The organism is Pseudoalteromonas sp. FUC4 (assembly GCF_008370255.1).
GTDB lineage: Bacteria > Pseudomonadota > Gammaproteobacteria > Enterobacterales > Alteromonadaceae > Pseudoalteromonas.
In genome coordinates this window covers 57,672-115,342 of record NZ_SEUI01000001.1, presented here as the reverse complement: position 1 = coordinate 115,342, position 57,671 = coordinate 57,672, and the positions used below count along the sequence as shown (strand labels likewise).

The 57,671-nt window shown below is 38.5% G+C and carries 61 protein-coding genes and 1 tRNA gene (2 of these 62 cut by a window edge); 21 read left to right on the top strand and 41 right to left on the bottom strand.

Annotated elements, in window-relative coordinates; all coding sequences use genetic code 11:
• On the bottom strand, positions 1-1,085 hold the 5' end (the start) of the coding sequence (locus EU510_RS00560; protein WP_149591811.1) for a TonB-dependent receptor. The gene continues 1,138 nt to the left of window position 1, outside the view; the window shows 1,085 of its 2,223 coding nt (coding positions 1-1,085); the start codon lies at positions 1,083-1,085; its stop codon lies beyond the left edge, outside the window.
• Positions 1,086-1,494: 409 nt separating this feature from the next.
• On the opposite strand from EU510_RS00560, the gene EU510_RS00555 reads away from it, so the two are divergent.
• Positions 1,495-2,085, top strand: coding sequence for a LuxR C-terminal-related transcriptional regulator (locus EU510_RS00555; protein ID WP_149591810.1), 591 nt, complete (start codon positions 1,495-1,497; stop codon positions 2,083-2,085).
• A gap of 815 nt (positions 2,086-2,900) precedes the next feature.
• Here EU510_RS00555 and EU510_RS00550 read toward each other — a convergent pair.
• From EU510_RS00550 to rlmE, 7 genes are all read right to left on the bottom strand, one after another.
• Positions 2,901-2,985, bottom strand: a tRNA-Leu gene (locus EU510_RS00550).
• An 81-nt stretch (positions 2,986-3,066) separates the two neighbouring features.
• Positions 3,067-3,420, bottom strand: coding sequence for a preprotein translocase subunit SecG (gene secG, locus EU510_RS00545; protein ID WP_149591809.1), 354 nt, complete (start codon positions 3,418-3,420; stop codon positions 3,067-3,069).
• Between the two features lies 1 nt (position 3,421).
• Positions 3,422-4,171, bottom strand: a complete 750-nt coding sequence (tpiA, locus tag EU510_RS00540) for a triose-phosphate isomerase (RefSeq protein ID WP_149591808.1) — start codon at positions 4,169-4,171, stop codon at positions 3,422-3,424.
• 72 nt (positions 4,172-4,243) lie between these two features.
• Positions 4,244-5,593 carry a phosphoglucosamine mutase gene (glmM, locus tag EU510_RS00535; RefSeq protein ID WP_149591807.1) on the bottom strand — a complete coding sequence of 450 codons (1,350 nt, stop codon included), beginning with the start codon at positions 5,591-5,593 and terminating at the stop codon, positions 4,244-4,246.
• Positions 5,593-6,438 (bottom strand): dihydropteroate synthase, encoded by an 846-nt coding sequence (gene folP, locus EU510_RS00530; RefSeq protein WP_149591806.1) that lies wholly within the window; start codon positions 6,436-6,438, stop codon positions 5,593-5,595. The genes glmM and folP overlap by 1 nt, the downstream gene beginning before the upstream one ends.
• An 80-nt stretch (positions 6,439-6,518) precedes the next feature.
• Positions 6,519-8,462, bottom strand: coding sequence for an ATP-dependent zinc metalloprotease FtsH (gene ftsH / locus EU510_RS00525; RefSeq protein WP_149591805.1), 1,944 nt, complete (start codon positions 8,460-8,462; stop codon positions 6,519-6,521).
• A gap of 66 nt (positions 8,463-8,528) precedes the next feature.
• Positions 8,529-9,158, bottom strand: coding sequence for a 23S rRNA (uridine(2552)-2'-O)-methyltransferase RlmE (gene rlmE, locus EU510_RS00520; RefSeq protein ID WP_002963155.1), 630 nt, complete (start codon positions 9,156-9,158; stop codon positions 8,529-8,531).
• Positions 9,159-9,246: 88 nt separating this feature from the next.
• On the opposite strand from rlmE, the gene yhbY reads away from it, so the two are divergent.
• Entirely contained in the window at positions 9,247-9,543 is a 297-nt protein-coding gene (gene yhbY, locus EU510_RS00515) for a ribosome assembly RNA-binding protein YhbY (protein ID WP_002963153.1), read from the top strand.
• Between the two features lie 82 nt (positions 9,544-9,625).
• Here yhbY and EU510_RS00510 read toward each other — a convergent pair whose 3' ends face one another.
• Both EU510_RS00510 and EU510_RS00505 read right to left on the bottom strand, forming a co-directional pair.
• Entirely contained in the window at positions 9,626-10,126 is a 501-nt protein-coding gene (locus EU510_RS00510) for a SixA phosphatase family protein (protein WP_149591804.1), read from the bottom strand.
• On the bottom strand, positions 10,123-11,277 hold the full coding sequence (locus EU510_RS00505) for a serine hydrolase domain-containing protein (RefSeq protein ID WP_149591803.1): 1,155 nt from the start codon (positions 11,275-11,277) through the stop codon (positions 10,123-10,125). The genes EU510_RS00510 and EU510_RS00505 overlap by 4 nt, the downstream gene beginning before the upstream one ends.
• Positions 11,278-11,389: 112 nt before the next feature.
• On the opposite strand from EU510_RS00505, the gene EU510_RS19865 reads away from it, so the two are divergent.
• From EU510_RS19865 to EU510_RS00475, 6 genes are all read left to right on the top strand, one after another.
• Complete coding sequence (locus tag EU510_RS19865; protein WP_188085382.1) at positions 11,390-12,193, top strand: hypothetical protein; 804 nt, start codon at positions 11,390-11,392, stop codon at positions 12,191-12,193.
• 164 nt (positions 12,194-12,357) lie between these two features.
• Positions 12,358-13,140, top strand: coding sequence for a MipA/OmpV family protein (locus tag EU510_RS00495; protein WP_231619887.1), 783 nt, complete (start codon positions 12,358-12,360; stop codon positions 13,138-13,140).
• On the top strand, positions 13,130-13,513 hold the full coding sequence (locus EU510_RS00490; RefSeq protein ID WP_149591801.1) for a DUF3019 domain-containing protein: 384 nt from the start codon (positions 13,130-13,132) through the stop codon (positions 13,511-13,513). The genes EU510_RS00495 and EU510_RS00490 overlap by 11 nt, the downstream gene beginning before the upstream one ends.
• 24 nt (positions 13,514-13,537) lie before the next feature.
• Positions 13,538-14,242 carry a response regulator transcription factor gene (locus EU510_RS00485; protein ID WP_149591800.1) on the top strand — a complete coding sequence of 235 codons (705 nt, stop codon included), beginning with the start codon at positions 13,538-13,540 and terminating at the stop codon, positions 14,240-14,242.
• Positions 14,243-14,261: 19 nt separating this feature from the next.
• The gene (locus EU510_RS00480) at positions 14,262-15,554 is read left to right on the top strand and encodes a sensor histidine kinase (protein WP_149591799.1); all 1,293 of its coding nucleotides are present in this window, start codon (positions 14,262-14,264) and stop codon (positions 15,552-15,554) included.
• 204 nt (positions 15,555-15,758) lie between these two features.
• On the top strand, positions 15,759-17,114 hold the full coding sequence (locus tag EU510_RS00475) for a sodium-dependent transporter (RefSeq protein ID WP_149591798.1): 1,356 nt from the start codon (positions 15,759-15,761) through the stop codon (positions 17,112-17,114).
• Between the two features lie 79 nt (positions 17,115-17,193).
• On the opposite strand, the gene EU510_RS00470 is transcribed toward EU510_RS00475, so the two are convergent.
• A complete protein-coding gene (locus EU510_RS00470; RefSeq protein ID WP_149591797.1) occupies positions 17,194-17,643 on the bottom strand; it encodes a GNAT family N-acetyltransferase in 450 nt (149 codons plus the stop codon).
• A gap of 69 nt (positions 17,644-17,712) precedes the next feature.
• Positions 17,713-18,456, bottom strand: coding sequence for a sporulation protein (locus EU510_RS00465; protein ID WP_149591796.1), 744 nt, complete (start codon positions 18,454-18,456; stop codon positions 17,713-17,715).
• A 266-nt stretch (positions 18,457-18,722) separates the two neighbouring features.
• Between EU510_RS00465 and EU510_RS00460 the strand changes: the two genes are divergently transcribed.
• Both EU510_RS00460 and EU510_RS00455 read left to right on the top strand, forming a co-directional pair.
• Complete coding sequence (locus tag EU510_RS00460) at positions 18,723-20,297, top strand: cation:proton antiporter family protein (protein ID WP_149591795.1); 1,575 nt, start codon at positions 18,723-18,725, stop codon at positions 20,295-20,297.
• Between the two features lie 349 nt (positions 20,298-20,646).
• Positions 20,647-20,868: a DUF3820 family protein gene (locus tag EU510_RS00455; protein WP_024606183.1), complete on the top strand. Its 222-nt coding sequence runs from the start codon at positions 20,647-20,649 to the stop codon at positions 20,866-20,868.
• A gap of 93 nt (positions 20,869-20,961) precedes the next feature.
• On the opposite strand, the gene EU510_RS00450 is transcribed toward EU510_RS00455, so the two are convergent.
• The 6 genes from EU510_RS00450 to ilvY all read right to left on the bottom strand — a co-directional run bounded on the left by EU510_RS00450 (position 20,962) and on the right by ilvY (position 26,609).
• Positions 20,962-22,209 carry an ATP-binding protein gene (locus EU510_RS00450; protein ID WP_149591794.1) on the bottom strand — a complete coding sequence of 416 codons (1,248 nt, stop codon included), beginning with the start codon at positions 22,207-22,209 and terminating at the stop codon, positions 20,962-20,964.
• 25 nt (positions 22,210-22,234) lie between these two features.
• On the bottom strand, positions 22,235-22,927 hold the full coding sequence (locus EU510_RS00445; RefSeq protein ID WP_004335729.1) for a response regulator: 693 nt from the start codon (positions 22,925-22,927) through the stop codon (positions 22,235-22,237).
• A 14-nt stretch (positions 22,928-22,941) separates the two neighbouring features.
• On the bottom strand, positions 22,942-23,322 hold the full coding sequence (locus tag EU510_RS00440; protein WP_188085381.1) for a DUF3019 domain-containing protein: 381 nt from the start codon (positions 23,320-23,322) through the stop codon (positions 22,942-22,944).
• A 1-nt stretch (position 23,323) separates the two neighbouring features.
• Positions 23,324-24,136 (bottom strand): MipA/OmpV family protein, encoded by an 813-nt coding sequence (locus tag EU510_RS00435; protein ID WP_149591793.1) that lies wholly within the window; start codon positions 24,134-24,136, stop codon positions 23,324-23,326.
• Positions 24,137-24,540: 404 nt separating this feature from the next.
• Entirely contained in the window at positions 24,541-25,587 is a 1,047-nt protein-coding gene (locus EU510_RS00430) for a GGDEF domain-containing protein (protein WP_188085380.1), read from the bottom strand.
• A gap of 116 nt (positions 25,588-25,703) precedes the next feature.
• Positions 25,704-26,609 carry an HTH-type transcriptional activator IlvY gene (ilvY, locus tag EU510_RS00425; protein WP_149591792.1) on the bottom strand — a complete coding sequence of 302 codons (906 nt, stop codon included), beginning with the start codon at positions 26,607-26,609 and terminating at the stop codon, positions 25,704-25,706.
• 138 nt (positions 26,610-26,747) lie between these two features.
• On the opposite strand from ilvY, the gene ilvC reads away from it, so the two are divergent.
• Complete coding sequence (gene ilvC, locus EU510_RS00420; protein ID WP_149591791.1) at positions 26,748-28,220, top strand: ketol-acid reductoisomerase; 1,473 nt, start codon at positions 26,748-26,750, stop codon at positions 28,218-28,220.
• Between the two features lie 192 nt (positions 28,221-28,412).
• Positions 28,413-30,332, top strand: coding sequence for a methyl-accepting chemotaxis protein (locus EU510_RS00415; RefSeq protein WP_149591790.1), 1,920 nt, complete (start codon positions 28,413-28,415; stop codon positions 30,330-30,332).
• Positions 30,333-30,418: 86 nt separating this feature from the next.
• On the opposite strand, the gene EU510_RS00410 is transcribed toward EU510_RS00415, so the two are convergent.
• Positions 30,419-30,748: a GIY-YIG nuclease family protein gene (locus tag EU510_RS00410; protein ID WP_149591789.1), complete on the bottom strand. Its 330-nt coding sequence runs from the start codon at positions 30,746-30,748 to the stop codon at positions 30,419-30,421.
• 107 nt (positions 30,749-30,855) lie between these two features.
• Between EU510_RS00410 and EU510_RS00405 the strand changes: the two genes are divergently transcribed.
• Positions 30,856-31,215, top strand: coding sequence for an outer membrane protein assembly factor BamE (locus tag EU510_RS00405; protein WP_010553880.1), 360 nt, complete (start codon positions 30,856-30,858; stop codon positions 31,213-31,215).
• 132 nt (positions 31,216-31,347) lie between these two features.
• Here the strand turns inward: EU510_RS00405 and EU510_RS00400 are convergent, their stop codons facing one another.
• Both EU510_RS00400 and EU510_RS00395 read right to left on the bottom strand, forming a co-directional pair.
• Positions 31,348-31,671 (bottom strand): RnfH family protein, encoded by a 324-nt coding sequence (locus EU510_RS00400; protein ID WP_007584122.1) that lies wholly within the window; start codon positions 31,669-31,671, stop codon positions 31,348-31,350.
• Positions 31,668-32,108: a type II toxin-antitoxin system RatA family toxin gene (locus tag EU510_RS00395; protein ID WP_149591788.1), complete on the bottom strand. Its 441-nt coding sequence runs from the start codon at positions 32,106-32,108 to the stop codon at positions 31,668-31,670. Before EU510_RS00395 ends, EU510_RS00400 begins: the two co-directional genes overlap by 4 nt.
• Positions 32,109-32,254: 146 nt before the next feature.
• Here EU510_RS00395 and smpB point away from each other — a divergent pair, with 146 nt between their 5' ends.
• A complete protein-coding gene (smpB, locus tag EU510_RS00390) occupies positions 32,255-32,734 on the top strand; it encodes an SsrA-binding protein SmpB (protein WP_004335699.1) in 480 nt (159 codons plus the stop codon).
• A 415-nt stretch (positions 32,735-33,149) separates the two neighbouring features.
• Positions 33,150-35,741 (top strand): TonB-dependent receptor, encoded by a 2,592-nt coding sequence (locus EU510_RS00385; protein ID WP_149591787.1) that lies wholly within the window; start codon positions 33,150-33,152, stop codon positions 35,739-35,741.
• Between the two features lie 59 nt (positions 35,742-35,800).
• On the opposite strand, the gene EU510_RS00380 is transcribed toward EU510_RS00385, so the two are convergent.
• Both EU510_RS00380 and fadR read right to left on the bottom strand, forming a co-directional pair.
• Positions 35,801-36,406 (bottom strand): peroxiredoxin, encoded by a 606-nt coding sequence (locus EU510_RS00380; protein WP_149591786.1) that lies wholly within the window; start codon positions 36,404-36,406, stop codon positions 35,801-35,803.
• A gap of 362 nt (positions 36,407-36,768) precedes the next feature.
• Positions 36,769-37,482: a fatty acid metabolism transcriptional regulator FadR gene (gene fadR / locus EU510_RS00375; protein ID WP_004335692.1), complete on the bottom strand. Its 714-nt coding sequence runs from the start codon at positions 37,480-37,482 to the stop codon at positions 36,769-36,771.
• A 518-nt stretch (positions 37,483-38,000) separates the two neighbouring features.
• On the opposite strand from fadR, the gene dsbB reads away from it, so the two are divergent.
• Positions 38,001-38,519 carry a disulfide bond formation protein DsbB gene (dsbB, locus tag EU510_RS00370; RefSeq protein WP_149591785.1) on the top strand — a complete coding sequence of 173 codons (519 nt, stop codon included), beginning with the start codon at positions 38,001-38,003 and terminating at the stop codon, positions 38,517-38,519.
• Position 38,520: 1 nt separating this feature from the next.
• Positions 38,521-38,823 (top strand): DUF6170 family protein, encoded by a 303-nt coding sequence (locus tag EU510_RS00365; RefSeq protein WP_149591784.1) that lies wholly within the window; start codon positions 38,521-38,523, stop codon positions 38,821-38,823.
• Positions 38,824-38,847: 24 nt separating this feature from the next.
• Here the strand turns inward: EU510_RS00365 and EU510_RS00360 are convergent, their stop codons facing one another.
• Positions 38,848-39,144 carry a ComEA family DNA-binding protein gene (locus EU510_RS00360; RefSeq protein WP_149591783.1) on the bottom strand — a complete coding sequence of 99 codons (297 nt, stop codon included), beginning with the start codon at positions 39,142-39,144 and terminating at the stop codon, positions 38,848-38,850.
• 315 nt (positions 39,145-39,459) lie between these two features.
• Here EU510_RS00360 and EU510_RS00355 point away from each other — a divergent pair, with 315 nt between their 5' ends.
• Complete coding sequence (locus EU510_RS00355) at positions 39,460-39,777, top strand: YebG family protein (protein WP_149591782.1); 318 nt, start codon at positions 39,460-39,462, stop codon at positions 39,775-39,777.
• A 270-nt stretch (positions 39,778-40,047) separates the two neighbouring features.
• Here EU510_RS00355 and putP read toward each other — a convergent pair whose 3' ends face one another.
• On the bottom strand, positions 40,048-41,526 hold the full coding sequence (putP, locus tag EU510_RS00350; RefSeq protein WP_149591781.1) for a sodium/proline symporter PutP: 1,479 nt from the start codon (positions 41,524-41,526) through the stop codon (positions 40,048-40,050).
• 330 nt (positions 41,527-41,856) lie between these two features.
• Between putP and EU510_RS00345 the strand changes: the two genes are divergently transcribed.
• Positions 41,857-43,083 (top strand): EAL and HDOD domain-containing protein, encoded by a 1,227-nt coding sequence (locus EU510_RS00345; protein ID WP_149591780.1) that lies wholly within the window; start codon positions 41,857-41,859, stop codon positions 43,081-43,083.
• Between the two features lie 147 nt (positions 43,084-43,230).
• On the opposite strand, the gene EU510_RS00340 is transcribed toward EU510_RS00345, so the two are convergent.
• From EU510_RS00340 to ccmA, 10 genes are read right to left on the bottom strand one after another with little or no spacing between them, the layout of a single operon-like run.
• On the bottom strand, positions 43,231-43,962 hold the full coding sequence (locus tag EU510_RS00340; RefSeq protein ID WP_002959276.1) for a VacJ family lipoprotein: 732 nt from the start codon (positions 43,960-43,962) through the stop codon (positions 43,231-43,233).
• Between the two features lie 9 nt (positions 43,963-43,971).
• A complete protein-coding gene (gene ccmI / locus EU510_RS00335; protein ID WP_149591779.1) occupies positions 43,972-45,225 on the bottom strand; it encodes a c-type cytochrome biogenesis protein CcmI in 1,254 nt (417 codons plus the stop codon).
• Positions 45,226-45,687: a cytochrome c-type biogenesis protein CcmH gene (locus EU510_RS00330; RefSeq protein WP_149591778.1), complete on the bottom strand. Its 462-nt coding sequence runs from the start codon at positions 45,685-45,687 to the stop codon at positions 45,226-45,228.
• Entirely contained in the window at positions 45,687-46,256 is a 570-nt protein-coding gene (locus EU510_RS00325; RefSeq protein WP_149591777.1) for a redoxin family protein, read from the bottom strand. Before EU510_RS00325 ends, EU510_RS00330 begins: the two co-directional genes overlap by 1 nt.
• On the bottom strand, positions 46,253-48,223 hold the full coding sequence (locus tag EU510_RS00320; RefSeq protein WP_149591776.1) for a heme lyase CcmF/NrfE family subunit: 1,971 nt from the start codon (positions 48,221-48,223) through the stop codon (positions 46,253-46,255). Before EU510_RS00320 ends, EU510_RS00325 begins: the two co-directional genes overlap by 4 nt.
• Positions 48,224-48,225: 2 nt before the next feature.
• The gene (gene ccmE, locus EU510_RS00315) at positions 48,226-48,705 is read right to left on the bottom strand and encodes a cytochrome c maturation protein CcmE (RefSeq protein ID WP_149591775.1); all 480 of its coding nucleotides are present in this window, start codon (positions 48,703-48,705) and stop codon (positions 48,226-48,228) included.
• On the bottom strand, positions 48,702-48,905 hold the full coding sequence (ccmD, locus tag EU510_RS00310; RefSeq protein ID WP_002959284.1) for a heme exporter protein CcmD: 204 nt from the start codon (positions 48,903-48,905) through the stop codon (positions 48,702-48,704). The genes ccmE and ccmD overlap by 4 nt, the downstream gene beginning before the upstream one ends.
• A gap of 2 nt (positions 48,906-48,907) precedes the next feature.
• Positions 48,908-49,645: a heme ABC transporter permease gene (locus tag EU510_RS00305; RefSeq protein ID WP_002959285.1), complete on the bottom strand. Its 738-nt coding sequence runs from the start codon at positions 49,643-49,645 to the stop codon at positions 48,908-48,910.
• The gene (gene ccmB / locus EU510_RS00300; protein ID WP_002959286.1) at positions 49,645-50,331 is read right to left on the bottom strand and encodes a heme exporter protein CcmB; all 687 of its coding nucleotides are present in this window, start codon (positions 50,329-50,331) and stop codon (positions 49,645-49,647) included. The genes EU510_RS00305 and ccmB overlap by 1 nt, the downstream gene beginning before the upstream one ends.
• Positions 50,331-50,951, bottom strand: coding sequence for a cytochrome c biogenesis heme-transporting ATPase CcmA (gene ccmA, locus EU510_RS00295; RefSeq protein ID WP_100218342.1), 621 nt, complete (start codon positions 50,949-50,951; stop codon positions 50,331-50,333). Before ccmA ends, ccmB begins: the two co-directional genes overlap by 1 nt.
• Positions 50,952-51,054: 103 nt before the next feature.
• On the opposite strand from ccmA, the gene EU510_RS00290 reads away from it, so the two are divergent.
• Positions 51,055-53,508, top strand: a complete 2,454-nt coding sequence (locus tag EU510_RS00290) for a flagellar hook-length control protein FliK (RefSeq protein ID WP_149591774.1) — start codon at positions 51,055-51,057, stop codon at positions 53,506-53,508.
• Between the two features lie 2 nt (positions 53,509-53,510).
• The gene (locus tag EU510_RS00285) at positions 53,511-53,819 is read left to right on the top strand and encodes an EscU/YscU/HrcU family type III secretion system export apparatus switch protein (RefSeq protein ID WP_149591773.1); all 309 of its coding nucleotides are present in this window, start codon (positions 53,511-53,513) and stop codon (positions 53,817-53,819) included.
• Between the two features lie 31 nt (positions 53,820-53,850).
• On the opposite strand, the gene EU510_RS00280 is transcribed toward EU510_RS00285, so the two are convergent.
• The 6 genes in view from EU510_RS00280 to EU510_RS00255 are tightly spaced (at most 24 nt apart) and all read right to left on the bottom strand, a layout consistent with a single transcriptional unit that may run on beyond the window.
• Entirely contained in the window at positions 53,851-54,252 is a 402-nt protein-coding gene (locus tag EU510_RS00280; RefSeq protein WP_149591772.1) for a DUF2802 domain-containing protein, read from the bottom strand.
• A 17-nt stretch (positions 54,253-54,269) separates the two neighbouring features.
• The gene (locus EU510_RS00275; RefSeq protein WP_002959294.1) at positions 54,270-54,767 is read right to left on the bottom strand and encodes a chemotaxis protein CheW; all 498 of its coding nucleotides are present in this window, start codon (positions 54,765-54,767) and stop codon (positions 54,270-54,272) included.
• A gap of 24 nt (positions 54,768-54,791) precedes the next feature.
• On the bottom strand, positions 54,792-55,586 hold the full coding sequence (locus EU510_RS00270) for a chemotaxis protein CheW (RefSeq protein ID WP_149591771.1): 795 nt from the start codon (positions 55,584-55,586) through the stop codon (positions 54,792-54,794).
• A 3-nt stretch (positions 55,587-55,589) separates the two neighbouring features.
• A complete protein-coding gene (locus EU510_RS00265) occupies positions 55,590-56,360 on the bottom strand; it encodes a ParA family protein (RefSeq protein WP_149591770.1) in 771 nt (256 codons plus the stop codon).
• Positions 56,361-56,372: 12 nt separating this feature from the next.
• Positions 56,373-57,332: a flagellar motor protein MotB gene (locus EU510_RS00260; RefSeq protein WP_149591769.1), complete on the bottom strand. Its 960-nt coding sequence runs from the start codon at positions 57,330-57,332 to the stop codon at positions 56,373-56,375.
• Position 57,333: 1 nt separating this feature from the next.
• On the bottom strand, positions 57,334-57,671 hold the final stretch of the coding sequence (locus EU510_RS00255; protein WP_149591768.1) for a flagellar motor protein. 427 nt of this gene lie beyond the right edge of the window; the window shows 338 of its 765 coding nt (coding positions 428-765); the start codon falls outside the window, past its right edge; its stop codon occupies positions 57,334-57,336.

Below are 57,671 nucleotides of genomic sequence, written 5' to 3'. Positions count from 1 at the left end.
TCAGCACCGCCCTCTTCAGGGAACTCAGATAAGTTTAGAGGAGATGCATCATCATCAAGACCACCTTCATATTCAGATGTACGGTAGCTTGAAATAAACTTAGTAGTATAAGTGTCATTAATTGCCCAATTGGCTGAAAACGATGTGCCCCAACCTGAATAAGAAGTAGATTCAATACCAGCAACAGTCGTACCTAAATCATCAGGATCTGATGGTATTAAATCTTGAGTCAATAATGGGAAGTCACCATTAAAAACATCGTTTGCATCCAGCGGGTCAGTTAATTCAATTGTATAAGGCGATTGACCAGATTCGTTATCAACTCCATCTAAAGAAAAAGTGAATGCTAAATCGCTATTCGCTTGCCATTTAAGGGCTACACGACCACTAAACTCTTCTTCCTCACCAATTTCTTTCTCTGGATTTGCTAAATTAACAGCTTCACCTACACCATCACGTGTTTTGTACGATGCACTTGCAGACATACTTACATCATCTGTTAGTGAGTTATTAAAATAAACATCGCCAGCAATACGTCCACGACTCCCCAACTTTCCTGTAGTAGTAACAATACCTTCATCACCAGGCTGCTTTGTAATTACATTAACAGCACCACCTAATGTATTACGACCATATAAAGTACCTTGGGGGCCGCGAAGTACTTCAACACGCTCAACATTAGGTAATGATAAGTTAGAGCCCATTTGACGACCTAAATACACACCGTCAAGATAAACACCTACACCAGGATCGGTAGTGATAATATGATCTTGCAAACCAATACCACGAATAAATACTGACGCATGCGCAGAGTTACCCACCCCATAGCGGGTAATATTTAAGTTTGGAACATATTTACCAATATCTTCGAGGTTACTCATATTGGCTTTGTCAATTAGATTTGCACCAATTGAAGTGATAGCGGTTGGAGATTCAAACAGACTCTCTGTGCGTTTACGAGCTGTTACTTCTATCTTTTCAAAAGCATCTTGTTTAGCTGTTGTTTTAGTTTCTTCGGCGTTTACAGAGGTAGTGAGTCCAGCAAGAATTGCTAAGCTTAGTTGTGAGAGGTTACGTAGTTTCAAAATGTTCTCCAAAGGATACCGTGTGATTTTAGTTATGCTTTTATATTGATAATATAAATTTTAGGCATAAAAAAAGACGCTACATAGCATCTTTCCTCTGGACAGGTATTATATGACAAAATTGTGAATAAATGTATAGATTATTTAAATAAACGCATGAAAAATCAGTTGGATTTAAGGTCTTCACTTCACTTAAAGACATAAAGACCCACTAAGTCATTGTATTGTAATAAAAAAATAATAATTTAATTTAGCGATATAAATAGATAAGTATCTTGGCCACTCGGTTTCCAAAAACAAAAAAAGAACAATAAAAGAACAATAAAAGAACATAAATGAATTAGTCTATCATTGAATTTAACCAAAAATAAGAATATAGTACCAAAATGTAATCTATGGATAGAATATTATGAATATAGCAAATACAACCGATAAGCATGTGCAATGTTTTAATAATCCAAATTATACTTCACTTTTTTGTGTTGCTGCCCACTTCGACATATTACTTGTGAACTATCAAGCCTTAAACGTTATTACGAATTATGAACTCATTAATCAGTTCATGTTAAAAAGTGGTCATCAAGGACTTGCCATTTTTGACGTCCCTAAAGACAGTGATGTACTTGCATTAAAAGAGTGGCCAAATTTAAAAGGGTTGTTTTATGAAGGCACTAACGAGGCACTATTTCAGCAAGGGTTAGAAGCAATAGAACAAGGAAAACTTTGGTTTCCACGTGCAGTAACTGACGGTTGGATGAGGCAAATGCTAGCGAGTGAACAACAAACTACACTGCAATCCAATAACTTAACCTGCAAAGAAATGAAAGTATTAAATTTATTGTTTTCTGGCTTACATTCAAGTGCAATAGCAGACTCTTTATTTATAAGTGAAGCTACTGTTCGCGTACACTTACACAAAGTGTATCAAAAGATTGCTGTGAAAAATAAGCAACAAGCATTACTTTGGTGTAAAAAAAACTTAAATAAAATTAATAGCTAAGTGGACTTACTTCAAACCTAGTTATTTTAACTTTAATTTTTTCTTTTTGTTTTTTCCTGCAAGTATCAAGTCAGAATTAGATCTAATTAAGTGTTTAGTGCAATCCGTACTTAATTTTCTAGACCGTACTTTGTAGATGCCTACCAAGTGAGCGTTAATACTAGCATTCCACTTTTAATGTTATAAGGCTCCCAATAAAAATTACATTTACCCCTTCATATTTTATTAATATCTGAAATGACTACAAAATATTCATATTGCTTATTATAAAAATCAATATGACATTTAGATTCTTTGTAAGTGGTGTAGTGGACAAGGCAATTGAAAGTGTACAGTAATTACAATAACACGACCGTTGCTTTAACGAATAAATGGCGCGTATGGCGTGGGTGGTGCTGCGTTACCAATAAGATTAAAAATTTAAAAGCGCATTCAATTAACTGCCTAAATGGGTTTTAGAAAAGTACATAAGTAAACAATCTTGTAATATTACTAAATAATAGAGATTGATTGGTACAGTTCAGTACAGCCCTATAGGAAACCTTTTAATATCAAGGACAATCATAAGCCGCTGGATTTATGAGGTGCTAGGAGCGGAAACCCATCAGAGCTAGAGGTATCAAATGATACCTCAACAAAAAGCCAAATATATGCCCGCAATGCACTCTATTTCAACGATTCAAAAATTGTCTTGCGATCGAAAAGGTCCATATATGCTATTAATTCACAACAAGAAAATAATGTTTAAAAGACACTCACAATATATTTCAGGCACAAAAAAACCACTAACATCTCTGTTACTGGTTTTTGCAATTTGGTGCGGATGGGGGGACTTGAACCCCCATGCCCTAAAGCACCACCCCCTCAAGGTGGCGTGTCTACCAATTCCACCACATCCGCATTTTTAAGCTTTCGCTTAGATGTTAAACATATTGATTTATTTGAGGACTATAAATCGTTTAACGATAGCTTTACGCTAAATTAGTTCGGCACGTCAGAGCTTTGCCCTTTCGTAGATGTTACTGGAACATCTTCTTCAACAGGAACTACAGTTTCTACTGCTGGAGCTTGTTCTAGGTTTTCCCATTCGTCAGTCTTTTTAATTTGACCAGCCGTTAAGTTACCTAACACAATGCTTAAAACAAAAAATACCGTAGCTAAGCTTGTGGTTGTTTTTGTCATAAAGTTACCAGCACCTGACGAACCAAAAACAGTGCCTGATGCGCCAGCGCCAAATGAAGAACCCATATCTGCGCCTTTACCTTGTTGAATTAAAACCATTCCAACTAGAGCCAAAGCCACAACTAAATAAACTACTAATAAAATTTCGTACATCTTATACAGTCCCTTTTGCACTGTTACAGATTGCAGTAAAAGATTCTGCTTTTAGACTTGCGCCGCCAATTAAGCCGCCATCTATATCTGTTTGTGCAAATAATAATTCGCTATTTTTTTCATTAACGCTACCACCATATAAGATGGTAAGCCCTTGTGCTAAATTGCTATCAAGTGATGCAATTTTGTCACGGATAAATTTATGAACAGTTTGTGCCTGTTCTGGCGATGCAGTCTTACCTGTGCCTATGGCCCAAACGGGCTCGTATGCTATCACAGAATCTTTCAGTGCTGCTACACCTAATTTTTCAATTACTGCATCAATTTGTGCAGCAACTACTTGTTCGGTTTGACCGTTTTCTTGCTCACTTTCACTCTCACCAACACATAAAATTGGTTTTAACCCAACTTCTTGCGCTCTAGCAAACTTTTCAGCGACAGTTTCATTACTTTCGTTATAAATACTGCGGCGTTCAGAGTGACCAACGAGTGCGTAAGTTGCACCTAAATCTTTTAGAAGCTGTCCGTCTACTTCACCGGTAAAAGCACCAGGTGTATTTTCAGAAACAGTTTGAGCACCTGTAGAAACACCACTAGCTATCATTGCTGGTACAAGTGGGAATGGAGGAAACAAAACAATGTCCATCTCTTGTGATTTTACATCGTTAATAGCATCAGACATTTGTTTAACTAGCTCTAACGAACCATTCATTTTCCAGTTGCCTGCGACCATCGCCTTGCGTATTGCCATTTTCCACTCCACATTAGAAATGCGGGCGAGATATTAACTTTTCTCGCCCAAAGTTACAAGAGGTTATTGTTATTAATCAGTCTGTTTGCTCATAGATTCTACAACAGCAGCAATTTTTTGAGCGCTGTCTATTACAATTTTTTCTTGCTCAGCTTCAACCATAACACGAACCACAGGCTCAGTGCCTGATTTGCGCAGTAAAACACGTCCTTTATCGCCTAAAGCAAGCTCAACTTCTGCTACAGCTGAAAGTACCTCAGGTGCTTTTGTCGGATCTGTTCCAGCGGTATACCGCACGTTTATCATTTTCATTGGATACTTGGTAAAACCAGCGCCTAAATCTTGTAAGGTTCGATTTTGTGCAACCATGGCAGCAAGTACTTGTAAGCTTGATATAATGCCATCGCCCGTGCTAATTAAGTCTAGATTCAGTACATGGCCTGAGCTTTCACCGCCAATTTTCCAGCCTTTTTGCTGTAGTAATTCCATTACATAGCGATCACCCACTTTACTACGAGCAAACTCGATACCTTTTGCTTTTAAAGCATTTTCAAGGCCCATGTTAGACATAACAGTGCCGACTACACCACCGCCAAGCATGTGATCTTCGGCAGCTTGGCAAGCAATAATATAAACTAAATCGTCACCATCGAATACACGACCATTATGATCAACCATCATTACACGATCGCCATCACCATCGTATGCAATACCTACGTCAGCTTTATACTCAAGCACTTTACGTTTTAAAGTATCAACATGCGTAGCACCACATTCCTGATTAATATTAACCCCATTAGGCTCGCATGCATGTGTTATTACTTCTGCGCCAAGTTCGCGCATGACAGAAGGAGCTATATGGTATGTAGCACCATTTGCGCAATCGACAACAATTTTAAGACCTTCTAAGGACAAACCTTGGGGAAACTGGCTCTTACAAAACTCTATATAACGGCCGTCTGCACTAACTAAACGCGAAGCTTTACCTAGTTTATCTGAAGCAACACATGTCATTTGCTCATCAAGCATCGCTTCAATTTCAAGCTCAACAGCATCATCGAGTTTCAAGCCTTGACCATTGAAAAACTTAATACCGTTATCGTAATACGGATTATGTGAAGCACTAATAACAATGCCCGCCTCAGCTCTAAATGTTTGTGCTAAATAGGCAACCGCAGGAGTTGGCATTGGGCCAAGTAATACAACATCAATACCAGCAGCAATTAAACCAGCCTCAAGTGCAGTTTCAAGCATGTAGCCCGAAATACGGGTATCTTTACCTATAATTACCTTTTTAGTACCACTTTGAGATAATACACGTCCCGCGGCCCAACCTAACTTCATTGCAAACTCAGGATTAATAGGCGCTGTACCTACTAGGCCACGTACGCCGTCAGTGCCAAAATATTTTCTTTCTTTCATTATGCAATTCCTTTCTCGCAGGCTTGATATACATCAAGTACATCTGCGGTTTCTTTTACGTCATGTACACGAATAATTTTTGCGCCATTTTGCGCTGCGATTAACGCACCTGCTAAGCTGCCCGCTAACCGTTCATTTGTATCTCTATTTAATAAATTACCTATCATCGATTTACGAGATAACCCAGCCAATAACGGCAATCCTAATTTATTAAAATCATCAAACCCAGCCAATATTTGATAGTTATGGCTAAGCGTTTTTCCAAATCCAAAACCGGGGTCTAGAATAAGTCGATCAAACTTAATCCCCGCTGTTTCACACGCTTTAATACGTTCACTAAAAAACATATTTATATCTGCAAACAAATTATCGTAACGAGGTGCTGATTGCATGCTCCGGGGCTGCCCTTGCATATGCATCAAACAAATTGCTACATCTTCATATTGCGCAAGCGTTTCTAAGGCGTTTATTTCTTGTAGAGCTCTTACATCATTAACTATATCTGCCCCTGCGAGTATTGCTTGCTCCATTACTTGCGCTTTACTAGTATCAATTGAAATAACGCAATCACTGTACTCACGTATCGCTTTAATAGCAGGAATTACTCGAGCAAGTTCATCTTCTAAACTAACATCTGGCGCGCCTGGACGGGTTGACTCCCCCCCTATATCTAAAATTGTCGCGCCGTCATCTAATAATTGCATTGCGCGCTTTAGCGCTACTTTGGGGTCTAAAAACTGCCCACCATCAGAAAATGAATCCGGCGTTACATTTAATATTCCCATAATAACGGGCTTTTCAAGATTAAGCGTACGCCCTCTCGGAAGCTTTAATGTGTTAGTCATTGCCAACCTTTATAATTATTTCTAAATAGTTGATACAAAAAAGCCCCGAAGTTCGGGGCTTTCATTAACTATTTTAACGATTATTCAGCTTTGTCATCAAGGTTTGTTTCATCTTTTTTCGATGAATCATCAGTATTTTGACTTTCATCAACTACTGGCTCTTGAGGTTCTTCCGCTTTTACCGGTTTTGCTTCATGACGGTCATGTGCATCACGCGGCTCACGCACTGGTTGGCGTGCCATTAAATCATCGATTTGCTTAGCGTCGATTGTTTCGTATTTCATTAACGCGTCTTTCATTGAGTGAAGAATATCAATGTTTTCTTTTAATATTTCTTCTGCTCGATGATAGTTACGGTCTGAAAATAAGCGTACTTCAGCATCAATTACTTTAGCAGTATCATCCGACATACTAGATGCACGGCTTCCGCCACCACCCATATACATCTCATTTTGATCCTCAGCGTAAAGTAACGGACCTAGTTTTTCACTTAAACCCCAATGCGTAACCATTTTACGCGCTATGTCTGTAGCTCGTTCAATATCGTTACTTGCACCCGTTGTTACTTTATCAGCACCATAAATAAGTGCTTCAGCAATACGGCCACCATAAAGGCTTGAAATCATAGATTCTAAAAGCTCTTTTGAATGGCTAACACGGTCTTGTTCAGGCAGGTACATTGTTACACCTAGCGCACGGCCACGTGGAATAATAGATACTTTGTAAACTGGATCATGTTCAGGAACCATACGGCCCACAATTGCGTGGCCTGCTTCGTGATACGCTGTCATTTCTTTTTCTTGCTCGCTCATCACCATGGTTTTGCGCTCAGCGCCCATCATGATTTTATCTTTAGCAGCATCAAATTCGCCCATACTTACAACACGTTTATTACCACGTGCAGCATAAAGTGCAGCTTCGTTTACTAAGTTCGCTAAATCAGCGCCAGAAAAACCAGGTGTACCACGTGCAATAACAGCCGCTTCTACGTTATCGCCTAATGGCACTTTACGCATGTGTACTTTGAGTATTTGCTCACGACCACGGATATCAGGTAAACCGACTTCTACTTGACGGTCAAAACGACCTGGACGAAGTAATGCAGGGTCTAGAACATCTGGTCGGTTAGTTGCCGCAATAACGATAATACCTTCGTTACCACCAAAACCATCCATTTCTACTAGCATTTGGTTAAGTGTTTGCTCACGTTCATCGTTACCGCCGCCCATACCTGCGCCACGTTTACGACCAACCGCATCAATCTCATCTATAAAGATAATACAAGGTGCCGCTTTTTTAGCTTGTTCAAACATGTCACGTACTCGTGAAGCTCCAACACCGACAAACATTTCAACAAAATCTGAACCAGAAATTGTAAAAAACGGTACTTTCGCTTCACCCGCAACAGCCTTTGCAAGTAACGTTTTACCAGTACCAGGAGGACCAACCATTAGTACGCCTTTAGGAATACTACCGCCAAGCTTTTGAAACTTAGAAGGGTCACGTAAAAAGTCTACCAATTCGGTAACGTCTTCTTTCGCTTCATCACAACCAGCAACGTCTGCAAACGTTGTTTTAATTTGATCTTCGCTCATTAAACGCGCTTTACTCTTACCAAATGACATAGCGCCTTTACCGCCGCCGCCTTGCATCTGACGCATGAAGAATATCCATACACCAATAAGCAGTATCATTGGGAACCAGGAAATAAATATGCTCGCTAAGAATGATTGTTCTTCAGGTTGTACACCCTTCACATTTACATCATTTTTAAGTAAGTCATTAATTAAATCTTCATCGTACATTGGCATCGTTGTTTGAAAACGTTCACCACTGCTTTTAGTACCAGTAATATTTCCTGTACCACGGTCAATAATAACTTCTTGTAAAGAGCCGCTGCGGACATCTTTAACAAATTGAGTGTAACTTGTTTGACGATCAACTTGCTCGCCACCATTAAAGCTCTGAAAGACTGACATCAGCACAACTGCAATCACCAGCCATAGTATTAAATTTTTCGCCATATCGCTCAAGGGGTTAACCTCTTGTATCCAATTAATTTAAATTCAACTAAACGCCAAGCAACTGTACTACAGTTTGTATCCAGTCGCTACTATATATACTTCCCGAGAACGGGCACGTGAGGCATCAGGTTTGCGTATTTTCACTGCTTTAAAACTATTACGTACATCTTGCAAGTATTGATCAAAGCCTTCACCTTGGAAAACCTTAACAATAAATGCGCCATTTTTCTTAAGTACTTGACTACACATATCTAGTGCAAGTTCTACCAAATACATACTACCCGCTTGATCTACTGAGTTATTACCACTCATATTTGGTGCCATGTCAGAGAGTACCACATCAACATTTTTACCATCAATACGTTTCAGCAACGCATTTAACACAGCTTCTTCACGAAAGTCGCCTTGTAAAAAGTCAACACCCGCAAGTGAGTCCATAGGTAATATGTCGCAGGCAATAACTTGGCCTTTGTCACCTACTTTTTCTGCCAAATACTGTGACCAGCTTCCTGGAGCTGCCCCTAAATCAACAACGGTCATACCAGGGCGAAGTAACTTATCTCTATTTTGTACTTCATCTAATTTAAAAACCGCTCGGGAACGCCAGCCTTTTTTTTGCGCTTCTTGAACATATTTATCATCAAAATGTTCTTTCAGCCATCGCTGTGAACTGGCTGACTGTTTTTTATTTGTCATAAATTAACACGCAACTAATTAGTAATATTCTCTAGATGGCGTTAGAATACCCTTAATTCAAGCCATATTCAGCAAAATTTGTATAAACATGACATTATCAAACAAACAAAAGCAGTTTTTAAAAGGTCAGGCACATAGCCTCAAGCCTGTAGTTTTACTAGGTTCTAACGGTTTAACCGAAGGCGTAGTAGTCGAAATTCAAAGTGCATTAGAAATTCACGAATTAATCAAAGTTAAAGTTCCAACTGATGATCGTGAAACAAAAGCACTTATTTTTGAAGCAATCGTACGTGAAACTGGTGCGACTAAGCTACAAACGATAGGTCACACTATTGTGCTTTATCGCCAAAGTGTTGAGAAAAAAATACATTTACCACGTAATTAATTAATCCTTTTTAAAGGGTTTAGTACGTTTAAATTAAAAAACCAGCTTAATGCTGGTTTTTTGTTACATAATACTTTTTAATTTAAAAGCTCATTGTATGGTGGGTTACATCATAATCAGTGCCGTTATTAGTGGGCTTATTGTGTAATATAAAATACTGAGTAAATTGTGTCTCACTCATAGCCGGCACTTTTTCATTGGAGAGTAGTTCTGCCAGTTGCGGCGTCGTATTACTGTGCCCAATAACAACAACCACTCCCTTTAGTTTTAGTAACTCATTTTTTAGATCACTTAGCTCACCTGCGTTATACACATTTATTTTGGTATTAAAATGTGCCTGCAAAGGTGCGGCTGTTTGCAACGTGCGTTTATAGTTGCTGCTAAAAAGATGTATATTTTGATATTCTTTAAATAACGTAACTAAATTATTTGCACGTGCCTTCCCCTTTTCTGAAAGCGCTGGGTTTTTACCCGTTAACTTTTCGCTATGACGAAACAAATATACTTCGTCAGGTGCGGCAAATACCAAACTACAATTAAATGACATGGCTAAAAAAGTGACTGCTAATATTATTTTATTCATATTTTTTTACCTCGCTTATATTCTAATAGCCTGTCGATAAATTCAGTCGTTAATTCATTTATTACGCCGGTTTCAGCATTAACGATTAAACTAAAACCAACGTTTAAGTGGGGAAATACAACCACATCGCTTCTATATCCTTGCACCCAGCCACTGTGATAATAAAGCGTTTCATCGGCGTAATTATAAACCCGCCAACCTAGCCCGTAATAGGCTTCATTAAGGTGTTTTTTCCACACTCTGCGATGCATTTCTTTTTTTGTATGTGTATAAGGACGCGTTTGCTTTGCGAGATTATCCAATGACAAAACATCAGGGTATTGCCCTAGCTGGGCTTTTAACCAAATGGCCATGTCACTTGCACTTGCGTTTACACCCGCTGCAGGTCCCACTTTATAATAATTTTTTTTAAGCTTAGCGCTATACCAACGTTTTGTACCGCGCACGTGTGGTAATGCGTAATTTTCATCCTGAATCATAGATTCAAAACCTAAGCTGGCATCACTCATTTTTAAAGGCTCAAAAATAGCTTCTCGTAACCACTGTCCGTAACTTTTACTGCTGCTTTGCAATATTACATCACCGATGAGGCTAAACATTACGTTTTGATAGCCATAGCACTCACCTGGTTTACAAATAGGTTTAACGCTAAGTAATTTTTCGACAATTCCGGGGTAATCCATACGAGACTCAATTAAATTATCGTATGCATTAGGCACTAACCCGCTTGAATGGCTTAAAAGATGAAACACCTTTAAATCATCTTGATAAACAGTCCCTTTAAAATCAGTTATGTATTCGCTAACAGCTTTGTCTAGTTCAAGTAAGCCATCACTGGCTAATTTAGCTGATAATGAACCTGCAAATGTTTTAGAAACAGACGCGAGCCTAAACCGAGTATGCTTATTAACTTTTTGCCCGTTGCGTGCTTTAGTAACACCCATAGTGTGGATATAATCAGAGTTGTTTGCATTTACAATCGAAAGCGCTGCACCGGGTATACCTTTACTTTTTAATTTTTTTTGTGCGTAACGGCCGTACTTTTTTACAAATGCATCCCAATCAGGATCTGCTTTTGCTGCAAAACTCACAGAGCTAAACAACAAACACAAAGCAGGTAGGCTATACAATAAAGATTTGAGATACTTCATTTTTATAAAATTTATCTTTTTAACTACATCTATGTAGATAATATCATGAAGTTTTGTTTGGACTAACGTACAATACGACGATTATTTGGTTTTTAGTGAGTGTTTAGTACTTATGCGTTTTTTCGTTGTGTCACTTTTTGTTATATTATCAACTGGTTGTACTCTTACAAAGCAGCCGGCCGAACCACTGGCTATGCCATTAAAGCCAACATTAAAAAGCCAGACCTACCAGCTTGAGTACACCACAGGGCACTCATCACCAAAAGTTAAATCCGTTCAACTTCCTGCACATAAGGTAATTAGAAACCAAACAGTAAAAATTATTACCGATAAGGCAAGTGTAACCGATAAACTTTTATCACAAATTAGCCAAGCACTTAACGATAAACAGCTAAAAGTAACCACTAAAAATAACAGCGACTATACACTAACTATTCAGCAACTTGATTTAACCTTCACTGACGATGTTAAGTACGCAATAAAGCAACCTGAGAACCCTTTTACATTATATTCAGATATTGCTCAGCAATACCCAACTCAGGAATGTGCTGCAATATTTGCACAAGTAAGTATGCGCCTCACACACAAAGCATCGGGTGATGTTGTTTGGTTTGCTAAATCTTCTATTGATAGTGCTAGTTTTCATCGTGAGCCACTAGTTTATAGTTTCACCGAAGAGCAAAAAATAACTAATGAGCTTGAGGTTGTCGCTTTTGTCCATCAGCAAAATACTGATGAAGCCCGCATGGAAAGACTTGGAAAAGACATTCAAATTCCTCAGTACAAAACGTTGTCAAAATTATCAAGCCTTACTAAGCTTAGTGGTCCGTGTAACAGAACAGAAGTAAGCGCATTAACGCCTATGATGCAGTTCTACTTAAGCAGTATATTAATCGATAAAATTAAAGTTCAGTAAATTTATACTTACTACATTTTTTTACAGATTAAAGGGACGAATTAACAATATACTACGCTTAATAACAAATAATAATTAGGCCCTTAGGGATGAGAAACACTTTGCTTAACCATACTTTAGTGAGCATAACATTGCTTTTTTGCTTTATTTTTAGCACCACAAGTATGGCAAGTAACCGCTATTATGCCGATAACACGTTAGAGCCAACCCAAGGCTTTGCGTGGGATTGGAGTGCTGGTGCGGGCTTTTATATTGAAGATTCCTACCTAATCGGTATCGAATCTTACGATAAAGGCGTTGAGCTTGATTTAAGTCTTGCTGTTTCTTACGATAAATTTTATCTTGATTTTGATCACAATCAACTCAGCGGTGGTCTTGTAATTGGTTACAGTCTTATAGATAAATTTGATTGGGGCTTAGATATACTTGGCACAAATACTCAAGCCGGGTTTGACGAAAAAGGCCTCGGGTTTTATAACCACGGTGTTATAAAAGAGCTTCAAGGTATTAAGAAACGTAATTACGATTTTGATGTTGGTCTTAGGCTCACCCGCCGATTTGAAAACTCACAATTCTCCTTTGAATACCTTCATGACGTATCTGGTGCTCATAATGGCTGGGTTATAAATAGCTTTTTTAGCCACATTTTGCCATGGCGAAACTGGGAGTTTAGATCTGGTGTTGGTTTAAGCGCCTACTCTGCCGATTTTACCAATTATTACTTTGGCATTGATAACGATGAAGCCACCAGCCTTCGCCCGATTTATAGCAGCAATGCCAGTACGAGTATTATCTTTGAGTTCCATGCTGAATATCCAATAAGCCAAGATTGGGTGTTTTTATCCGGTTGGCTCACTACATGGTTTTCAAAAGAAATTGACGACAGCCCCATTATTTCCCAAGGATATCAGCATAAAGCCAAGGTAGGCCTACGTTATGTATTTTAGATGGATTTGGGTATTACTGATCTTTCCCAGTACCTTTACTGTTAAAGCGCAGGAGCCCCCTGAAGCACTCATAGCACTACCCGACACTTGTGTTGCACTGCGCGAAGGGCGTAATTGCTATGCCGATGTCACACTTACGTGGGAGCAACCTATCATTGGTAATTACTGCCTACGCGATGCAACTTCAAAGTACATTATGCAATGTTGGCTAAAGCAACAAAGTGGTACTTTTAATTATGCTTTTGACTCACAGCAAAGTATTTCATTTGAACTATTTGATAGCAATACATCCAAAGTCATCAGTACAGCAGAAGTAAAACTACAATGGGTTTATCAAAACAGACAAAAAAAACGCCGCTGGCGACTATTTTAATACCAATCGCATTAGGGATATTTTATGGATAACTACGGGACTATTTTACTTGTTGAAGACGATGCATCACTAGCGCAATGGGTTGCTGAATATTTAACAGAGCAAGGCTATACAACGCATGTTTGTCATCGTGGTGACGAAGTTGTTAGCCAGGTCAAAACGTTAAATCCAAATATTGTACTCCTTGATATTATGCTCCCGGGGCAAGATGGTATCAGCGTATGTAGAGAGCTTCGTAGCTTTTATAATTCGCCTATTATAATGCTCACCGCACGCGATGAAGAGATGGATGAAGTTATTGGTTTAGAAGTTGGCGCAAGCGACTACATAATGAAACCGGTGCGTCCACGTGCATTGCTAGCGCGCATAAAAGCAGCACTGCGTCAAAACAATGAGCCAAATAAGCCACAGGTTAGCCAAAGCGTTATTCAAGTTGGTGCGCTTAGTATTAATACCGAATCAAGAAATGTGACCCTTAACGAGCAAGATGTAAACATATCAAGCGCCGAATATCTATTATTACACTACCTTGCAAGTAATGCAGGTCAAGTTGTCTCACGCGATGCCGTATTTAAAGCGACGAAAGGTAGAGAGTACGACGGGCTTGATAGAAGTGTTGATGTACTTATTTCTGCACTTCGTAAAAAATTTAATGATGACCCACAAAACCCTGAAAAAATTAAAACCATTTGGGGACGTGGCTATTTACTTGTTTCTACCGCGTGGTAATAGAGCGATGAATAAATAAATGAAAAAGTTTTATATATCGCTTCTAGGCAGTGCACTTTTATCTATTGTGGTATTGGGCTGGCTTATTGATGCTTTTAGTCAACAAGCGCATACCCCACAAGATGAATTTAGTCAGCAAAGTAAAATGATCATGGGTTTTAATAAGCAATTAGCTAACATACCTACATCTGAGCGCAGCGATTATGTGAAACAACTAGCCCGAGAGTTTGATGTTTTAATTGACTACAAGCCAAATGAGTCACTCGCTTTACCACCTTCGCTATTGTTACAAATGCACACGCCAGGTGGGCTGATTTTAGAGGATCAGCAAGGCTTTTATATGCTCTATAGTAGCGACGTTTTAAATCCTTTTCACTTATCAATGCGTTTAGATAAAATCTTTGATAGCGAGCAGCATAACGACATTATATTAACTCTACTATTTTACGCAGGCTTATGTGTATTTATGGGGTTTATTATCGCCCCTTTAGCTAAACGGCTGACTGTCTTAAACGAAGCCGCTAAAAAGTTTGCCTCAGGTAATGTTCAAGCCCGAATAAAAGTATCGCACTTTACCTATATAAAAGACGTAGAACTTACTTTTAACCGCATGGCTAGCCAAATAGAGAAACTTGTCGCCGAAAACAAACTAATGGCCTCAAGCTTGTCTCACGACATACGTACCCCTATCGCGTGCCTGCGATTTGGTTTAGATGCGGCATTAGATAGCCATGATGAGCAAAAAATAAAACAGTATTTAATCCGTATGGAGAACGATTTAGATCATATGGAATCGATGCTTAGTAGCTATTTAGCATTTGCTACTTTAGAACAAAACGCGAACAAACTGACCTATTCATCAACCAATATTAAATCCTACCTTGAAGATATTTTAGTTCAACTTGCACCAAAACTTGAAATGCAAATGCTCAACGTACAACTCAATAGTACAGATAAAATAATAAATGCAGATCTTCACTGGTTGGCTCGTGCAATTACTAATTTATTAACTAACGCATGTGATTTCGCAAACCAACATATTTACCTCAGTGCAAGGTTACACGAGCAACAGCTTATAATAACGGTAGAAGACGACGGCCCAGGTATCGCACAAGAAAACTTTAGTAACGTATTTAGCCCATTTTTTAGAGAGGAAGACCACCGTAACAGAGCCGATAAAAGTTATGGCCTTGGCTTAGCCATTGTTACCAAAGTAGCTGATTGGCATCATGGCAGCGTTAAAGTAACTAAAAGCACCCAGCTAGGTGGTGCGTGCTTTACCCTCACTATTGCACAGCACCATAATCCGTAAAGCAATAGTTACAGACTGTAATTAACAATTATTAAACAAAATCAACTCGTTATTTTAAACGACTTAATAACAACAATTAAAATCGATGGTTATAACATACACTTTACTTATTAATTTGTGCTAGATCAGCAAATAAGCACTTTTTATTTTTTTACATTTCCAGTAGATTGTCACCGCCGTCACACAATAGAGAAGTACAATAATATGAGCGCAGTTAGAGGCGAGTTTAGCTCTCGCTTTGGTTTTATTATGGCCGCCGCGGGTTCTGCCGTTGGTTTGGGCAATATTTGGGGATTCCCTACACAAACAGCCAGTAATGGCGGTGCTGCATTTTTAGTCGCATATTTAGTGCTTGCGTTCTTTTTAGCCTACCCCGCTTTAATGGCTGAACTTATGATTGGACGTCATGGCCAAGCAAACGCAGTGTCATCTCTTCAAAAAATATCTAATAAGCCATGGCAAAAACACTTTGCCTTTGCTGTTGGTTTTGGCGGTATTTTATGCGCTGGCTTTATACTAAGCTTTTACGCCATTGTTGCCGGTTGGATGCTCAGCGCCACAGCTGAACCCATAGCCACTTTAGTTGGTGCCAACACAGCATCTACATGGTTAAGCGAGCAATCACTTACTCGAAATATTATATTCACCATGATCTTTATCGTTCTAACTGTCGCCATTATAAGTAGAGGCGTTGAAAACGGTATTGAGAAGTGGTCTAAGCGTTTAATGCCTGCACTTTTAGGCATTTTATTTGCACTTATTGCTTACGTAATGACGCAAAATGGTGCTATGGAAGGCTTAAAAGCCTACTTAGTCCCTGACTTTTCATCTATTTTTGACGCAAAACTATTAGTAAGTGCATTAGGGCAAGCTTTCTTCTCATTATCGCTTGGCACTAGCGTAATGATTATTTACGGCTCGTACATTAGTAAAAAAGAAAACCTCGTTTCTTTAGGCGCGTATGTAACCCTTATTGACGTATTTATTGCTTTTGTTGCAGGCTTACTGATCATCCCAGCAATGTACGTAGCACAAGCACAAGGCGTTGAAATATTCTCGGCCACAACGGGTAAGCTGCTCTCTGAAGATACATTAGTGTTTCAGGTACTCCCCGCTTTATTTGATGGAATGGGCGACGTAGGTCTGTTTGTGGGTTTTTCATTTTTTGCGTTAATGAGTATTGCCGCTTTAACATCATCTATTTCAATGTTAGAGGCGCCAGTATCATACACCGTAGAGCGCTTTGGGATGAAACGCGTTCAAGCAACGTGGTTAATTGGGGCGCTAATCGCTGTCGTCAGCATTACAATTGTGTGTAACCTTAGCAGCTTATTTGGCTTAGTAATCACTCTCACTACAAAAGTAGCTCAGCCTTTACTTGGCCTTATGTGTTGTATATTTGTAGGCTGGATTTGGTATAGAGGCTCATTACTAAAAGCAATTCAAGAGGGTAATCCAGAGGTTCACAATACACTGTTTTGGAAAATATGGCCTTGGTATACCAAGTTTGTATGTCCACTGGCTATTGGTATGGTGTTTTTACACTCACTATTGAGCTAAATGATACCTCAGCCTTAAAATAGTTTTAAATTAAAATAGCCCACATTAATGGGCTTTTTTATAGCTGCTTAAATTGGATTTATTGAGTGAGTTTTAAAATCATATCTTGATGAGGTATGCCGTCTTCTAGATATTCACTTTTGTAATCTTCAAAGCCAAAAGAGCGGTAAAAATCAAGTAAGTAGGTTTGTGCGCCAATATAAATATCTCGCTCAGGCCACAGTTCTTTACAGCATTCTATTGCTTTACTTACAAGTAAAGTGGCGTCGCCTTTGCCACGCGCACTTTTACTTACCAGCACGCGCCCTATTGCGCTGTATTGCTCATTTTTTTCATAGCATCGCGCATAAGTGTGTAGCTGCCCGCTGCCTAATGTATATAGATGCTGTGTATTTAAAGCTATATCTACATCATCAAGTTCAGGATAAGGACATGCCTGCTCTACAACAAATACGTCCACACGTCCTCGCATAATAGTAAAAAGAGTATGCGCATCTAAAGCATTAAACTGCTCACATTTAAATTGCATTTTAAATCCTATAAACAATAAACCCAGCCTAGGCCGGGTTTAATAATATTATTCACTTGTTAACTTATATTAAGCAAATAAACGCTCTAGTTGGTCGCACAACTGCGATACATTCACGTGGTCATGCTCTATGGTTAAATCTACATAACCATCGCCTCTAAAGGCTCTGTCTAGTTCTATGAGCACATGTGTTTTATGTGCCTCTGGAACAAATGACAACTCAATCTCTTGAATGCCAAATAAACTACGGCTATTTGGTTTATATTCAAGCTCCTGATAACAGCCCGATAACGATTGAAATGTAGAAGCGCGCAAATGACCTTTTTCTACATCAGCCTTCATTAAGCTAAAACCTAGCTTTTCCATCGCCTGCATGCACGTTTTAACAGCTTCATTAGGGTAAATATGTAAATGGTCTTTATCGCTCGGATCAAGTGCTAAATCAATATCTAAACCTGTTTCAAGCCACACATGAGATTGATTGTAGCCTGCATTAATTTCTGTAATAGGTGTTTCAGAATGAAGGCGTGCTTCAAAAGGGATACTTTTAACTTCGCCCGGTTCAATTGTACCTATATCGGTAATTCGCCATTGGTCAATCACATGATTGGTAAAATAATCGCCATCATCACCTGCCGCTTTAACACGGGTCATAAGTAATAAATCTAAGCCTGCAATATCTTGGCTAACATCACCTGCGGTAATGACTATTTGTGCGTTAAAAAGCTGACCAGGTTGTAGGTGTTCAGTCTCTAAAACAGTATCTACTTTTGCAGCACCAATACCTACCGACGCTAAAATCTTTTTAAACATATATTTCTCCTTAAGCTGAGCGGCTCTATTATTTGCTCTCGCTTAAACTTCTTCGTTATCGCATCTTAACCATATTTAAAAGCCAATGTCAGTGAAAAAATGTTATTTACATACTATTTACGATTAAATGTATGTTTGATGCGCATTTTTTATACACAGCTAGGCAAGTATTTGATTAGACGCGTTCATTTTTAGGTCTATTTTTATTTTCAATGGTATAAATTTTTCGTTACACTGAAACCCCAAATGAAGTGATATTAAGAATTATGGAACTAATCTATTTTGCCGCCGCGTTTGTGTGTGGTTTTGCTGTTTATCAGTTAAAGCTGCCTCCTCTTATTGGATTTTTATTAGCAGGTTTTGCTTTAAATTTATCGGGTTATAAAAGTACAGAGTTGCTCGATACAATAGCAGCACTTGGCGTAACCCTTCTTCTTTTTAGTATTGGTTTAAAGCTAAAGGTAAACAGTTTAATTAAACCCCAAGTGTGGGCGCCTGCAACATTGCATATTATTTTTAGCAGTGCGCTTTTTAGTGGCTTTATGTTATTGCTTGGTGTTTTCGCCATTCCACTGTTTATTGATTTAAGTTGGCAAAGTGCTTTATTAGTTGGGTTTGCACTTAGTTTTTCAAGTACTGTATTTGCAGTAAAAGTGCTTGAAGAACGCGGAGAAATGGCAAGCCTTCACGGTAAAATAGCCATTGGTATACTAGTCATGCAAGATATCTTTGCAGTTATCTTTTTAGCGATTAGTACAGGTAAAATTCCAAATGTGTGGGCAATTGCATTAATAATTGCTCTGCCTTTATTACGACCTGTCATGTATGGCGTATTAAATCGCTCTAAACATGGTGAACTATTACCATTATTTGGTTTTTTCTTTGCTTTAGTTGCTGGTTATCATGCATTTGAATTTGCAGGCCTAAAAGGCGATTTAGGTGCACTAATAATAGGAATGATGTTTGCCCCTCACAAAAAGGCAGGTGAGCTATCAAAATCTCTGCTTAATTTAAAAGACATATTATTAGTTGGTTTTTTCTTAAGTATTGGCTTGAGCGCAGAGCTAACCACTAGCTCATTAATCGTTGCTATTATACTTGTTTTAGTTTTACCTATTAAAATAGCGCTTTATTATGTGTTCACAAATATATTCAAACTACGCGCGCGTACATCATTACTTACCGCCTTTAGTTTATCTAACTACAGTGAATTTGGGTTAATTGTATGTGCAGTAGCAGCTAGCACTGGCATGATCACTTCGGAGTGGCTCGCTGTAATGGCAATTGCAGTTTCTATTACCTTTGTAATTGCCTCACCGTTAAATAAGCGCTCAAATGAGTTATACGTAAAAATAGAGCAGTGGCTATTAAAGTTTGAAAGCAAAACTCGTTTAGCTGAAGAGCTACCCGTTAACCTAAACGATACTAAAATAGTCATTTTTGGAATGGGACGTATTGGTACTGGTGCGTATGAGACTATTAACGCGACTCACCCAAATGTTGTTGCAGGTATAGATATAAAACCTGAGGTGGTAGATAAGCACGTTAACAGAGGCCGCAACGTCTTAATTGCTGATGCAACAGATCCTGACTTTTGGCAACGAGTAAATCATTCGCAAGTAGAAATGGTCATGCTTGCGATGCCAAAGCATATGCAAAATATTTTTGCGTTAGAGCAGCTACAAGCCTCTGGTTATAAAGGCCAAGTAACAGCTATTGCAAACTACCCTGATCAACAAAAAGAGCTAGAAGAAATGGGTGTTCATTCTACTTATAACTTTTACTTAGAAGCAGGTAGTGGTTTTGCAGAGCACGTTAAACAAGAGCTATTTAACGAATAACCACTTTTTATAACGTCTATAAATAACAAAGCCTTAGAATTATTAAGGCTTTGTTATTAATTTCTAAATAAAAAGCAATTCTATTTACATTCCTTTACAAGCCATTTCACCACAACAATGAAAAACAGGTAGACTATCCGTGTTGGTTAAATAAAAACCCATGTTCTAATAATAACTTAATTAGATCCCAGCTAATTAAAGTTCAACTAGGTTTATATTAATCAACAAAAATTATTAAGTCAGAGGGCCTACTCCCTCGCAAAATAGGCTGTTTCTTGCCCGTCACAGCCTATTTTATATTTCTAAAATCCCTTACACTTACGCAGACTTTAAAACCTAAGTAACTCTTATGGATCCAAAACAATTAAAAATAGCTGTAAATACAACGATGCCTTTTGGGAAATATGCTGGGCGCCCTTTATTACTGCTACCAGAACCTTATTTGGTGTGGTTCAAACAACAAGGATTTCCTGACTCAAAACTTGGTAGCCAACTAGCGATGATGTATGAGGTTAAACTAAATGGCCTCGAGCAAATGTTAATGCCATTACTTGAAAAAAATAAAAAATAATTGAGAACTTTTTTAAGTACTCGCGGTCTATTATATTGCTACTTGTTGATTTTGGTTTTTAACCGCAAAAAAAAAGCGCCTTAGGCGCTTTTTTTATGTCTTAAATTTAAGGGGTAAATATACAATAAATTTAGCACCACCTAAGCTTGAGCTTTCTGCTTTACACTCACCTTGGTGCCACGACACAATTTTAGCAACTATAGCGAGCCCTAAACCAAAGCCACCTGTATCCTTGCCTCTACTTTTATCTAATCGAGTAAAAGGCTTAAATACGTTTTCTCGCTCAACGGGGTCAATCCCTTCACCATCATCTTCAACAATCAATACGATATGAGTTGCTTCTTGTAGCAATGAAATTTTGACTTGTTGATGAGTGTATTTAAGCGCATTGCCAATTAAATTTTGAAATACTCGCGCCATAAAGTGGCTATCACAGTAGTAATTTAAATGCTCAGGGAGGTTTATAGAGAGTGTTGTTCTAGCCTCAAAATTTAGCTTTTCAACAGTAGTTTTTACTAGCCCAGCTAAATCGCAGTTTATTGGCTGTAAACTTGGTTGTTGAGAGTCTAATCGCGCATATTCAAGCATTTCAGAGACAAGTGACTCAAGCTCGCTAATATCTATTTGCATATTGGTTAGGTATTTTTCGCCTTTTTTATCAAGCATTTGTGCTTGCAGCATTACAATTGCAAACTTTAAACGTGCTAATGGCGTTCTAAACTCATGCGATACCGATGAGGTAAGTTCTTGCTGTGCACTAAGCAAAAACTCAATACGTTGCTGCATTACTTTTAATGTATCAGTTATAGGTAAAAAGAAAGACTTAGAAGTGTCGTTTAGTTGAAAGTCTTGCAAACCTTCTACCGCTTCACACGCTTTACGTAGCTTTGCAAAGTCGCGCCATAGTAAAAAGCTCCATAGCCCAACTGGTATACCTACAATAATAAGTAGTAATAAATATGGCCAAACAGAAGATGATTCCTGCGTTAATACACCTACCGGTCCTACTTGAAGTAATGAATCATTACCGAGATCTACATACCAAACAATGCGTTGTTGCTTATCATACAAATATAAGTAGTGGTTTTGGTTTAGCTGCGATTGTTGTTTTTGAGGGAGTATTAAATCACGTCGTTCAATCACTTTACTTTCAAAGTTATGCTTTAGCTTTTTAAGACCATTTGGGGTTTGTGAAAGCAACCAGAGTGATTGCCCAAACTCATCGTCCAATAAGACCTGCTGCTGCGACTCTTCATAAGGCCACAGCTGCTCAATAACACCACTTACAACAAATAATGAAACAATGATATATAAGTATAAGCTGGTAAACAGTTTTCCCATTACAGCCGATTAACCTTAAATAGTGCTAGAGATCCCATGCATCAGAAACAAATAAATAGCCTTGTCCCCATACAGTTTTTATACGATACGGCTTATCACTATTATCGCCTAATTTTTTACGAATTCGTGATACGCGTACATCCACAGTTCTATCAAGTCCGTCGTATTGACGGCCAATCATATGTTGGTGCACATGCTCTCTGCTTAGCACTTCACCCGCATTTGACGCTAATAACCATAGTAACTCAAATTCGTGCGAAGTTAATACAATCTCTGAATCACTTAGTTTTACAATACGGCTTGTTTTATCGATAACTAAATCACCAAACTGCAGTTCTTCACTAGATTTTACTATTGGTTGCCCACGTCGTAGTAATGCATTAATCCGCGCTAATAATACACGTGGCTCTGCTGGTTTTATTACATAATCATCGGCACCAAGTTCTAAACCAAGTACTTGGTCGAAGTCTTCACCTTTAGCAGTCAACATTAAAATTGGTAGAGTAAATTTATCTCTTACTTGGCGGCAAACGCTAAAGCCATCTTTACCTGGCAGCATAACGTCTAGAATCATTAAATCAGGTGTATTGTTTTCTAGGTAGTTAAACACTTCGTCACCGCGGTCTAACACTTCGACTTCAAGGCCATTATGTTCAAGGTAATCTTTTGTTAGCTGTTGTAAACCGAGATCATCTTCAACAAGTAAAATTTTTGGCATTAGTTGCTCCTAAATTAAAAAAAGCTCCACGGAGAGCGAAGCCTACGCCTATTTTTTTTAGCATGGGCGCTTTGTACTTCAACCTGTGTTTTTGCTATTAACACACCCGTATGAGGATTGATTAAGGAGTATATGGTCTCCACCTGAACACGCGCTTTATAATTAAATTGCCCAGAACGCTGCTGCTGCCAGCATTGAAGTAGTTGTTCTTGTTGATACAAACAGACATCACTATAGGTATTTAATAGCCATTTAAACTGTAAATCAAGATCGCAAAAATCCTGCTGTTCGGAAACCACGCAGACTTTTGGAGAAACACTAAAAACAGGGGTTTGTGCCATACTAAAACCACTAAAAAAAGTGGTAATAAACACAACTAATATTGAATACTTCATATTAAAAAGTACGATCGAATCCTATAAATGCAGTCATTGAATAAGTACGTTCAAAGAGCGGACTGCCATCCATAGCCGAATAGTCGTAATATGCTACATGAAAACGAAGAGAGTCAGCCTTACTCAGTGGCCAACGGGCGTCGATTTTAGCATAAGGTTGCCAACTACTACCAACGTCTATTTTGCCAAATTGAGTTTCACCCTCATTAAGTCCATAAAAATAGCTATTTAGTTCCGCAGATTTATAGTTTATTCCAAGTGTTGGCTTTATTTTAAGCTTTCCTAGCACAGTATGATACTGCCACTGCAATGCACCGCGTACACCTCGATAAACATCGGTTATATCATGCAGAGCCTGAACTGAGAAAACATGGCCTTCATTTACATAGTGATATGCAATACCCGCATCCAAGGCAATTTGCCGTTTATGTAAATTATCAATATCAGCGCAGCGAGAGGACGAGGCTTCATTTTGCATTGCAAACTGATTATTAAGTGCATTACTTTGCAATGTAAATACATTTTTAGGGTGCCAGTCTATAAAAAAGCGAGATTCAGAGTTGAGTTCACTAACTAGATTAAAGTGATGCTTTGGGGATTGTGAAAATGAATAGCCAAGGCGGCCATTGTCAAAAAACCATTGCTCTGCATAAAACGCAACTTGAGGAATAAGTACTAGCGGAATATTATCTCCACCATGCAAAGGGTTGGTTATAACTCCAGCCCCAACACTTAAACTCAAATGCAGACGATCGGTTGTTATATCTTGCTCTGTATAATCGTCAGCATGCTTGCTTGCCTGTGTTGCTTGCACCGAAAGGCAAGCAAACAAAGTGCTAAAACATAGAGCTGTTAATAAGGAGAGGGAATACCGCATCAGCGTACATCAAAGAATTAAATTAAGTAAGTAAGTTCCCCATACTAGCAAGGTCTTTTTAAACTATCTCTAGCTGGTTACAATTATTCACAATTTGTATACACAAATGTTAACTTTTATATTTTTGGAGTGACAAATCCTTCAAGTTAGTTATGTGCGTTGGCTAAGCTAGCACTACTTTAGAAACTTTGGAAAAGAGGAATAACTTGGCAAATGCTTTAATTCAAATAAAATCCGCAGGAAGCCAACTCTAACAATTCTATTTTATTAACCTTACAGCCTACTAGGCTACCAAGGTTAATAGCGGCTTTAGCCGTAACAAATCAAGCATCTGATGCTTATTAAATATCAGGGGCTATTTCTATTCGGTTTCGTCCATGTGTTTTTGCGATATATAAGGCTCTATCTGCACGCTCAACTAAAACTGAGCTATTAGTAAATGGACGTAAAATAGCTAAACCAAAACTTGCAGAAATAGCACGTTTAGCTGTTACATCATGCTTTTTACGAATCGCTAATTTCGCAATAGCTAAACGTATACAATCGGCAAACGCTATTATGTCGTTAATAGTGTCAAAATAAGCTGTTATACAAAACTCTTCGCCACCGTATCTATATATATTTGCTGTTTCAGTTGTATTTTCTCTCACTTTTTTGGCAACTAACCTCAATACTTCGTCACCCTTTTGATGACCAAAGTCATCGTTAAAACGTTTAAAGTGATCAATATCAAACATAATTAGTACGGCAAGAGAATCTTCCTGTGCTTTCTCTGAGTATTCAAAACAAAATTTTACGATATCTGAATCAAACTTACCTCGGTTATAAAACCCCGTAAGTGTGTCGGTATCAGCTGCTTCTTTTGAAATATTAAGTGCTTCTTTTAAATCTTTTATTTCGTTGTAAGCAAAAGCTAACTTAGTTTGAAATTCTCTAGCATAATCCTGCATAGCAATAGAGTCGTCGGTTAAGCGCTCTACACAACCTAATATTTCATTATAAGAATTTACATCAGCAAGCATATTTAATTCATTTTGTGAATCAACTAAACTTGTTGTAAAGCTTTTGGAATGCTCAAGCGTGGTGCTTATATCTTGCTGGACTTGCTCCATGGTTGTATGGAATTTTTCAGTCATTTCTTGAAAAAAAGCCAGATCGTCTTGCGTTAAATGCTTATCAAAAATTTCTTTTGCTTTGTCTTGTGAGCATGTTTGTTGCTCAGCAATAACATGGTCTAATTCAGCATTTAGTGAAGGATTGCTTCCTTGAATGTAACAGTACCAAATTGCATAGTTGATAGGGGTTACCGGCATACGGTACTTTACCATCAAAGGAATCGCCTTTTTTAGGCATTGGGCAGAATGAGCAAGTGATACTGCGTGGTTCATAAATAAACTCTCAAGCGTCATTGTTTTTATTATTAGCGCTCAATGTTAAGTAATAGTAAACTTATACGCAACCTATATTCATACTATTTAACTAACTTGCTTATTCTCTGCGCGCATTAAATCGCTTTTGCCTCTAAAGTTTGCGCAATATTCCACAACGCACTGATTGCAGGGTCATTTAACTCTTTCCTTAATACCGCCAAACCGATATCAAACCCTTCAGGTGCTTGCATTTTTGGTGTTAGGATTTGTACCTTATCTTGTAGCGGGCTGTTATCTAGCACTATTTTAGGGACCATAGCGACACCTAGTCCTAAGCTCACCATAGATACCATTGCTTCATGTCCTGCAACTTGAGCGTAGATTTTTCCGTGAATATTATTTTTGCGCCACCAGTGCTCTAACCTTTGGCGAGAAAAACCTTGTTCTGGGACAATAAACTCTAAATCAGACCAATTAATGTCATCACTATTTTGTGTAAGCTTTTGTGTGATCGGACATTGAATTTTTGGGCCAATTAATAAAAGTGGTGAGTGCCCAATATCAACAAAGGCAATTTGCGACGGTAATTTATTAGGCTTAGCCGCAATTGCCATTAATTCGTGGCCATCTAGCACACGATTTATAGCAAGTGCAGGGTCACCGGTATTTAATGTTATTTCTATGTACTGATGCTGCGCACGAAGTTGCTCTAATATTTGATATAAAAAACTATAAGATGCAGTTACAGAACAATAAATACTTACTTTGCCGTAAATATGCTGTTGTGGATCTTTTACATTCGTTTTAAAACGTTGCCAATTAGCAAGCGTTGCCGTGGCGTAATCAATAAACGACTCCCCCTCACGCGTTAATTTAACGCTTCGGTTATCGCGGATAAACAACGCCACTCCAACTTCTTCTTCCAAATGCTTTATATTTCGGCTCAAAGTGGGTGCGCTTATGTGGCAAAGCTCACTTGCGCGCCCAAAGTGAAGTGTTTTAGCCAACGCTAAAAAGTAGTTTAAGTGCTTATGTTCCATCCAACCCCCTGTATTTCACATTATGAAACACTTTAATTCAAATATATCATTTTACGCAAGCAACGATTTTACATATGGTGTTTGTAAGCGCAGTAAACATTGCGCATCTAACAAACATGACTTTATAGGACACTAACAATGGCGAATTATTTCAATACCTTACCTTTACGCGAACAATTAGCGCAATTAGCGCAATGTGAATTTATGGACGCAGGCGAATTTGCCGATGGCGTTGATGCACTTAAAGGTAAAAAGCTAGTTATTGTAGGCTGTGGCGCACAAGGTTTAAACCAAGGCTTAAACTTACGTGACTCTGGTTTAGATGTTTCTTACACATTACGCGCATCAGCTATTTCTGAGCGTCGTCAATCATTTTTGAACGCATCTGAAAACGGCTTTACTGTTGGCACTTACGAAGAACTAATCCCAACAGCTGATGTAGTACTTAATTTAACGCCAGATAAGCAACATACCGCTGTAGTTAGTGCGATTATGCCACTGATGAAAAAAGACTCTACACTTGCCTACTCTCATGGCTTTAATATTGTTGAAGAAGGCATGCAAGTGCGTGAAGACATTACTGTAATCATGGTTGCGCCTAAGTGTCCTGGGTCTGAAGTACGTGAAGAATACAAACGCGGTTTTGGTGTACCAACTCTAATTGCTGTTCACCCAGAAAATGACCCTCAAGGTCTTGGTTTAGCACAAGCGAAAGCGTATGCAGCAGGAACTGGTGGACACCGTGCTGGTGTACTTAAATCATCATTTATTGCTGAAGTTAAGTCAGATCTTATGGGCGAACAAACCATTTTATGTGGCATGTTACAAACTGGCTCTATTTTATGTTTTGATAAAATGGTAGAAAAAGGGGTTGATGCGGGTTATGCATCAAAACTAATTCAGTACGGCTGGGAAGTAATTACCGAAGCACTTAAGTACGGCGGCGTTACAAACATGCTTGACCGTTTATCAAACCCTGCAAAAGTAAAAGCGTTCGAACTAAGCGAAGAGCTAAAACTAATTATGCGCCCGCTTTATAATAAGCATCAAGATGACATCATCGATGGCACTTTTTCACGCACCATGATGGAAGACTGGAATAACGATGACGTAAACTTACTTAAATGGCGCGCAGAAACAGCAGAGACTAACTTTGAAAAGACCCCTGCTGGCGATGTAGAAATCTCTGAACAAGAATTTTTTGATAACGGTATTTTAATGGTAGCAATGGTAAAAGCAGGTGTTGAACTTGCTTTTGAAACCATGACAGCAGCCGGTATTATTGAAGAGTCAGCTTACTACGAGTCTTTACATGAAACGCCATTAATTGCCAATACTATTGCACGCAAAAAGCTTTTTGAAATGAACCGTACAATTTCTGACACTGCAGAGTATGGATGTTACTTATATAACCATGCATGTTTACCATTACTTGCAGATTTTATGAAAAACATTGATACAGATGTTATTGGTAAAGGTCTTGGCGAGCACAGTAACCAAGTTGATAACCAAACATTAATTCAAATTAACGCCGCCCTTCGTGAGCACCCAGTTGAAAAAGTAGGTGCTAAATTACGTGGCTACATGTCAGCAATGAAAAAGATTGTTTAACCCTAAACAATAAATGTTTCGCTTGTTAGAAACCAAGCCTATATGCTTTGCATATGGGCTTTTTTATGCATATTCATAAAACTTTAACCATACCACGCTACCTTCTATTCATTTCGCAGTAGGCAATATTTAGCTCAAAATAAATAATGTGCTAATATAACCCTCTACTCAGTTGTAAAATTAATTAATATCATGACGATACAAAACCTTTCTATTACTCAAAAAATCACAGCTTTAGGCAGTGTTATTGCTATATGCGTAGCGGCACTGATTGGCTTGACCTCTTTATACAGCTCTAAAGACATAATTGAGCAACGTATGATCGAGTCAGAGCTTCCTAGTAAACTGCAAACAATCAGCAATCACATAGGCGGTGAAATCAACGAGTTACTCGGTGCTGCTCAGCAACTATCATCAAACGAATTTGTTTTACAATGGGCTCAGTCTAGTAATCAAGACGACACTTTATTATTGAAAGAATTAAATCGTGTTGCCCAACAATACGATTTAGCAACAGCATCTTGGGCAAATAGAGAGACTGCACAGTATTGGAATCAGCATGGTTTTTTACGAGTGTTAAAAAACGATGCAGCCGATGGCTGGTTTTTTGCTTTTAAGCAATCAAAGCAACCTTACTCTATAAGTATTTATCAAGAATCAGCCAATGATGTAAAAATGTTTATAAATCATCAGCAGGCTAATGGTACTGGTTTAGCAGGTCTTGCAAAAAGTATCACTGATATGCAAAAGCTATTACAGCAATTTAAAATTGAGCAAACAGGTTTTGTATTTATAGCCGATAAAAGTGGATTGATTCAGCTTCATAAAGATGCAAGTAAAGTAGCTAAAGCAAATATTGATGATTTATATACTGCAAATATCCACAGCCAACTATTTAATAGTAATGGCTTTGCGCTAGAAGAAATCAGCTTAAATGGCGAACCCACTCTTGTCGCTGCTACGCCAATTAAAAATACCGATTTATATGTTGTAGCTCAAGTGCCAAAAAGTGAAGTCTTCGCAAGTGTGAATACCTTACAATGGCAAATTTTTACCTTTACGATAATTACAGCATTAGTTGCTAGTTTGATTAGTTACTTACTTGCACGCTCACTTTCATCTCCACTTTCTAAAATGGCTGAGTTATTTTCACGATTAGGCTCTGGCGATGCAAACTTAGCGTATCGCTTACCAGAGTCAAGCCAACCAGAGCTTAACAACCTAAGTAATGGCTTTAATCAGTTTATTAATAAAATAGAAACGGCGATTACTCAAGTTGCAAGCGAAAGCCACGATATACGCCAAAGCTCTGATCATGTATTTGAACAAGCAAAACGAAACTCTCAAGCAATAGATCACCAAAAAGAGCAAACAATCTCTGTCGCAGCAGCAATCAACGAAATGGGCGCGACAGTGCAAGAAATAGCGCAAAGTGCTGCAAATACAGCTAAGTTAACCGATAGCAGCCGCGAAAATACAATTCAGAGCCACAACCAAGTATTACAAAGCCAAGCAACTATCTCAGCCCTTGCCAGCGATATTGATGGCATTACAGAGCAAGTAACTTTGCTATCTAAAAAGACAGTTGATATTGCAAGTATTGTTGACTCAATTAGAGGTATATCGGATCAAACTAATCTACTTGCTTTAAATGCGGCTATTGAATCTGCTCGCGCAGGGGAACATGGACGAGGCTTTGCTGTTGTTGCTGATGAAGTACGTGCACTGGCAAACCGCACATCACAATCAACCACCGAAATCCAATCTATGATTGAAGAGCTTACAAGAATATCTGACGATGTAGTTAACGATATTGGTCAATCGAAAGATAAAGCACAGCAAAGCGTTGGTGCTATGCAAAACTCAGTAGAATTACTCGATACGATAACCGAAACAGCCAATGAGATAAACGATATGGCTACGCTCATAGCGACTGCAACTGAGCAGCAAAGTAATGTGGTTGCCGATGTAAGTCGTAATATTGAACAGATTAGCGAAATTAGCGATAAAGCAATGAGCGAACAAATCAATACAGAGCAAGCTATTCGAGACTTAGCAAACAGCGCTCAAACACTTGATGCACTTGTAGCTACCTTTGAAAAACACCGCTAAGTAGCTATAGTACTGCACGTCTGTTGTGAGCAAAGACTATACTAAGATAGTTTTTTCTCACAACCAATATACTTATTTTGAACAAGCTAAGCGTTTTCACTATCGCCTCTATTAAATGCTAAAACGTATGCTTCCTTTTTGGCTCTAGTGAGCTTTTTTAATTGATATTCAAGCTTACTCGCTTCACTTTTATTGCCCACTTGTTGTTGATGGATAAGTAAAAGCGGCCCTTTCCCTTTAAGGTTTTTAGCCCCTTTCCCGGCTTGATGAGTTGCAAAACGTTTTTCAACATTAGTCGTGATCCCGGTGTACCAATGACCTAATCGCGTTTCAACTATATATAAAAACCAAATGGACTCAGTTTTTAAAATATTCGTTTCGATGTGTTGTAAACTTTTTTCATTATTAGTGGTCAAATCATTACCTTAACGCCCTTAACACAAAACAATTGCTTAAAAGGGTTTTACCTTCAGTGACTAATCGGTATCATGCAGATTATAAAAAATAAGGATCACAACTAACAATGCAGTCGTTAAAAACTTTTTCTCTTTGGCTTATCGTTGCTTTAACACTTAGCTCAGCAGCTGGTTGCTCTAGCTGGGTATACCGAATTAACATCCCACAAGGCAACTTTTTAGAGCAATCTGATGTTGAAAAACTTCGTGTAAATATGACTCGAGAGCAAGTTATTTATGTATTAGGTAGACCTATTGCCGAGGACGCCTTTGATAATAATACTTGGCGTTATATTTACAGCTTCAATAAAGGCCGTAAAAACGAGCAAAATAAAGAGTTAGTAATTAACTTTGAAAATGAAAAGTTAGTTTCAATCTCAGGTGATTATGACCAACCTGAAAACTTTAATACACCGCTAGAGCAATAAACGTCTCAGTTAGTAAAAAAGGTGAGCCTGGCTCACCTTTTTTACTGGTTCATTTAAAAGCTTTTACAACTTTAAACAACGTTAGCGTGAGATATAATCTGTCAAATTGTTCGAAGTTTATGCCGATTGGTATTACTTCTCGAGTGGGCGACCACCCGTTATTTTATTTGCACGCCCCTCTTCTTTTGCTTTTTCAGCACGCTTTCTGCGCGCATCTTTAGGGTCTGCAATTAATGGGCGGTATATTTCTATACGGTCACCATCTTTTAGCTCATAGTTAGCTTTTACAGTTCGATTCCACACACCTAACGTTAGTGATGTGGCATCTATTTCTGGGCACTTTTCTATAATACCGGACTGAATAACAGCTTGCTCGACGGTAGTCCCTTGTGGCACTTCAATTGATAAACACGTGGCCGTGGTCGGTAATGCAAAGACCACCTCAACATTGATCATACTCGCGCTCCATAAATCTGTTTTGCACGTTGAGTAAATGCACTCACCATATTTTTTGCTACATCGTTAAAAATCTTTCCAAAGGCAAGCTCTATTAACTTACTTGAAAATTCAAACTCTAACTCTAACTGTACTTTACAAGCTTTAGTATCAAGCGCTTGAAAGTGCCAGCGCCCTTTTAACATCTTAAATGGACCATCAACAAGGCGCAGCAACACGGTTTGTTCATCAACAAAGGTGTTTTCGGTGGTAAACCACTTTTTTATACCCGCCTTAGATATTTCTAAACTCGCGGTCATGTTATTATCGTGCTGTGAAACAATTTTTGAGTCTGAACAATTTGGTAAAAACTGTGAATAAGCTTCTACATCATTAACTAGATCAAACATCTCTTTAGTGCTGTACATAACCAGCGCACTTTTTTCTATTTGTGGCATACTCACTCCCAACTGTGTGGAGGAATTTTAGCAAGCTTTGCGCGTTTCCCCAAATTTTCATGCTGCTTAAGTTAAAGCTTAATTTTTAAAAGCATTATTAAAAAATCGATATAAAACATCTCACATTACGTATATTATAGGGCACTATGGCTAAGAAAAATTCATCAAAATCGACAAGTAATACCATCGCGCTAAACAAAAAAGCGCGACATGAGTATTTTTTACACGATAAGTTTGAAGCAGGTGTTGAACTACAAGGCTGGGAAGTTAAAAGCATCCGAGCTGGTAAGGTAAACATCACCGAAACTTATATTCATCTTAAAAATGGCGAAGCATTTTTGCTTGGCGCGCAAATCCAGCCACTTAATAGTGCTTCAACCCATGTAATTTGCGATCCTTTGCGTTATCGTAAGTTACTATTAAGCAGACGCGAACTTGACCGTCTACTCGGTGCAACAGAGCGAGATGGCTATTCATTAATTGCTACAGCTATGTACTGGAAAAAATGCTGGGTAAAACTTGAATTTCATCTAGCAAAAGGTAAAAAGTTGCACGATAAACGTGACGACGGGAAAAATAAAGATTGGTCTCGCGAAAAAGAACGCTTAATGAAACACAAAGTATAAGCACAGCGCCTAACTAATAAGTTAGGCGTTTTTTTATTAAAAAATTAATTATTATTTGCTTTATTAATATACAACAAGATTGCTATTCATTCAGAATATACATATAAATAATTTATTACAGTTTTATTGTGAATTAATTAATTTAATTATTACTCGCATTTAGGCTGTATTTGTTATTTCCAAAATAAAGCATATGCGCCTATTTCAAACTTCTTCAGCGCATAAAATCTGTTTTAAAATCATACAAAAAACCATACTAAAATCACATTTCAGTCTAATTGCTAACACTTAAGTTACATGATATTAATATCCTCGCTTGTTATATCAATCCGCTTAAATACGAGATTTATTTAACAATTTAAAAAGGATTGGTATAGAGCAACTAAATTTATAACATATCAACAAGGACTTAAGGATGAAGCAATCAACTGCATTTACACCTAGCTTAATTGCAGGTGCTACAATCGCACTTTCAGCAGGTTTTACAACAATAACTTACGCTGCTGAAGAAGCTAAAAAAGTAGAGCGCATTGAAGTAACTGGCTCACGGATCAAACGTTCAGATATCGAAGGACCTTCTCCGGTTCAATCAATCGGAAGAGCTGATATTGAGAACATGGGTTATGACAACCTACAACAACTCCTCGAAAGAATGCCTGTAGCGGGTAGCGGTACTTTCTCAACACGTGGTAACAACCAAGATTCAACTGCAAATGGGTCTGCTGCTGTTAGTTTACGTGGCTTAGGTGCTGATGCTACGCTCGTACTAATCAATGGCCGTCGTGTATCTATTAGTGCATTTGCCGAAGGTATCACAAACTCATTTGTAGATATTAACAGTATCCCAGTTTCTGCCATTGAGCGAATCGATATACTAAAAGATGGCGCTTCTGCTATTTACGGCTCAGACGCAGTAGCGGGTGTTGTAAACGTTATCTTGAAAAAAGACATTGACGGTGTTGAGGTTAATTTAGGCTACGGTGGTACTGATGGTCCAAATTATGAAGAAACAACAGCAAGTTTAGTGTGGGGTACTACTAGCGAGAAAAGTAGCGCGTCAGTGATTATCGATTACTTTAAAAATACATCTCTTTCTTCTGATGAAATGGGCAGTTTAGGTACAGCAAATCAATCACCTTATGGTGGTGAAGATTTTCGCTCATCTCGTGGCTTCCCAGGCTACTTTATCGTCGATGACGTTAAAACAATCGACCCTGCCTGTCCTGTTGAAAATGCAACTTCAAATGGTAGCTGTTTATTTGATTACGGCCCATATGGATATGTTGCCCCAGCATCTGAGCGTGTAGGCGCTATTTCACAATTTGAATACAACTTTGATAACGGTATTACTGGCTTTTTAGAAATGGCAGTACAGCACAATACGTCTGTTGCGGCCGGAGCCCCTACTCCACTTGATGAAGATGCAGGCTTAACTGTCCCAGCTAACCACCCTAACAATCCATTTGGTGAAGACATTCAAATTGGTCGCTACCGCACAGTTGATGCTGGCGCACGCCAATGGGATATTGAATCAGATACTCTTCGCTTTGTTGCAGGGCTTAGAGGTGAGTTTAATGACTGGAGCTGGGAAACCGCTGTACAAAAAGGCCGAAGCAAATCTCTTCAAACAGGTGATAGAACACAAGGTTGGGTGCGTACTGATTTCTTACAACAAGAAATTGATGCAGGAAACTACAATCCATTTGGTGGCACATATAACGACCCAGCTGTAATTGACCGTATTACAACAAGCTTAGTACGTCGTGGTGAGTCTCACATGACCTCTTTTGATGCGAACATTACTGGCGAAGCATTCAGCTTTGGCGACGATGTAGTAATGATGGCTGCAGGTATTGAGTACCGAGAAGAAGACGTTAATGACATTCCTGATGATCAATTTCAACGTGGTTTAATATTTGGTACTGAATCAGTATCAGCTTCTGCAGATCGTGAACAATACGCTGCATATGTTGAGTTCTCAATCCCACTTGCTGAAAACCTCGAACTACAATTAGCCGGTCGTTACGATGATTATAGCGACTTTGGTACAACAACAAATCCAAAAATAGCTCTGCGCTGGGCACCGACTGATGAAGTAACGGTTCGTGGTTCTTGGGCGCAAGGCTTTAGAGCGCCTTCATTAGCGCAAATAGGCTTAGGTCCATCACAAAAAAGCCAATTTTTTGTTGATACGCAGCGCTGTGAACAAACAGGATTAGATTGCCAAGCACTTGATTACAACATTGAGTTCTCTGGTAACCCTGATTTAAAAGCAGAAGAGTCAGAATCATGGAACGTGGGCGTTATCTGGGCACCAACAACTGAGTTTGGTTTAAGTGTTGATGTATGGAGCATTACTCAAGATAACAAAATCGATGAAGAAGAATTTGGTCCTATTTATGCTGCAGAATGTGGTAATCAAAATAGTACCGTATGTGTCCGTTTAGCCCCTACAGGCGGTGCAAGCTTAGGCACAATACAAAAAATACACAGCACATTTAAAAACTTATCGTCGCAGGAAGTATCTGGTGTTGATGTTTCAGCAAACTATAACCACTCTCTTGATGACTTAGGTTTACTTAAATTCAATCTAGAGTGGGCATATCAAGATAAGTTTGAAAAAAATGGTCGTGATTACACGGGGGAATATGGCTACCCAGAGCATCGCTTTATTTTCTCAACTAACTGGGAAATTGGTGAGTTTAACACCAATGTAAATATCAGTTATGTAGGTGAATTTGAAGATACGCCTGATATCGACTTTGATGGCAATTTAGACTTTGATAGCAATACTTCACGTATGATTGACTCGCAAACGCTTGTTGATTTACAAACGTCGTACCGTATTACTGAATCAGCTAAAATATCTTTAGGTGTTAATAACTTATTTGATGAAGAGCCACCATTTGCAATTGGTGATGGCGATGGCGATTTATACGGTTATGCATCAGCTGTGCATAACCCGCGTGGCCGCTACTTGTACACTAAAGTAAGTTTTTCTTTCTAAATAAAAGACATAAAAAAACCGCCAATTGGCGGTTTTTTTATTTAAAACTAAGGGCTAAATTATAGCTCGCCTTCGTTTTCAGATAAGAACTTAGCTACGCCTTCAGGGCTTGCGTCCATACCTTTTTTACCTTCAGTCCAACCAGCAGGACATACTTCACCGTGCTCAGTGTGGAACGCTAGCGCGTCAACCATGCGAAGCATTTCGTCGATGTTACGACCTAGTGGTAAATCGTTCACTACTTGGTGACGTACGTTACCTTCTTCATCGATTAAGAAAGAACCACGGAACGCAACACCCGCTTCTGGATGCTCAACGTCGTATGCTTTACAGATTTCGTGTTTAACGTCTGCAACTAGTGCGTATTGAACTTTACCAATACCGCCGTCTTCAACAGCAGTGTTACGCCATGCGTTATGTGAGAATTGTGAATCGATAGAAACACCAATTACTTCTACGTCACGCTTTTGAAACTCTTCAAAACGCTTATCAAATGCAATAAGTTCAGAAGGACATACAAACGTGAAATCTAGTGGGTAAAAGAAGATAACTGCTTTTTTACCTTTAATTGTTTCATGAAGGTTATAGCTATCTACAATTTCACCGTTACCAAGAACAGCTGCAGCGGTAAAGTCTGGTGCCTGGCGGCCTACTAATACACCCATTTTATTCTCCAAATATTTTGAGTTTGTTTTCAATTGCTTTCGCAATGCTGGTACTTATATGGGCGCTAAAAATTAAAAAACAATAGCGCATATATATAATTAATTGGCATTCTAAAGTTATTCACTGCAAAAAAACAATCGCATTTAACGATGTGAACAATCGAAAATAACGAACACTTGCAACTTGCACTAATCTGCTTGAATAATGGGCCTATTTTAAAGTGTAAGTTGCGCTGTAACTAAGTAAAACTTTTAAAAATATCGAAGTGGTTTATACATTAAACTTTTTAAAACTTCATACACGGTGGCGTTAAATTTTACAGATATAAAAAAACCTGCAAATGCAGGTTTCTCTCTTAGGCTTAGTCCATTATATCTGAGGGCATATCACCACGGATTTTTTGCCAAATCTCGCCCGTTTGATGACCATATTTACGCATCATAGAAATAGCACCATCATGCTCTTTATTTTCTGCCAAAATGGTTAAATCTTTATAGAACTGACGAGCAAGTTCACGGGTTCCGGCATCAGAGAAGTAATGACAACCAATCTTTGAATAAAAGCCTCTAAAACCGTTAAGTATTAATACATAAATACGGTTATTACCCGCAACGGCTAATTCGTGATGCACTTTATAATCATAATCAGCAAATGCTTGAGCTGTGTCTTCTAGCTCATGGCTTTGTGATAAAATTTCAATCACGCGTTCAGGATTCAACTTAATTGCAGCACGTGTATAAATAGCACTAATATTAGTACGTGCAGATAAAAGCTGATCTGTCAGCTCTGGCATCTTGTCTTCATCTAAGCGCGCTAATGTTTCAAGAATGTTTAAGCCAGACGTTTCCCAGAAGTTATTTACTTTTGTAGGTTTACCATGCTGAATTGTTAGCCAACCATCACGTGCTAAACGCTGTAATACTTCTCTTAAGGTTGTTCTTGTAACACCGATTAACTCTGAAAGTTCTCGCTCGGCAGGTAAAATTGAACCTGGAGGGAAATCGCCGTTCCAAATGGACTCAACTATATATTCTTCAGCAAATCCTGCTGGGCTTTTCGCTTTAAAAATTCTCATCCAGTTCCCACTCGAATTAATCAACACTCATCGTTTTACACGAATAACTGACTGATTGTACCAGACGAAGCATAACTAACAAGTAAAGTAATATATATTAATAAAGCAAATGAGTAGAAATTTAAAATTAATAAATAATTAAATTTGGGTTTCTCTAATTTAGCTACAATGGATGAATATCTAGAGCAATATTCATTGTAGGTACATTGTTATTATGAAGATATTTTTATTTACGCAGCGCCCGAGCTTAATTAACTTACTATAAGAACAAGTGCAAAAAGTGCAACCATAAATAATTTTTTAGATGATGCACCACCGCGGTATAAGTAAGCGATATAACTGAGTTTGTGCATCGATGGGGTAATAATAGAACATCATTTAATTTTTGCTAAGGCTGAATTGAGTAGTCGATAATTTCAACTTATAAAAAGCGACTTCGGTAGCTTTTTTTTCCTTTTTGTTGCCGCATACTTTATCCTAGGTCATAATCTAACGTCTTATTTAAACGCGGAATTTTTATGAACTGGCTTGCGCAATTACCCACCCAACGTACCCCGTGGCTTTTATTTACGGCTATCGTTTTTTTACTTGAAGTTACCGCCCTTTTCTTTCAATACCAAATGGGATTGGCACCTTGCATAATGTGTATATATCAACGCACTGCAGTATTGGGGTTATTAGGTGCAGGAATTGTAGGCTCGAGTAAACCACAAAGTAAAACTGCTCGTATATTAGCGTATGTTATTTGGGGGATATCGAGTATTTGGGGATACTTAATTGCTCGTGAGCATATTGATATGCAAACCACCACAGATCCTTTTGCATTTAGCTGTGAGTTTGAACCAAATTTCCCATCATTTATGCCACTGCACGAATGGATACCTAGCTTTTTTCAAGCGACCGGAGATTGTGGAAATATAGATTGGCAATTTATTGGTTTGAGTATGCCTGCTTGGATGGAAATTATATTTGCGCTTTTCTCAATCACTTTGTTTACTTTAGTAATTAGCCGTTTATTAATTAAAAAGTCGATTTAATATGTTTACCTTTTTTTCAAGCCAATTAAATGATCTTAAACACTTAAAAGTGCGCAAGCGTCAGGACGTAATAGCACTTTCGTTAAGTATGCTATCACCAACTGATAAAGTTTTATTACGTATTATAAAGCTGCTGTTACTTAGCCCATTATTTTTAATATTTACCATTTTTAAAGGCTGGATATTAATCCCATTTTTAATACTTGGCGGACTTTGCTATCCACTTTTAACGACTCCCATTGAAATTAACTTTGCTAAAAAGCATTTAACCAATGCACTAAAACAATTTAATCAGGGCGCATAGCGCCCTGATTATTACTTACTCGCTTTAAAGTGATATTTTTCCTTCTAATTTAGCTAATAATTTTTTACCAATCCCCTTAACTTGCGACAAATCACTGACGCTTTTAAATTCGCCGTTCTCCTCACGGTAATCCACAATTGCCTGCGCTTTTTTCTTACCTATTCCCGGTAACTTGGCGAGCATATTTGCATCAGCATTATTTATACTAATTGTCTCAGCTTGAGGCATTTGCTTAGTTACTTCTGGTAATTGTGCATACGCGGTAGCCGCGGGTAGTAAGCATAATAAACTTATGATGAGTAAATTTTTTAACGTTTTCATTAAATTTGCCCTTATTCTTCTTTTCTTAATTTTGAGTATTGCTCAGGAAATCAATAAATAAGGAACGTTAAAGTTCATCACTTAAAGTGTACCTAAACGCATTATCACTATGATCCGAAATCCTGAAAATGCAGCTGGTACAACAAAGTGATTGCTTAACTAAAGTAAAGTTACCGTTTTTTGTCAAATTTAAGACACCTAAAAATTAATACTTCGTGCTTGCAAATTTACCTACAAACCATTACTGTACATAAAAACAGTAATCTAATGGTTTTTTTGAAAACCACGGTGCCAAGCAATTTTGCAGGAGAAATCATGGCTGTTGTTGTTAAATATGTTGTAGAACGAAATGGAGTCGAGCGTATGACGTTTACTACCAAAAAAGAAGCGGATGCTTATGACAAGATGCTCGATATAGCAGAATCACTAGAGCTGATGCTAGAAAAGGTAGACGTACCGCTTAGTGAGCAACAAATTGAATCACTTGCTTTAGAAATAGCGAAAAGCAAAGATGACTTTATGACCATATTAAAAGGTGGCAAAGATCCAACTGTTACCAAAGCGCCAGCAAAAAGTAAAAAGTCAGATAACATTGCATCAATTGAAGATAACAACGATAAAAAAGTAAGTTAATTCATAGAATGCTCCCTCCTTGGACGGGACAAACTAAATAAAAAAGGGAGCAACTAAGTTGCTCCCTTTTTTATTATACCAATTAGCTTAATTAAGTGATCTATTTGAGGGTAGGAAAACGTGTTGATAGCTAGGCAAAAAAATCGATATTTAGTTGTTCTAAATGAAAATTTTTAACGCCAGTAACAACACGTTTAGACCCGCAAAACGATTAAGTATTATTACGGATTGATATTACTTACTACTCATTTTAAAAATAGTAATTGCTAATTAAAGCTCTTTTTCTACTTCATCAAATAAAGCAGTGATGTTTTTCTCAGGCCCTTTTGTTACTAAGCTAACAACAACAATTGCAATACTTGCTAAAATAAAGCCAGGTACTATTTCGTACATAAAGCTACTTAAGCTTTCACCATTGATAGTAAATGGTCCATATATCCAAATTAGCACAGTAAATGCGCCTACTAACATACCAGCCAACGCACCAGCAAAGTTCATGCGTTTCCAATAAAGGCTAAACAATACAAGTGGTCCAAACGCAGCACCAAAGCCAGCCCACGCATTACTTACTAGGTCTAAAATAGAGCTATCTCTGTCGTAAGCTAAATAAATAGCGAACATAGCAACTACGGCAACACTAATACGGCCAACAGCAACTAGCTCTTTATCACTGGCATCTTTACGTAAGAATGTTTTATAGAAATCTTCTGTTAATGAACTTGAACTAACCAATAATTGAGATGAGATAGTACTCATAATCGCAGCCAAAATTGCAGCAAGTAAAAAACCAGCAATAAGTGGGTGGAACAGTAACTCAGAAAGAATTAAGAAAATTGTTTCTGGATCTTCAACTACAATGTTGTTCTCATAAGTATAAGCTGCACCAAATATACCAGTACCAACAGCACCAATGGCAGCAACAATCATCCATGTCATACCAATACGGCGTGCTTTAGGCATATCTTTAACACTACGTACCGACATAAAACGAACAATGATATGTGGTTGGCCAAAATAACCTAAACCCCAGGCCATTGCAGAAATAATACCTAATGCAGAACCTGCACCAATCCAATTAAGCATATCTGGATTTACGCTATGTAAAGTTGATTCTAAAGGTTGTTCAAGCAAAGAGTATGCAACAGTTGGGACTAGAATAAGTGCAATGAACATAATACAACCTTGCACAAAGTCAGTTAAGCTTACAGCTAAAAAGCCACCAAACAAGGTATATAAAACAACTACGCCCGTTGTAATGTATAAACCCATTTCATAAGTTAAACCAAATGAACTTTCAAACAATTTACCACCAGCGACAACACCAGATGAAGTATAAAGAGTAAAGAAAACAATAATTACCACAGCTGATACAACACGTAATAAATTGGATTTATCATTGAAGCGATTTGAAAAGTAATCTGGGATTGTTATAGAGTCGTTTGCTTTTTCAGTGTAAACACGTAATCTCGGTGCAACTAACAGATAGTTTAACCAAGCACCAATCACCAAGCCAATTGCTATCCATGTACTACTAAAACCAGTAACAAACATCGCACCAGGTAGGCCCATTAAAATCCAGCCACTCATATCAGATGCACCAGCAGACAGTGCAGCTACACTTGGAGATAGATTTCGTCCACCTAACATGTAACCAGATACATCGTCAGTAGATTGCTTATATGCATATAGTCCGATACCTAACATTACAATAAAATATAATGCTAGTGAAATAATCATTCCTGTTTCCAAATTAGCCTCCGCATAATTATTAATAATAGGCTTTAATCCAAATAATGACTCTTAAAATTTTATAGTTAAGACACTATTGGGGTAAAAACCATTCTCGCCGACTATATCATGCTTAATAATAAAATCTCCAACTTGTTACTTCTAGCTGATGCAAAAACATTCATGTTGAACATTTTTAAAGCGAATTGATGAAATATAATAAATTAAATGCAGAAACGCCTTCATTTTTAATGATAATTTATTAATCTAGCAAATATACGTAATGCTATTTTGAGTCTTTTGCCATATATTATTACAATACTTAATTACATTAATCTTACGGAACTATTTATGTATTTTTACGCTGCACGCCAACCAATTTTAGACAGAGATAAAAAACTCATTGGATATGAGCTTTTATTTCGCGATGGCGTTGATAACGTATTCCCCGATATAGATGGTGACGAAGCAACTACACGACTTATTGAAGGTAGCCAGTTTAACTTCGGCTTAGAAGATTTAACCGACAATAAGCCCGCTTATATAAACTTTACCTTAGAAACGCTATTAAAGGGTTACCCTACTCTATTGGGTAAAGACACAATCGTAGTAGAAATACTTGAAACCGTGCAGCCAGGGAAGAGATTATTAGCCATTGTTAAAGATTTAAAAGATAAAGGTTACACTATCGCTCTTGATGACTATATTCATCAGCCTGTATGGCGCCACTTTTACCCGTTTATTGATATTATTAAAATCGACTTTTTAACATGTGACATAGATACAATAAAAACAGTTCTTAAAGACTTAAAACCACACTCGCATATTAAGTTGCTTGCCGAAAAAGTAGAAACCTACGAGATTTACCAACAAGCTTTAGAGCTAGGTTTTGATTATTTCCAAGGATTTTTCTTCTCAAAACCTGAAATGGTGCAAAGTAAGGCTCTACCGCCTTCAGAAATGGCGTTAGCCGAATTACTTTACGAAACATCAAGCGTTGATATGGATCTTAAAAAGATCACTAATGTGTTCGAGCGTGATGTAAACCTATCTTATAAATTACTTAGGTATTCAAATTCAGCAGCGTTTGTTAGGCGTGCTGAAATAAGCACTATTAAGCAAGCACTTATAGTACTTGGTGCAAACGAAATTAAAAAGTTACTATCACTACTATTTGCAGCCCAAGTCTCTGCAGATAAGCCTGTAGAGCTTATCAGGCTATCACTTACGCGCGCTAGATTTGGTGAATTACTCGCTATATCTCATGGTCAATTTAAAGACACCGGTATGGCATTTTTAACCGGTATGATGTCTCTTATGGATGCTATTTTAGATGAGAGTATGCAAAGCGTTATGAAAAAGCTTCCACTTTCGAATGACATAAAAGCAGCGTTATTAAACGATGAAGGCTTACTGGCAAAATATTTAAACTTAGTTAAGTATTATGAACAAGCTAACTGGTCAGCCGCAAGCGAGTTAGCAAAAGAGCTAAACCTAGGTGAAAAAGTTCCTGATGCCTATCATGAAGCACTGACTTGGGTTAATGAGCAAATGCAGTTAATAGTTAACGAAAAATAAGTAACCTGAACTCTGGTTAAGATATTTACTAATATATTGAATCACAATGATATTCAAGTTTATTTTTCTCTAGCCAAAGTTCTGCTTATATATGAACAGTAAATAAAAACGCCAGCATTTAACTGGCGTTTTTATCAGTGGCTTCAATTATAAACTTTCTAGAAAGTCTTCATCAAAATCAGCTGGCTCTTCTTTTATAGGTGGGTTGCCATCGTACAGCTCATAAATTTGACGCTGGAAGTAAATATCTTTTACAAATAAGTACGGATCAAGTGAATCATTTAATAGCCCTTCTTGTGGTATTAAAGATGCACGCGCCTCAACTGCTTTTAAAACAAATACTAAAATAGTTTGTGGCGTCGTTAGCGCAACTTCAGGTAATACAAAGTTGTCGACTACATCACCGGTCAGGTTACGTGCTGTTGTTGGCCCCATACCTGGTAGCATTAAATAGGCGCCATCACCTACGCCCCATACACCCAACGTTTGTCCAAAGTCTTCATCGACTATTTCAAGACCTAGTGAGCTTGCAACATCAAAGATACCAAACAGACCAACAGTAGAGTTAACTAAAAAGCGTGCTAAGCTGACACTTGCATTACCCGGTTTACCTTGCAAACCCGCATTGATCATATCTACAGGTGCGGTGATATTACCTGTAAAATTAACAATACCGTTTCTTACCGGTACAGGCGTTACTTCAACATAGCCTACAGCAACTGGGCGCAACAAATAAGCATCCAGTACATCCATATTAAAGTCATATAATGGACGATTAATACTTTGCAGCGGATCTCTGTCATCTACTTTGCTTTGTGGTACTTGAGCACAGCCGGCTAGTATCAATAAACATAAAAAAGTAAAACTGTGTTTTAACATCTAACGTCCTTAAGGTATTAATGTATCAATTTGAAGTTGGTAGTCACTTACACTTTCACGCTTTAACGACTGTGAATGACCTTCTAGCTCACCAGAGCTTGGCATAACCGAATCATCAATAGAAATACGCGCCGAAATAATAATATTTTCTGCACTCGACAAGTTAAGCCCTGCAACCATTGCACTACTATCACTCAACTCAACTGTAATTGGAAATGAATATTGAGTAAGCTTAACAGCAGCCAATGGCATAGGTGAGCCAGTTGCAGCTTTTGCAAATATAAACAAAATACCGTCTTTTGGCTGTTTATCAATAAGCTCTTTTGATATGTCGACTGTAACTGCAATAGCACCCGTTGTAGTAGTAACTGGCATAACAGAGCCTTCACTCTGCATTTTCTGCTCAATATCAGCAATACGTTCTGAGATCATGTTATAACGTGAATCATTTTTTTCCATGCTCGCCAATAAAACTTCAAATGCAGTTTTAGCTTGCGGCCAATCTTTACGCTCATAAGCTATCAGCGCGAGTAACGAAATAGCATCTAAATTGGTAGGCTCAACGTTTAGTACTTTTGAGAGCATACCTGCCGCACGAGTCATATTAGCTTCGCTGCCTTCTAGTAATAAAACTTGGCTATAACTAATAAGTACCTGCATATTATCAGGATTCATACGTAGTGCTTTATCAAATGACTGCTGCGCCATGTCAAATTCATTAAGCGACATAGCAACTCGTCCAAGTAGCATCCAAGCAACTTCATCATCCCCTGAGCGGCTAAGCTTTGTACGAAGCGCCAATGCAAATGCCTGCAGCTCATTTTGGCTAAGCGGCTCACCTTTTTGCATTACAGCACGCTCGCCGTAATCAGCTAAATTATCCATTGCATCATTCCACGCCGAAATTTGCTGCTGACTACCCGTTAAACCATAAAAAACACCTGCTAGAGCAAGAACAAATGCGCCACCAGTTAAAGCAAAAATACGATTATTACCTTTGCTGTTAAGTGATTTTTCTGGTGATAATTCGTTCAATAAACGACGTTTTAATTCAACAATTGATTCTGCATGATTTACGGTATCAATTCGCTGATTATCTAAATCGGTTTGTAAATCAACTAAACGCTGCTCATAAATACTAATTAGCTCAGCATTGGCGTTATGAGTAATTGTTTGAACACGCTCTTTTTTTAAAAAAGGCAACATCACAAACCCAAGAGCAACCAGAGTGAGTAAAGCAAAACACGCCCACATTAAAATCATTTAACTTTGCCCCTGACGTTTATTTTCATCAATTAGCTTAGCTAACAGCATTTCGTCGTCGCTGCTCCATGTTTGTTTTACTGATGCTTTTCGTTGGCGAATAACAATAAAACCAAAGCCAACAATTACAATTAATACAGGTAGTACCCACAGCACTAAAGTCGCTGGCGTAACTGGTGGGTCGTAATGAACAAAATAGCCAAAGCGGTCAATCATATAATCAATCACTTCGTCTTTGCTTTTACCTTCTTTAACCAAGATGAGCACTTTATCGCGCAAGTCTTTAGCAACAATAGCGTCTGAGTCCGCAATGTTTTGATTTTGACACTTAGGGCAACGTAGCTCTTTGGTTAACTCTTCAAACAATATTGCTTGTTTGTTGTTATCAAATTGATAGCGATCTTGCTGTGCAAACGCACCCGTGCTTACAAAAAGGCTAAGCGTAAGTAGTAACCACTTCATTATTTAAGCTCCTGCATAATTGGCGCAAATTTAGCTCGCCATACTCGCGGGTTTATATCACCGGTGTGATGTAACAAAATAGTGCCGTTTTTATCAACTAAAAATGTTTCTGGCGCACCCGATACACCTAAATCCAACGACAAAGTACGGTGTAAATCTAAAATATTAAATTGGTAAGGGTCACCCGCACGTTGCAGCATATCAGTGACTTCGCTGCGAAGTGATTGCATATCAAACGGGCCATCAAAATCAGCGTCGTAACCTTGTACGTAATATAGTCCAATAATTTTAACGCCTTGCTCACGTAACTTAGTTAAATAACCAAGTTCAACTAAACATGTTGGGCACCACGTACCCCATACATTTAATAAGTAAACTTCGCCTTTTAACGACTCGTTGGTCCACTGCTTATTGTCTTGCATTAAATCAGGTAAATTAAACGCTGGCATCTCTTGACCTAACCGCCCTGTTTGAATTTCACGAGGGTTGGAAAAAAGACCTTGGTATAAAAATACACACACAAAAGCAAACACTAAAAGCGGCGCAATAGCTAAAATTTTACGGTTCATAAAACACTCTCCGGCACATCTTTACGGGCTGTTTTAGCTGATGTACGGTAACGCTTATCAAATAAAATCATGAAGCCTGCAAATGACATAAGCACACCACCAATCCATATCCAGCGTACAAATGGTTTATGATAAATACGAAGTGACCATGCATCACCACTTAGTTGCTCACCTAATGCTAAATATAAATCACGTTTAAAACCGGCATCTATTGCCGCCTCAGTCATAAATTGCATACCAATGTCATATTTACGTTTTTCGGCGTGTAAACGTGTTACTAGCTCATTATTTTTAAGCACCGATACAACGCCTGCATGACCGCTGTAGTTTGGTCCACGAATAGTTTTTACACCATCAAAGCGATATTCATACTCATTAAGCTGTGCTGTTTCACCCGGTTTCATCGATACATCACGCTCTACTGAATAAGCCGAGGTAAGTGTTACGCCCGCAATAATAAATGCAATACCAATATGCCCAAGTACCATAGCCCAGTAACTTACAGTAAAGCGTTTTAAGCCTTCTTTTAAGCTCCCGTGTACAGCTGCTTTGGTGTAAATATCAATCCCTGTTGATATTGCAATCCAAACCGCCAGTGTTGTCGCTAATAATGTAAGTGGTTTTACTAAATCGTAACTTGAGAACAACCAAGCACAGGTAATCACAACACTTGCTAATACACCCATTAATATTTTGTTTTGCAAAAAAGCCCACTTGTTTTGCTTCCAACGTAAAAGTGGTCCGATACCCATCAAAATAGCAAACGGTACTAAAATTATTGCAAACATCTTATTAAAAAACGGTTCGCCAATAGAAATGCTACCTAAGCCCATTTCTTTATGAACCATTGGCAACAGTGTACCTAACATAACAATTAATGTAGCAACGACTAAAAATATATTATTGAGCCATAACGCTACTTCGCGCGATACCAGCTTATATCGCCCTTCACTGTGAACTTGCGATACACGCATTGCATATAACGCCAAGCCACCACCGACAACGATGCCTAAAAAGGCGAGTATAAATAAGCCTCTATCAGGGTCTGTAGCAAACGCATGTACCGATACAATAATACCCGAGCGTACAATAAACGTACCTAACAAGCTTAACGAAAAGCCTGCAATTGCTAATAATACAGTCCATGATTTAAATATACCGCGCTTTTCTGTCACACTTAATGAATGCAGTAATGCGGTTGCAACAAGCCAAGGCATAAGCGCTGCGTTTTCTACTGGATCCCAGAACCACCAGCCGCCCCAGCCTAGTTCTGAATACGCCCACCAGCTACCAATGGTAAGACCTAAACCTAAGAAACCCCATGCAGTCATCGTCCACGGACGTGACCATTTAGCCCATGTGTTATCAAGTTTACCGGTTAACAATGCAGCTATAGCAAAAGAGAAAGCAACCGACAACCCCACATAGCCCATGTACAATAATGGTGGATGAATAATCATACCTGGATCTTGAAGCAGCGGATTCAAATCACGCCCTTCTACCGGAAAATAAGGAAGTAGGCGCTCAAACGGGCTTGAAAGCAGTAAGGTGTACATCATAAAACCGACACCTAAAAAGCCAAGCACACCTAGTACGCGAGCACGCAAAACCCAAGGTAATGATTTAGAACGCGCTGCAACAGTAGCTGTCCAACCCGCTTGCATGACTAACCATAATAAAATAGCTCCTTCATGCCCTCCCCATGTAGAGGTGATTTTGTAATACCAAGGCAGTGTACTACTTGAATGATACGCCACGTACGACACGGTAAAGTCGTCTGTTAAACTTGCATAAATAAGTGCAGCAAAAGAGATTAATACAAAAGCAAACTGCCCTATTGCTAAAGATGGAGCCGCACGCATTAATCGAAGATTACCGGTATGCGCGCCCCAAAGAGGAAAGATACACAGTAAAACGCTTAGCACCATGGCAAGCGTTAAAGAAAAATAACCAATTTCTGGGATCATAGCTAATTACCACTATCTAAGTTGTATTTTGGTTTTTCGTGTTTAATACCTTTAACTGCCTCTGCAACTTCTGCTGGCATGTACTCTTCATCATGCTTTGCAAGCACTTCAAATGCTTCAATAACATTAGGTTCGACTAATACACCTTGCGCTACAATGCCTTGCCCCTCACGAAACAAATCTGGCAATATACCTTGATAACGCACAGTCACTAATGGACCAGTGTCTATTAGCTTGAAGTTTACTTGCAAGCTTTGTTCATTACGCTCAACCGTACCTGGCACAACCATGCCGCCAATACGTAGCTTTTGCCCAATGAAGGGTTTTTCTTTATTAGGGCCTTTGCCATCAATTAATTCGCTTGGCGTATAAAAAAGATTAATATTTTCTTGAAGTGCATAAAGCACTAAACCAATAGACCCACCAATACCAAACAGTACGGCAATGATTACCAATAGGCGCTTCTTACGTCTTGGATTCATGAGATTTGTTCCTGCTTAGCTTTTTTAATTCGCGCTTCACGTATTATTTGTTGCTCCACTGAAGCCATAATACGCTTGGTGTCTCTCAAAGAGTTCACTAAAATACCGAGTAAAATAAGTGCGCATGTACCAAAAGAAAGCCAGACATAAAATCCATAACCTCCCATTGCAATAAAATCAGAAAAAGAGTCAAATTGCATAATTACCCCTTATTTAACAACGAGCGCACCCACGGTCGGTGCTTTTCTCGTTGCAAAATTTCATTTTTAAGACGAATTAAAGTCACTGTTCCAACAAAAGCAGCAAAGGCTAAAATATTAACCATAAGAGGCCAAAACATACTTGGATCTATCGCTTTTGTATCCAACTTTGTAATGCTTGCACCTTGGTGTAACGTATTCCACCACTCAACAGAGTAATGAATAATAGGTAAATTAATTACGCCAACAATTGCTAAAATAGAAGCCGCACGCCCTGCTGACTTCTTATCTTCAAATGCATGGTAAAGCGAAAGTACGCCAAGATATAAAAATAATAAAATAAGCTCAGACGTTAAACGTGCATCCCATACCCACCAAGCACCCCACATAGGCTTACCCCATGCAGCGCCCGTAATAAGGGCAATAGCTGTTATACATGCACCAACAGGCGCAATAGCTATAACGGCAAGTTCGGCATTTCGTAGCTGCCATACAAGTGCAACAATAGCGGCAATCGCCATTGAAGAGTAAGCGCCCATAGATAAAATGGCAGAAGGCACATGAATAAAAATGATACGGTAGCTGTCTTTTTGTTGGTAATCGGCGGGTGCAAAACCAAGGCCCCATACCCATCCAACAATCATACTAACTACGGTAACTACGGCAAAATATGGCAGTAACGTATTGCATAACTGATATGCACGCTCTGCTTTAGCATAGGGATGTAACCACTTCCACATTAACTTACACTCACTTTTAAAGCTGACGATATGGCAATTGGTGCGCTAATAATAGCAATAAGTAACATTGCACCAAGGATGGCAAGCTGCCCACTATAATCCAGTGACATTGTACTGGTATCGATAGCCGACGTTGCAAAAATCAAAACAGGAATATACAAAGGCAGTACGAGTAAACTCATCAAAATACCTCCTTTTTGTAGCCCCACAGTAAGCCCAGCACCTATTGCGCCTATAAAGCTCAATAATGGTGTGCCTAATAATAGTGTTAAAACGGTTGCTGTTAACGCCGTACTCTCTAGGTTTAACAACAATGCAAATAGCGGTGTCATTAATACAAGCGGTAAACCTGTTACCACCCAATGAGCAGCCACTTTAGCAAGTACGGTTAGCGATAACGGATAGGAGGATGCAATTAACTGCTCCAACGAGCCATCGTTAAAATCATCCCTAAACAACTTATCTAAACCCAACATGGTAGAGAGTAATGCGGCAACCCAAATAATACCTGGCGCCATTCTCGCAAGTAGACCGGGCTCAGGCCCTATTGCTAACGGAAATAATGAAATTACAATTAAGAAGAATAAAATAGGATTTACAATTTCGGCGCGCTGGCGAAACGCAAGTTTTACATCTTTGGTAAATACCGCACTAAATAGCAACCAATAAGAGTGTTGACGAGTCATTAGTGGCGATACTCCAGTGTAACCGTTTGTAAGTTACTAAAGTGGGTCGTTAAGTCTTGGTGGGTCGTTAATAAAATGGCACCACCGCTTTGTAAGTGTTCAGTAAATCGCTGCTGTAAAAAGGCGACACCGCTTTTATCAAGCGCGGTAAATGGCTCATCAAGTACCCATAATTTAGCATCACTTAACCAAAGTCTAACTAAAGCCACGCGCCGTTGTTGCCCAGCAGATAGCATTCTAACGGGTACATCTTCAAGTCCAACAAGGCCAAGTTGCGCTAAAATAGGATATAAATCAGGCTCATTTATGTAGCCATTAATTTGTAACCAGTGGCGAACATTTTCAACTGCACTAAGCTGAGTACTTACACCTGTTTTATGCCCTATAAAAAGCAGCTCTCTGGCATACTCTTCATAGTACTTAGATATAGGTTGCTCTTGGAACAGAACAGACCCTTCATCAGGCACAGAAAAGCCTGCGATAATACGCAATAGCGATGTTTTACCAGCCCCATTAGGACCCGCTAATTGCATGATTTGACCGCTATTAAGGCTAAAATTAAGATCCGCAAACAAACAACGATCTTGCTTGATGCAGGTGACGGACTTAATGTGTAACAAGATGACGATTCTCTCTGCCAAAAATTAGGCGTTAGTCTACCATAATGATAGGGTAATACGAATATTGCTTTATAATCGATTAACAAAAACTTGATTTAAAATAATGAATACACCAACGCAAATAACATTATCTAACTCATTGGTTATCAATCAATCTGCTCACAGCCAGACCAATGAGTTACCCCAGTTACCTAGTGAGGTACTTGCGGCTAAAAACATCCAATTTTCGAAAGACTCGATTACGCTTGATGTATTTATTGATAAGCATTGGCAAACATTAAGGCTTGGCACTACAAGCGCACCACAAAACCTGCAAAAAATAGTCAGTGCTAACATACAAATCAGCCCTGATGGTAAGCAACTCAACATCTCGCCAAACAGTACAACCCTTACTTTAAATCAGCCGGTACAATTACAGCGCTTGTTAAATTATGTAAGCACGGGCACTGAGATACAAAGCCAACCAATGGATGTACAAGTTGCTGTATCCCCTTCTCCCAAGTTAGTTATTGATAAACTCAACGCAAGTATTGCCATAAATAAAGACATAGCCCAGTTACTTACAACTGAACAGCCTTTAAAAGTAGTTGTTAGTACGACCAATAAAGGCGCACAGATTAATGTTATTAACCGCTTTGCTGATACGGTTCACTCGCAACCACTTAGCCAAACTAAACTTACTAATTTACTCGCGGCCTTATTACCCAGTGCGCAGCTTCAAGTAACACCAAAACTGGCTATTTTAACTCATCCTCAAAAGTCAGGTTCATTTACAACACCCATTAATAATCAACAACTTGCCGAGCTACCTAATACGCCTATTAAAGTAAATTTAGTGAACCAGGCAGATAAATTATTTATTAAAACCGATACAAACAATATAAAAGTAACGCTTAACAACTCATTCTCAAAACCATTTAACGAGTTACTTTTAGCGCAAAAAAGCAATGCACCTGAAGTAGCCGTTTCTGCGAGTAATATTAAAGTAAATCCATTATTGACCCTAAATAGTCCAATAAAATCGTGGCTACAAAATAGTTTTAGTGATTTAAAAACGCGAATTAATGATGCGGTTAAATATTTTGAAAATAAGCCTTTTGCTACAATAAGTAAATCTGAGCTAACGCAGCTATCAACCTTGCCTACGCAACAAAAAACGTCTTTAGCTATACAACTGAGTGAATCACCGCTAAATAGAGTTAACATTACTCAAAGTGTGAGTACTGCGTTAAATAACAATACGAGCAATATTTTGTCTGAGCACTTTTCAAGGCTCCCGCCGATTGTACAATTAACGCAACTAGTAAAAGGAAGTGTTAGTGTTTGGCAAACACCTGCAAACACAGCAACAACCTACACGCCAATAACAAATAATACTACCCTAGGTGAAGTGGCGAGCGCTAAGCCAAGTGATTTAAAAGCAAGCCAATTAAGCTCCCTTATTACTAGTGAAAACAGTAAATCAAACACTTTGCTTAATCCTACCAATGAAGTAGTCACTAAGGGACTTACCACCTCCTCAGCACAGCTTGCAATAAACGATAATAATCAAAACAACACAAGCACAGTGATCACTAAAAGCATTACCTTGTTAACTGAGCCGTTATCAAATGCGCACTCTCGTAGTCAAATGCTACAACCAATAGAAGCAAAAATATTAAGTACATTATTAAAGCTTCCTGATGCCACAACCCCTACAGATAGGCTGGCTTACAATAAACAGCTTTTAAGCAGTCAAATTACTGATATTACAAATAAGGCAACAAAAGACACTCCTGATTTAACTCGCTTAATTAATCAAGCATTTAACCGTATGGTTTCAAGTAATAACATAAACCCTACAACCATACAGCGTGAGATACTTGCTACTTTACAGCCCACTCAACTAGCGGGTGATATGCTGCAAAGTAGTTTCACTAAAGGGCTTGAACAGGTGGCTGTGAGTATTTTAGCTGCGCCTCTGATTAGCCAATCAGTAACGCCTATTAGTGTTAATAATCAAACTGGCTTAGATGCCCTCTTACAAGTACTTATACCTACTTTTAAAATGGGTAACACGGGAGCAAAAATGCTTGAACAGCTTCAACAAGCTCAAGTACAAGCTTTGGCCAGCGAAATCGTGCACGTTAAAAACACACTTACCCAAGTAAGTGTCTCAACACCAAATCAACAGCCGGACACAAACCCGCTTGCACAATTTTTATTACCGATGAGATTACCTCCAGAAGTAGCCCAAACAGAAATAATCCTTGGGCAGTATAAAAAGCCAAGCGCCGGTAAATTAGAAGATAAAAATGTATGGTTTGTCAGATTAAACTTTGATTATGCCCAACTTGGGCAGCTACAAATTACTGCAGAGTTAATGGATAAAGCACTTGATTGCCAACTACTAGCATCAAGCCAAGAAGTAAGTGCAATTGCTCACCCTCACTTAGATAATTTAAGATCAAAACTAGCTAAACATGGCTTACAAGTTGGCGAGCTCAACTTAAAGCGAGGCGATGCCAACAATCAGGCATTCTATAAGTCTCACGCAATTATTAATATTAAGGTTTAGCTATGAGTAAAACACCGATTAATAAATCAGCCATTGGGCTTTTGTACGAAGCTGGTAACACACCCACTGTAAGTGTTAAGGGATTTGGTGAATTAGCTGATGAAATAATAGCAGCGGCTAAACTAAAAGGAATTATGATCCACGAAGATGCAGCACTTGCTAAAACGTTGTCGCATTTAAGCTTAGGGGAAGAAATTCCTAAAGAGCTTTATTATGTTATTGCAGAGCTTATTGCGTTTTCGTATGTATTAAGAGGTCAATTTCCACCAGGTTGGCAGGACTTTCAAGGTAAGTTAAATATTAAAGCGTGAGATTATTTATACGCTTATAACTAAAAAGGCGCTAAGCGCCTTTTTGTTTATGTAATGAAAATAGTAATTCGGCTTCTGCTCGCGGTAATTCGCACTCGCGTATGACTTCATCAAGGTCTGCACCTAACTCAACCATTTTTACAGCACGAGAGTAAATTTTAGCATCAGGATCATCGTACTTTTGCGCTGCTTGTTGTTGCATTAAATCTTGATTTTGTTGCTCAACCTCAAGCACGCGCTTACCAATACTTAAGAGCCCTGTTCTAAGCTCTGATATTTCACTGCGCAAAATATGAGTTTGTTCTGAACTATCTTTAAGCTGCTGCGATACAGCATTAATTTCATTCGCTTGTTTATTTTTTAATGCAATTATTAGCGCAAGCGATATAAGTCCTACCGCTAACGCTGATATAGCTATACTAAGTAACAGCATAATTTATTTGGTAAAGCTTATATATCGCTTAACTCATCCCATTCGTCATCACTGAGTAACTTATTTAAATCAACCAAAATCAGTAATTCGTTATCGCGGTTACAAACACCTTGAATAAACTTAGCACTTTCTTCAGTACCTACATTTGGTGCACTGTCGATTTCAGAGCTGCGTAAATAAACCACTTCAGATACGCTATCAGCTAAAATACCAATAACTTGCTCTTCAGCTTCGATAATTAATATACGAGAATTGTCAGTTGCATCAGCAGCTAACAAACCAAAACGTGCACGTGTATCAATAACTGTAACAACGTTGCCGCGTAAGTTAATAATACCAATCACATAAGAAGGTGCACCTGGTACAGGGGCTATTTCAGTGTAGCGCAGTATTTCTTGAACTTGCATTACATTTACGCCGTAAGTTTCTTCTTCTAACTTAAACGTAACCCACTGTAAAATTTCATCATTATTATCCGCGTTTTTATTTGCTGACAGTAATTTATCTTGATTCATGCTATTACCCCGTAATGGTCATTACTACTGACGGCTATCTAAGCCTTTCTCTAATAATATATTTAAATTATCTACGTCTATCAAAGCACACATTTTTTCTTTTATAACGCCAGCAAGCCATGGGCGCTTACTTTTATTTGTACGCCATTTTACATCTTCTTTACTCAATGTAATGTTATTTATCAACTTTTCAGCCAATAAACCCCACTGGCTATCGCCTAAGATAATTAAATATTGATAATCTAGAGATGCCTCTAATTTATCATCATACTTTTCTGGCATTACCCAACGCGCCGTATCAACAACATTAAGCTTCTCTTCTCTGTTGAGCATAACGCCTTTAAACCATTTCGGCTTACCAAACAAATGATTTACTTCACCTAATTGATGTATTCCACCGAGTGCTTTTAATGGCACAGCCAAGGTCAAGCCAGCAACTTCAAAAAATAGTGCCTGAAATTCACCATCAAAATAGTCTGATTGGCTAGTAGTTACAATCTCCAGCTCTGGCTTTTCTATAGTAGTAATTGCAGGTGCTATTACTTTCTCGTCAACCACTTCATTAACTTTTTCGGTTTCAAACGCTGGCTCAGCTATTGGCTCAATTTCAACATTAAGTAAGCCATTATCAAATGTGCTCTCTGCTGCTTTTAATTGTTCTTTAGGTTTTGAATGAATATGCTTGTGTTGTGAATCATCTGGGATTTGCTCAAGTAATTTTGCAACTGGCTCAAGGTTATCTACAGGCTCATCTTCACATAACAAAGCCCCGAGGTATTGTTTCATTACTTTTTCATTAGCAAACAATTGCTTACTCATTCATTAACCTTGTTCAATTAAATATTCTAGCAGTGCTTTATATGCGTATACACCGCGTGAGCGAGGACAATACTCTACAGGTACTTTTTGTGCAAAGCTTGCATCTCTAAATTTGGTATCCACCGGTATCACACCTGGCCAAACTTTATCACCATATGTACTTTGCAATGTTTTGTATGCCTCTAGCGATGCTTTGGTACGTTTGTCGTACATGGTAGGAATTATAGTATATTGGTAATCTTTTGCTTGAGAGGATTGCATCAAATCCATAGTACGCATCATTCTATCAAGCCCTTTGAGTGCTAAAAACTCCGTTTGCACTGGCACTAAAATCCGCTCGCTTGCTGCAAGCGCATTCACCATCAGCACGCCTAAAACCGGAGGGCAATCTAAAATGGCATAATCATAATGTTCGCTTATTTTTGCAAGCGCTTTTTTTAGTATTAACCCCATGCCTGTTTTATTACCCATACTTCTGTCAAGCGTAGCTATTGCCATAGTTGCAGGTAAAATATCTAGATTATCAAGTGTTGATGGGCATAAAGCTTGAAGTATCTCTTCACTTTGCATGCTTGTTCCACGTGCAAAAATATCGTACACACTGACTTCTAAATCTTCTGAGTCAATGCCAAAGTAATAAGTGAGTGATGCATGAGGATCTGTATCTATAAGCAACACACGCTTACCTTGCAAGGCCAAAATACCAGCAAGGCTCACTGCAGTTGTTGTTTTACCAACTCCCCCCTTTTGATTAGCGACAGTCCAAATCTTCACATTACATCCTAATTACTGTTCATTGCGCGTTGTTATGCGAATACCACCATGGGGCAAACGAATTATTTTTATTGTATCGTCATCTGAAGGTAGTTCAATTTCAGGCTCGGCCACTAAAGGTTCATCAGATTGCTCATCACTTTCAATATCTTTTTTTTGTGGTAGCCCATACTTAGAAAGTGCGATAACAACCTTACGATTCTCTGCTCGCCCTTGCTCTGTGTCGTTACTTGCAAAAGGTGAGTATTGGCCATAACCTTCTATCGCCATTCTGGCAGAATTAATACCTAATGCTTCAAGTTCTACCAAAATAGACGTGGCTCTAGCTACAGAAAGCTCCCAATTTGAGCGAAATATTTCATTACGAATACTCTCATCATCAGTATAACCACGAACTCTTACATAGTTATCTACTGGGGCAATGATATCTTTAACAATCTTGACGACTTGTTTTGCCCTAGAGTGTGCCACTGAGCTACCACTTGAAAATAGCATGCCAGAGTTTAGCTCTATAATTAGCCAATCTTGGTTAAGCTCTAAACTAGCTTCTCCATCACGAATTTCATCAATAAGCGCTGACTGTAATTTAGTTAATAAGCTGTCGAGAGGCTTTCCTAGATATTTTTGTTGTATGTTACTTGTATCACTTTGACCGTCGAGTAACTCTGGTCCTTGTTCTTCTTTTAAAATACTTTCACCGTAAAGAACTTCTTGTTCAGGTGTCACTCTATCGGTCAATATCCCATTACCATTGACGCCTTCACCTTGACCAGAGTATTGGCGGGCTGATTTATCAAAAACATGTTCGAGGGAGTCTGAGAGTATTTGAAATTGCTCTTCTTTGTTAATCGCTATTGCATACAGCACTACAAAAAAGGCAAACATAATGGTCATGTAATCGGCATACGATACAAGCCAGCGTTCTGTATGTTGGCTTTTAGGAGCAGAATGACGAAGTCGTCGGCGTAACATATTATTCGTCCACTAAATTAGGACGCTCTACGCGGTAGGCTTCAAGCTTTAGTTCTATATTTACTGGGCTTTCGCCAACGCTTATTGCGATGATTCCTTCAGCAAACATTTCATGGTAAAGCATTTTTTGCTCTACACGCTGCTTTAACTTATTTGCCATAGGTAAAAACAATAAATTAGCTAAGCCAACACCATAAATGGTCGCAATAAATGCCGTTGCAACGCCCGCACCAAGCATTTGCGGGTCAGTAATAAACGACATTGCCTGTATTAAACCAAGCACGGCACCTAAAATCCCTATGGTAGGACTGTAACCCCCCATTGCTTCATAAACACGCG

What these genes read in the sequence shown, in the direction of transcription:
- EU510_RS19865 (WP_188085382.1), top strand. Translation starts at nt 11,390, where the DNA reads ATGCGTTTTTTCGTTGTGTCACTTTTTGTTATATTATCAACTGGTTGT.
- ilvC (WP_149591791.1), top strand. Translation starts at nt 26,748, where the DNA reads ATGGCGAATTATTTCAATACCTTACCTTTACGCGAACAATTAGCGCAA.
- EU510_RS00360 (WP_149591783.1), bottom strand. Translation starts at nt 39,144, where the DNA reads ATGAAAACGTTAAAAAATTTACTCATCATAAGTTTATTATGCTTACTA.
- EU510_RS00450 (WP_149591794.1), bottom strand. Translation starts at nt 22,209, where the DNA reads ATGGGAAAACTGTTTACCAGCTTATACTTATATATCATTGTTTCATTA.
- EU510_RS00285 (WP_149591773.1), top strand. Translation starts at nt 53,511, where the DNA reads ATGAGTAAAACACCGATTAATAAATCAGCCATTGGGCTTTTGTACGAA.
- EU510_RS00405 (WP_010553880.1), top strand. Translation starts at nt 30,856, where the DNA reads ATGCAGTCGTTAAAAACTTTTTCTCTTTGGCTTATCGTTGCTTTAACA.
- EU510_RS00260 (WP_149591769.1), bottom strand. Translation starts at nt 57,332, where the DNA reads ATGTTACGCCGACGACTTCGTCATTCTGCTCCTAAAAGCCAACATACA.
- EU510_RS00385 (WP_149591787.1), top strand. Translation starts at nt 33,150, where the DNA reads ATGAAGCAATCAACTGCATTTACACCTAGCTTAATTGCAGGTGCTACA.
- fadR (WP_004335692.1), bottom strand. Translation starts at nt 37,482, where the DNA reads ATGAGAATTTTTAAAGCGAAAAGCCCAGCAGGATTTGCTGAAGAATAT.
- ccmB (WP_002959286.1), bottom strand. Translation starts at nt 50,331, where the DNA reads ATGACTCGTCAACACTCTTATTGGTTGCTATTTAGTGCGGTATTTACC.
- EU510_RS00440 (WP_188085381.1), bottom strand. Translation starts at nt 23,322, where the DNA reads ATGAAGTATTCAATATTAGTTGTGTTTATTACCACTTTTTTTAGTGGT.
- EU510_RS00460 (WP_149591795.1), top strand. Translation starts at nt 18,723, where the DNA reads ATGGAACTAATCTATTTTGCCGCCGCGTTTGTGTGTGGTTTTGCTGTT.
- ilvY (WP_149591792.1), bottom strand. Translation starts at nt 26,609, where the DNA reads ATGGAACATAAGCACTTAAACTACTTTTTAGCGTTGGCTAAAACACTT.
- smpB (WP_004335699.1), top strand. Translation starts at nt 32,255, where the DNA reads ATGGCTAAGAAAAATTCATCAAAATCGACAAGTAATACCATCGCGCTA.
- EU510_RS00470 (WP_149591797.1), bottom strand. Translation starts at nt 17,643, where the DNA reads ATGCAATTTAAATGTGAGCAGTTTAATGCTTTAGATGCGCATACTCTT.
- EU510_RS00305 (WP_002959285.1), bottom strand. Translation starts at nt 49,645, where the DNA reads ATGTGGAAGTGGTTACATCCCTATGCTAAAGCAGAGCGTGCATATCAG.
- dsbB (WP_149591785.1), top strand. Translation starts at nt 38,001, where the DNA reads ATGAACTGGCTTGCGCAATTACCCACCCAACGTACCCCGTGGCTTTTA.
- EU510_RS00345 (WP_149591780.1), top strand. Translation starts at nt 41,857, where the DNA reads ATGTATTTTTACGCTGCACGCCAACCAATTTTAGACAGAGATAAAAAA.
- EU510_RS00480 (WP_149591799.1), top strand. Translation starts at nt 14,262, where the DNA reads ATGAAAAAGTTTTATATATCGCTTCTAGGCAGTGCACTTTTATCTATT.
- EU510_RS00505 (WP_149591803.1), bottom strand. Translation starts at nt 11,277, where the DNA reads ATGAAGTATCTCAAATCTTTATTGTATAGCCTACCTGCTTTGTGTTTG.
- ccmD (WP_002959284.1), bottom strand. Translation starts at nt 48,905, where the DNA reads ATGCAATTTGACTCTTTTTCTGATTTTATTGCAATGGGAGGTTATGGA.
- ccmI (WP_149591779.1), bottom strand. Translation starts at nt 45,225, where the DNA reads ATGATTTTAATGTGGGCGTGTTTTGCTTTACTCACTCTGGTTGCTCTT.
- glmM (WP_149591807.1), bottom strand. Translation starts at nt 5,593, where the DNA reads ATGAAAGAAAGAAAATATTTTGGCACTGACGGCGTACGTGGCCTAGTA.
- EU510_RS00430 (WP_188085380.1), bottom strand. Translation starts at nt 25,587, where the DNA reads ATGAACCACGCAGTATCACTTGCTCATTCTGCCCAATGCCTAAAAAAG.
- EU510_RS00270 (WP_149591771.1), bottom strand. Translation starts at nt 55,586, where the DNA reads ATGAGTAAGCAATTGTTTGCTAATGAAAAAGTAATGAAACAATACCTC.
- EU510_RS00365 (WP_149591784.1), top strand. Translation starts at nt 38,521, where the DNA reads ATGTTTACCTTTTTTTCAAGCCAATTAAATGATCTTAAACACTTAAAA.
- EU510_RS00280 (WP_149591772.1), bottom strand. Translation starts at nt 54,252, where the DNA reads ATGCTGTTACTTAGTATAGCTATATCAGCGTTAGCGGTAGGACTTATA.
- EU510_RS00555 (WP_149591810.1), top strand. Translation starts at nt 1,495, where the DNA reads ATGAATATAGCAAATACAACCGATAAGCATGTGCAATGTTTTAATAAT.
- yhbY (WP_002963153.1), top strand. Translation starts at nt 9,247, where the DNA reads ATGACATTATCAAACAAACAAAAGCAGTTTTTAAAAGGTCAGGCACAT.
- EU510_RS00485 (WP_149591800.1), top strand. Translation starts at nt 13,538, where the DNA reads ATGGATAACTACGGGACTATTTTACTTGTTGAAGACGATGCATCACTA.
- EU510_RS00465 (WP_149591796.1), bottom strand. Translation starts at nt 18,456, where the DNA reads ATGTTTAAAAAGATTTTAGCGTCGGTAGGTATTGGTGCTGCAAAAGTA.
- EU510_RS00380 (WP_149591786.1), bottom strand. Translation starts at nt 36,406, where the DNA reads ATGGGTGTATTAGTAGGCCGCCAGGCACCAGACTTTACCGCTGCAGCT.
- secG (WP_149591809.1), bottom strand. Translation starts at nt 3,420, where the DNA reads ATGTACGAAATTTTATTAGTAGTTTATTTAGTTGTGGCTTTGGCTCTA.
- EU510_RS00455 (WP_024606183.1), top strand. Translation starts at nt 20,647, where the DNA reads ATGGATCCAAAACAATTAAAAATAGCTGTAAATACAACGATGCCTTTT.
- EU510_RS00415 (WP_149591790.1), top strand. Translation starts at nt 28,413, where the DNA reads ATGACGATACAAAACCTTTCTATTACTCAAAAAATCACAGCTTTAGGC.
- EU510_RS00275 (WP_002959294.1), bottom strand. Translation starts at nt 54,767, where the DNA reads ATGAATCAAGATAAATTACTGTCAGCAAATAAAAACGCGGATAATAAT.
- ftsH (WP_149591805.1), bottom strand. Translation starts at nt 8,462, where the DNA reads ATGGCGAAAAATTTAATACTATGGCTGGTGATTGCAGTTGTGCTGATG.
- EU510_RS00330 (WP_149591778.1), bottom strand. Translation starts at nt 45,687, where the DNA reads ATGAAGTGGTTACTACTTACGCTTAGCCTTTTTGTAAGCACGGGTGCG.
- EU510_RS00355 (WP_149591782.1), top strand. Translation starts at nt 39,460, where the DNA reads ATGGCTGTTGTTGTTAAATATGTTGTAGAACGAAATGGAGTCGAGCGT.
- tpiA (WP_149591808.1), bottom strand. Translation starts at nt 4,171, where the DNA reads ATGGCAATACGCAAGGCGATGGTCGCAGGCAACTGGAAAATGAATGGT.
- EU510_RS00445 (WP_004335729.1), bottom strand. Translation starts at nt 22,927, where the DNA reads ATGCCAAAAATTTTACTTGTTGAAGATGATCTCGGTTTACAACAGCTA.
- EU510_RS00400 (WP_007584122.1), bottom strand. Translation starts at nt 31,671, where the DNA reads ATGATCAATGTTGAGGTGGTCTTTGCATTACCGACCACGGCCACGTGT.
- EU510_RS00320 (WP_149591776.1), bottom strand. Translation starts at nt 48,223, where the DNA reads ATGATCCCAGAAATTGGTTATTTTTCTTTAACGCTTGCCATGGTGCTA.
- EU510_RS00495 (WP_231619887.1), top strand. Translation starts at nt 12,358, where the DNA reads ATGGCAAGTAACCGCTATTATGCCGATAACACGTTAGAGCCAACCCAA.
- EU510_RS00510 (WP_149591804.1), bottom strand. Translation starts at nt 10,126, where the DNA reads ATGAATAAAATAATATTAGCAGTCACTTTTTTAGCCATGTCATTTAAT.
- EU510_RS00340 (WP_002959276.1), bottom strand. Translation starts at nt 43,962, where the DNA reads ATGTTAAAACACAGTTTTACTTTTTTATGTTTATTGATACTAGCCGGC.
- EU510_RS00290 (WP_149591774.1), top strand. Translation starts at nt 51,055, where the DNA reads ATGAATACACCAACGCAAATAACATTATCTAACTCATTGGTTATCAAT.
- EU510_RS00395 (WP_149591788.1), bottom strand. Translation starts at nt 32,108, where the DNA reads ATGCCACAAATAGAAAAAAGTGCGCTGGTTATGTACAGCACTAAAGAG.
- EU510_RS00475 (WP_149591798.1), top strand. Translation starts at nt 15,759, where the DNA reads ATGAGCGCAGTTAGAGGCGAGTTTAGCTCTCGCTTTGGTTTTATTATG.
- folP (WP_149591806.1), bottom strand. Translation starts at nt 6,438, where the DNA reads ATGACTAACACATTAAAGCTTCCGAGAGGGCGTACGCTTAATCTTGAA.
- EU510_RS00490 (WP_149591801.1), top strand. Translation starts at nt 13,130, where the DNA reads ATGTATTTTAGATGGATTTGGGTATTACTGATCTTTCCCAGTACCTTT.
- EU510_RS00325 (WP_149591777.1), bottom strand. Translation starts at nt 46,256, where the DNA reads ATGAACCGTAAAATTTTAGCTATTGCGCCGCTTTTAGTGTTTGCTTTT.
- ccmE (WP_149591775.1), bottom strand. Translation starts at nt 48,705, where the DNA reads ATGAATCCAAGACGTAAGAAGCGCCTATTGGTAATCATTGCCGTACTG.
- rlmE (WP_002963155.1), bottom strand. Translation starts at nt 9,158, where the DNA reads ATGACAAATAAAAAACAGTCAGCCAGTTCACAGCGATGGCTGAAAGAA.